The sequence below is a fragment of the Streptomyces lunalinharesii genome, assembly GCF_039532155.1.
Taxonomy (GTDB): Bacteria; Actinomycetota; Actinomycetes; order Streptomycetales; family Streptomycetaceae; genus Streptomyces; species Streptomyces lunalinharesii.
In genome coordinates this window covers 1-57,671 of the sequence record NZ_BAAARK010000009.1, presented here as the reverse complement: position 1 = coordinate 57,671, position 57,671 = coordinate 1, and the positions used below count along the sequence as shown (strand labels likewise).

The 57,671-nt window shown below is 72.7% G+C and carries 44 protein-coding genes and 1 pseudogene (1 of these 45 running past the window's edge); 24 read left to right on the top strand and 21 right to left on the bottom strand.

All coding sequences use genetic code 11. From position 1 onward, the window contains the following. Together ABD385_RS16345 and ABD385_RS16340 are read left to right on the top strand one after the other, a co-directional pair. Positions 1-691, top strand: the 3' portion of a protein-coding gene (locus ABD385_RS16345) for an ArnT family glycosyltransferase (protein WP_344576260.1). Its footprint begins 1,628 nt before the window's first position; only the last 691 of its 2,319 coding nucleotides appear in the window; its start codon lies beyond the left edge, outside the window; its stop codon occupies positions 689-691. 62 nt (positions 692-753) lie between these two features. Beyond that, entirely contained in the window at positions 754-1,629 is an 876-nt protein-coding gene (locus ABD385_RS16340) for a class I SAM-dependent methyltransferase (protein WP_344576257.1), read from the top strand. Here the strand turns inward: ABD385_RS16340 and ABD385_RS16335 are convergent. Further along, positions 1,569-2,312: an SAM-dependent methyltransferase gene (locus ABD385_RS16335; protein ID WP_344576255.1), complete on the bottom strand. Its 744-nt coding sequence runs from the start codon at positions 2,310-2,312 to the stop codon at positions 1,569-1,571. The genes ABD385_RS16340 and ABD385_RS16335 overlap by 61 nt on opposite strands. A 293-nt stretch (positions 2,313-2,605) precedes the next feature. On the opposite strand from ABD385_RS16335, the gene ABD385_RS16330 reads away from it, so the two are divergent. Together ABD385_RS16330 and ABD385_RS16325 are read left to right on the top strand one after the other, a co-directional pair. Beyond that, on the top strand, positions 2,606-4,786 hold the full coding sequence (locus ABD385_RS16330) for a polymorphic toxin-type HINT domain-containing protein (protein WP_344576252.1): 2,181 nt from the start codon (positions 2,606-2,608) through the stop codon (positions 4,784-4,786). Between the two features lie 4 nt (positions 4,787-4,790). Further along, the gene (locus tag ABD385_RS16325; RefSeq protein ID WP_344576249.1) at positions 4,791-5,306 is read left to right on the top strand and encodes a hypothetical protein; all 516 of its coding nucleotides are present in this window, start codon (positions 4,791-4,793) and stop codon (positions 5,304-5,306) included. Positions 5,307-5,404: 98 nt separating this feature from the next. On the opposite strand, the gene ABD385_RS16320 is transcribed toward ABD385_RS16325, so the two are convergent. The 3 genes from ABD385_RS16320 to ABD385_RS16310 form a co-directional block, all read right to left on the bottom strand. Further along, on the bottom strand, positions 5,405-5,878 hold the full coding sequence (locus ABD385_RS16320) for a flavodoxin family protein (RefSeq protein ID WP_344576247.1): 474 nt from the start codon (positions 5,876-5,878) through the stop codon (positions 5,405-5,407). Between the two features lie 84 nt (positions 5,879-5,962). Beyond that, positions 5,963-7,111 (bottom strand): NAD(P)/FAD-dependent oxidoreductase, encoded by a 1,149-nt coding sequence (locus ABD385_RS16315; RefSeq protein WP_344576245.1) that lies wholly within the window; start codon positions 7,109-7,111, stop codon positions 5,963-5,965. 220 nt (positions 7,112-7,331) lie between these two features. Further along, complete coding sequence (locus ABD385_RS16310) at positions 7,332-8,678, bottom strand: MFS transporter (RefSeq protein ID WP_344576244.1); 1,347 nt, start codon at positions 8,676-8,678, stop codon at positions 7,332-7,334. A 1,872-nt stretch (positions 8,679-10,550) separates the two neighbouring features. On the opposite strand from ABD385_RS16310, the gene ABD385_RS16305 reads away from it, so the two are divergent. The 10 genes from ABD385_RS16305 to ABD385_RS16260 all read left to right on the top strand — a co-directional run bounded on the left by ABD385_RS16305 (position 10,551) and on the right by ABD385_RS16260 (position 28,099). Next, positions 10,551-16,520, top strand: coding sequence for an acyltransferase domain-containing protein (locus ABD385_RS16305; RefSeq protein ID WP_425585415.1), 5,970 nt, complete (start codon positions 10,551-10,553; stop codon positions 16,518-16,520). Further along, positions 16,517-18,337 carry a non-ribosomal peptide synthetase gene (locus ABD385_RS16300; RefSeq protein ID WP_344576241.1) on the top strand — a complete coding sequence of 607 codons (1,821 nt, stop codon included), beginning with the start codon at positions 16,517-16,519 and terminating at the stop codon, positions 18,335-18,337. Before ABD385_RS16305 ends, ABD385_RS16300 begins: the two co-directional genes overlap by 4 nt. 34 nt (positions 18,338-18,371) lie before the next feature. Beyond that, positions 18,372-20,156, top strand: coding sequence for a beta-ketoacyl synthase N-terminal-like domain-containing protein (locus ABD385_RS16295; protein ID WP_344576239.1), 1,785 nt, complete (start codon positions 18,372-18,374; stop codon positions 20,154-20,156). Then, positions 20,153-21,391, top strand: a complete 1,239-nt coding sequence (locus ABD385_RS16290; protein ID WP_344576238.1) for a cytochrome P450 — start codon at positions 20,153-20,155, stop codon at positions 21,389-21,391. Before ABD385_RS16295 ends, ABD385_RS16290 begins: the two co-directional genes overlap by 4 nt. Further along, positions 21,391-21,588, top strand: coding sequence for an MbtH family NRPS accessory protein (locus ABD385_RS16285; RefSeq protein ID WP_344576236.1), 198 nt, complete (start codon positions 21,391-21,393; stop codon positions 21,586-21,588). Before ABD385_RS16290 ends, ABD385_RS16285 begins: the two co-directional genes overlap by 1 nt. Before the next feature lie 162 nt (positions 21,589-21,750). Next, positions 21,751-22,410: a formyltransferase family protein gene (locus ABD385_RS16280; RefSeq protein ID WP_344576233.1), complete on the top strand. Its 660-nt coding sequence runs from the start codon at positions 21,751-21,753 to the stop codon at positions 22,408-22,410. 90 nt (positions 22,411-22,500) lie between these two features. Next, complete coding sequence (locus ABD385_RS16275; RefSeq protein ID WP_344576230.1) at positions 22,501-24,168, top strand: membrane-associated oxidoreductase; 1,668 nt, start codon at positions 22,501-22,503, stop codon at positions 24,166-24,168. Positions 24,169-24,235: 67 nt separating this feature from the next. After that, positions 24,236-24,670, top strand: a complete 435-nt coding sequence (locus tag ABD385_RS16270) for a PPOX class F420-dependent oxidoreductase (protein WP_344576227.1) — start codon at positions 24,236-24,238, stop codon at positions 24,668-24,670. 167 nt (positions 24,671-24,837) lie between these two features. Next, a complete protein-coding gene (locus ABD385_RS16265; protein ID WP_344576224.1) occupies positions 24,838-25,965 on the top strand; it encodes an HAD family hydrolase in 1,128 nt (375 codons plus the stop codon). Between the two features lie 205 nt (positions 25,966-26,170). Continuing rightward, complete coding sequence (locus tag ABD385_RS16260; protein ID WP_344576221.1) at positions 26,171-28,099, top strand: protein kinase domain-containing protein; 1,929 nt, start codon at positions 26,171-26,173, stop codon at positions 28,097-28,099. A 140-nt stretch (positions 28,100-28,239) separates the two neighbouring features. On the opposite strand, the gene ABD385_RS16255 is transcribed toward ABD385_RS16260, so the two are convergent. After that, positions 28,240-28,770, bottom strand: coding sequence for a GNAT family N-acetyltransferase (locus ABD385_RS16255; protein ID WP_344576219.1), 531 nt, complete (start codon positions 28,768-28,770; stop codon positions 28,240-28,242). 670 nt (positions 28,771-29,440) lie between these two features. On the opposite strand from ABD385_RS16255, the gene ABD385_RS16250 reads away from it, so the two are divergent. Together ABD385_RS16250 and ABD385_RS16245 are read left to right on the top strand one after the other, a co-directional pair. After that, complete coding sequence (locus tag ABD385_RS16250) at positions 29,441-30,640, top strand: polysaccharide deacetylase family protein (RefSeq protein WP_344576216.1); 1,200 nt, start codon at positions 29,441-29,443, stop codon at positions 30,638-30,640. 81 nt (positions 30,641-30,721) lie between these two features. Continuing rightward, positions 30,722-31,459 (top strand): SOS response-associated peptidase, encoded by a 738-nt coding sequence (locus ABD385_RS16245; protein WP_344576215.1) that lies wholly within the window; start codon positions 30,722-30,724, stop codon positions 31,457-31,459. A gap of 18 nt (positions 31,460-31,477) precedes the next feature. Here ABD385_RS16245 and ABD385_RS16240 read toward each other — a convergent pair whose 3' ends face one another. From ABD385_RS16240 to ABD385_RS16230, 3 genes are all read right to left on the bottom strand, one after another. Continuing rightward, entirely contained in the window at positions 31,478-32,707 is a 1,230-nt protein-coding gene (locus ABD385_RS16240; protein ID WP_344576214.1) for a cytochrome P450, read from the bottom strand. Positions 32,708-32,859: 152 nt separating this feature from the next. Continuing rightward, on the bottom strand, positions 32,860-34,119 hold the full coding sequence (locus ABD385_RS16235) for a sensor histidine kinase (protein WP_344576212.1): 1,260 nt from the start codon (positions 34,117-34,119) through the stop codon (positions 32,860-32,862). Beyond that, on the bottom strand, positions 34,116-34,778 hold the full coding sequence (locus ABD385_RS16230) for a response regulator transcription factor (protein WP_344576209.1): 663 nt from the start codon (positions 34,776-34,778) through the stop codon (positions 34,116-34,118). Before ABD385_RS16230 ends, ABD385_RS16235 begins: the two co-directional genes overlap by 4 nt. Before the next feature lie 190 nt (positions 34,779-34,968). Here ABD385_RS16230 and ABD385_RS16225 point away from each other — a divergent pair, with 190 nt between their 5' ends. After that, positions 34,969-36,411: an ABC transporter permease gene (locus ABD385_RS16225; RefSeq protein ID WP_344576208.1), complete on the top strand. Its 1,443-nt coding sequence runs from the start codon at positions 34,969-34,971 to the stop codon at positions 36,409-36,411. Position 36,412: 1 nt separating this feature from the next. Beyond that, on the top strand, positions 36,413-37,090 hold the full coding sequence (locus tag ABD385_RS16220; protein ID WP_344576206.1) for an ABC transporter ATP-binding protein: 678 nt from the start codon (positions 36,413-36,415) through the stop codon (positions 37,088-37,090). Positions 37,091-37,161: 71 nt separating this feature from the next. On the opposite strand, the gene ABD385_RS16215 is transcribed toward ABD385_RS16220, so the two are convergent. Further along, positions 37,162-37,629, bottom strand: a complete 468-nt coding sequence (locus ABD385_RS16215; RefSeq protein ID WP_344576202.1) for a hypothetical protein — start codon at positions 37,627-37,629, stop codon at positions 37,162-37,164. A gap of 269 nt (positions 37,630-37,898) precedes the next feature. Between ABD385_RS16215 and ABD385_RS16210 the strand changes: the two genes are divergently transcribed. After that, entirely contained in the window at positions 37,899-39,323 is a 1,425-nt protein-coding gene (locus ABD385_RS16210; protein WP_425585414.1) for a lamin tail domain-containing protein, read from the top strand. 155 nt (positions 39,324-39,478) lie between these two features. On the opposite strand, the gene ABD385_RS16205 is transcribed toward ABD385_RS16210, so the two are convergent. After that, positions 39,479-40,543: a D-alanyl-D-alanine carboxypeptidase family protein gene (locus ABD385_RS16205; RefSeq protein WP_344576199.1), complete on the bottom strand. Its 1,065-nt coding sequence runs from the start codon at positions 40,541-40,543 to the stop codon at positions 39,479-39,481. A 384-nt stretch (positions 40,544-40,927) separates the two neighbouring features. Between ABD385_RS16205 and ABD385_RS16200 the strand changes: the two genes are divergently transcribed. Together ABD385_RS16200 and ABD385_RS16195 are read left to right on the top strand one after the other, a co-directional pair. Next, positions 40,928-41,524 carry a TetR/AcrR family transcriptional regulator gene (locus ABD385_RS16200; RefSeq protein ID WP_344576197.1) on the top strand — a complete coding sequence of 199 codons (597 nt, stop codon included), beginning with the start codon at positions 40,928-40,930 and terminating at the stop codon, positions 41,522-41,524. Continuing rightward, on the top strand, positions 41,506-42,351 hold the full coding sequence (locus tag ABD385_RS16195) for an MBL fold metallo-hydrolase (RefSeq protein ID WP_344576196.1): 846 nt from the start codon (positions 41,506-41,508) through the stop codon (positions 42,349-42,351). Before ABD385_RS16200 ends, ABD385_RS16195 begins: the two co-directional genes overlap by 19 nt. On the opposite strand, the gene ABD385_RS16190 is transcribed toward ABD385_RS16195, so the two are convergent. The 10 genes from ABD385_RS16190 to ABD385_RS16145 all read right to left on the bottom strand — a co-directional run bounded on the left by ABD385_RS16190 (position 42,341) and on the right by ABD385_RS16145 (position 53,384). After that, entirely contained in the window at positions 42,341-43,447 is a 1,107-nt protein-coding gene (locus tag ABD385_RS16190) for an alpha/beta hydrolase (RefSeq protein WP_344576194.1), read from the bottom strand. The genes ABD385_RS16195 and ABD385_RS16190 overlap by 11 nt on opposite strands. 63 nt (positions 43,448-43,510) lie before the next feature. After that, positions 43,511-43,879, bottom strand: coding sequence for a PRC-barrel domain containing protein (locus ABD385_RS16185; protein WP_344576192.1), 369 nt, complete (start codon positions 43,877-43,879; stop codon positions 43,511-43,513). Positions 43,880-44,152: 273 nt separating this feature from the next. Then, positions 44,153-44,818 (bottom strand): maleylpyruvate isomerase N-terminal domain-containing protein, encoded by a 666-nt coding sequence (locus tag ABD385_RS16180; RefSeq protein WP_344576190.1) that lies wholly within the window; start codon positions 44,816-44,818, stop codon positions 44,153-44,155. Between the two features lie 148 nt (positions 44,819-44,966). Further along, positions 44,967-46,043, bottom strand: coding sequence for a FecCD family ABC transporter permease (locus ABD385_RS16175; RefSeq protein ID WP_425585413.1), 1,077 nt, complete (start codon positions 46,041-46,043; stop codon positions 44,967-44,969). Further along, positions 46,040-47,074: a FecCD family ABC transporter permease gene (locus ABD385_RS16170; protein WP_344576188.1), complete on the bottom strand. Its 1,035-nt coding sequence runs from the start codon at positions 47,072-47,074 to the stop codon at positions 46,040-46,042. Before ABD385_RS16170 ends, ABD385_RS16175 begins: the two co-directional genes overlap by 4 nt. Positions 47,075-47,096: 22 nt before the next feature. Then, positions 47,097-48,137, bottom strand: coding sequence for an iron-siderophore ABC transporter substrate-binding protein (locus ABD385_RS16165; protein ID WP_344576185.1), 1,041 nt, complete (start codon positions 48,135-48,137; stop codon positions 47,097-47,099). A 410-nt stretch (positions 48,138-48,547) separates the two neighbouring features. Beyond that, the gene (locus ABD385_RS16160) at positions 48,548-49,213 is read right to left on the bottom strand and encodes a GntR family transcriptional regulator (RefSeq protein WP_344576184.1); all 666 of its coding nucleotides are present in this window, start codon (positions 49,211-49,213) and stop codon (positions 48,548-48,550) included. A gap of 42 nt (positions 49,214-49,255) precedes the next feature. Continuing rightward, positions 49,256-50,731 carry an MFS transporter gene (locus ABD385_RS16155; RefSeq protein WP_344576180.1) on the bottom strand — a complete coding sequence of 492 codons (1,476 nt, stop codon included), beginning with the start codon at positions 50,729-50,731 and terminating at the stop codon, positions 49,256-49,258. Between the two features lie 72 nt (positions 50,732-50,803). Next, positions 50,804-52,102: an amidohydrolase family protein gene (locus ABD385_RS16150; RefSeq protein WP_344576176.1), complete on the bottom strand. Its 1,299-nt coding sequence runs from the start codon at positions 52,100-52,102 to the stop codon at positions 50,804-50,806. Positions 52,103-52,328: 226 nt separating this feature from the next. After that, entirely contained in the window at positions 52,329-53,384 is a 1,056-nt protein-coding gene (locus ABD385_RS16145; protein ID WP_344576172.1) for a YncE family protein, read from the bottom strand. 200 nt (positions 53,385-53,584) lie between these two features. Between ABD385_RS16145 and ABD385_RS16140 the strand changes: the two genes are divergently transcribed. After that, positions 53,585-54,514, top strand: a complete 930-nt coding sequence (locus ABD385_RS16140) for a LysR family transcriptional regulator (protein WP_344576169.1) — start codon at positions 53,585-53,587, stop codon at positions 54,512-54,514. 169 nt (positions 54,515-54,683) lie between these two features. Here ABD385_RS16140 and ABD385_RS16135 read toward each other — a convergent pair whose 3' ends face one another. Next, complete coding sequence (locus ABD385_RS16135) at positions 54,684-55,370, bottom strand: MerR family DNA-binding transcriptional regulator (protein ID WP_344576167.1); 687 nt, start codon at positions 55,368-55,370, stop codon at positions 54,684-54,686. A 109-nt stretch (positions 55,371-55,479) separates the two neighbouring features. Between ABD385_RS16135 and ABD385_RS16130 the strand changes: the two genes are divergently transcribed. Both ABD385_RS16130 and ABD385_RS16125 read left to right on the top strand, forming a co-directional pair. Next, positions 55,480-56,679, top strand: coding sequence for an erythromycin esterase family protein (locus tag ABD385_RS16130; protein WP_344576164.1), 1,200 nt, complete (start codon positions 55,480-55,482; stop codon positions 56,677-56,679). Between the two features lie 395 nt (positions 56,680-57,074). After that, positions 57,075-57,671: pseudogene (locus ABD385_RS16125) on the top strand (hypothetical protein); the annotation flags it as partial.

The window sequence follows — 57,671 nt, the reverse complement described above, 5'->3', positions numbered from 1 at the left end:
GGCCGGGCTCGCGGCCTCGCTCGCCGCCCTGCTCCTCGCACCGGGCGCCTGGGCGGTCCAGGTCTTCAACCCCGCGTACGGCAGCTCCGGAATGGGCGCGGTCGGCCCGTCCGCCCCGCGCGGCGGGCACGGCGGCCACGGCTCGCCCAAGTGGCCGGGCAACGGGCACGGCAAGGGCGGATTCGGCGCCTCCAACGGCCAACTCAGCCCAACACAGCGTGCGTTGCTCGCCTACACCACCGCCCACCGCGGCACCTCCCGCTACGCCTTCGCCACCGACGGCTGGAGCGGCGCGTCCCCCTACATCCTCGCCACCGGCGCCCACGTCCTCGCGCTCGGCGGCTTCAGCGGCCAGGTCCCGTTCCCCACCGAGCCCCAGTTCCAACACCTGGTGGACACCGGCGCGGTCCGCTTCGTCCTCCTCGGCACGGGCCGCGGCGCGGGCACCCCGTTCGGCGGCGGCAGCGCGACGACCGCCGCCCGGATCGCCGACTGGGTGCGCACCGACTGCCCCCGCGTCCCGGCCTCGGCCTACGCCGGCACGCCCGCGCCGACGCCCGCCCGACCGGGCCCGGGAGCCGGCGCCCAGACCCTCTACCGGTGCGGCCCCGGCGCGAGCGACGGACCGGCCGGAAGCCGGGCCACGCACCCACTGCTCGGGGCGGCGGCGACCCGCAACACACCGCGGTAGCCCGCACCGTGGCCGCTGCACTGGGCTAAGCTCCGCGTCGGCCGGGTGGCGGAGGAGGCGACGTGCACGAGGGCTTCGCGGCGGGGCAGGCGGCATGGCGGGCCCGTCTGGGGACGTTGCGGCAGGTCGTCCGCCAGGAGGTGGTGGCCCGGCAGCTCGCGGACCAGTTGCCGGACCTGCCGCCCCGCCGGGTGCTCGACGTCGGTTGCGGCCAGGGCACGCAAGCCCTGCACCTGGCCCGTCGCGGGCACGCGGTCACCGGTCTGGACGCGTCGGCCCGCCTGCTCGACGACTTCCGCGCCGCACTGGCCGACGAGCCGGTGGAGGTCCGCGACCGGGTGCGGCTGGTCCGCGGTGACGCCCGGCGGCTGGTCGAGGCGTTCGGGCCGGCCAGCCACGACGTGGTGCTCTGCCAGGGCGTCCTGATGTACTTCCCGGACCCCGGACCCGTCCTGGACGCCGTCGGGCAGGTCCTGGCGCCGGGCGGCATCGCCTCCCTGCTGGTGCGCAACGGCGACGCCCTCGCCCTGCGCCCGGGACTGCTGGCCGACTGGGACGCCGTCGAGGAGGCGTTCGAGGGACGTGCCTACCGCAACCGGCTCGGCGTGGACGCGCGCGCGGACCGCCTGGACGACCTCACGGCGGCGTTGGCGCGGCGCGGGATGACCGTCCGCCAGTGGTACGGGGTCCGGGTGTTCACCGACCACGCGGCCTCGGATGCGCCGCTGCCGGACGCGGCGACCCTCGACGCGGTGCTCCGCCACGAGGAACGCGCCGGCCGCACCGACCCCTACCGGCGGGTGGCGGCGCTGCTCCACCTGATCGCACAGCGCCCGCAGGAGCAGTCACCGCACCCGGCCGCGGAAGGGGCGGACGTTCAGGGCAGGTCGGGCGTCCGGCACAACACCAAGGACACGAAGCCGAACGCGCCCCGGTAGACGTGCAGCCATTCGGCACGGCGGGTGGCGGCGGTCGCCAGCGCGTGCGCGCCGTCCGGCTCGGCGGGACGGTCCAGGGCCCAGGAGGCCAGCGATCCCCAGCAGGCCCACTCGTAGGCGTCGAGTTCGCGGCGCGTGCTCACGTGCCCGTGCACGGGCGTCCACCCCTCGGCGACGACCCGGTCCACGGTCGTCGCCAGGTCGCTGAAGTCGCCGAGCATCTCGACGGCTTCAGGGGACGGCGGGTGTTCCCAGAACCCGTCGCCGATCAGGACCCGGCCGCCGGGGGCCAGGTGCCTGCGCGCCGCCGCGAGCGTGCCGAGCAGGCCGCCGAAGGCGTGCGCGGCTCCCACGCTGACCACGAGGTCGAACGGCCGCGCCGACGCGAAGTCCGCGGCGTCCTGGTGGTGGAGGACGAGGCGCTCCGCCACGCCGCGGTCGCGCGCCGACTCGCGGGCCTGCGCCAAGGCGTCCGCGGAGGTGTCCACCCCCTCGGCGTGCAGGTCCGGGTGCGCGGCCAGGGCGCGCACCAGCCATTCCCCGCTGCCGCAGCCGAGGTCGAGGACGTGTTCGTCGCCGCGGGGCAGCCCGCGTGCCAGCAGTTGACGCACCGCGGCGTCGTCGAGCGGAGCCTTGATCGGGTGGTCGGCATGGGCGATCCGGGAGATCTGTTCACGGTTCACCGGCGCAGCCTGGCAGTGCCGCGGGCCGCGCGCATCCCCCTTTTCCGCGCGCGGCGTCCGGTGGGAGGACACCCGTAGGCCCGTCCGGGTCGGTTCCGCGGCCGGAGTGCACGCACCGCCCGCGGGATGCCGGGGCCCAACGGCGGGGCGGGGCCGCCGCTTCCGTGCGACGCGCACCACTGTCCGATAATCGCCGGTGCCTCGCTCGAACAATTGACAGGTGGATGGCGGCACCGAGACTGACGTCCTATCGCTGACGGCGATGGTCGGACATTCACGGGGGAGTGCACGGCATGAGTGAGGGACTGGGCGCAGGGTACCCGAACGACGGGACGGCACCGGCGGGCCACCTCGGATGGGGACCGGCCGGCGGGGGCGCACCGCCCCCGCCGCCGGTGCGGAGTTGGTGGCGACGGCCCTGGTTGCTGGGGGTCGCGGTGTGCGGGCTGGTGCTGGCGGTCGTCGCCGGGGCCCTGCTGTGGCGCTCGGCGCGGCCCGAGGCCGCGAAGGACACCGACGCGGAACGGGCCCCGTTCTACCTGGCGGTGTACGACCTGGCGCGGCAACCCGCGGCGCACTACACGGGTTCCGCCCCGGACGGCGCGACGTGGGACCTGACCGTCACCGCCGGGAGCGAGGCGCAGGGGACGATCACCACCGCCGGGCGCCGGACCGACGTCCTGACGGTCGACGGGAAGACCTACGCCAAGCCGCCGAAGGACCTGTTGACCGGCCTGCCCAACGGGCTCTCCGCCGGTGCGCTGGAAGGCAAGTGGGTCACCGGCGACGACCGCCTGACCAGCACGCTGCCGGCCGTACCCCGCTCCCCCGCGGCGCTCGCCGCACGGCTGTGGCGGGGGCTGGACGGGGCCGCGGGCTTCCCGATCGCCAAGAGCGGGGGCGGGAGCGGGCCCGCGACGCTGTCCGTCACCACGGCGGAGGGCGTGCTCTCCGTCTCGGCCACCGCGCCGTACCGGGTGGTGAAGTTGACGCCGAACAGGCAGACGGCCCCGTTCTCGTCCACTGCCCCGTCCTCGACGTCGTCCTCAGGGAGCCTGGCGCGCGCCAGCCTGGTTTCTGCCGGGGTGCACCCGGCCGCGGCCGACCGCACCGTTTCGAGCGGCCAATCGGGCCTGGGCAACGTCGACTTCACGCCAATGTCCCCCGACGACGTCGGCAAGGCGTACGACGACCTCATCGGCCAGACCAAGACCCTCGGCAATGCCGTGAACCTCGGGATCAGGTTCAACTTCAACCAGACCGGTAACCTGCGCTGTTCGGAGTCCTGCACGGTCAACGAGAACGTCGTCACCACGACGACGGCCGCTCCCGGCGCCGAACTGACCGGCACGGTCAACGCCTCGATGACGGCGCAGGTGAGTGTCAACGGGCAGTCCGGCGGGGGCTGCACGCAGGCCGCGACCCTGCCCATCAACGGCAGCGGCACGATGAGTTGCGTCGCCGCCGGGACCGCCCCCGTCGTCCAACGGATCAAGGCGGAGAAACAGCGGGAGGCGGACGCCCAGGCACGGGCCACCCGCCGGCCGGTCCGCATCCCCTACACGCTCAACTTCCAGGCACAGGTGCAGATCACGGCCATGGCCTTCGCCAAGGCCGAGATCGCCCAGAAGGTCAAGGCGCAACAGGCCGAGCGGGGCCAGGCGGTCGAGCGGGCGAAGGAGGACGCCGGCCCCGAACCGGACTGCTCCAAGGACAGCTTCGTGGCCGGCACCCCGGTCCTGATGGCCGACGCGAGCACGGAGCCCATCCAGCGCCTGAAGGTGGGGGACCGGATCGCCAACGCCGCCCCGCGCAGCGGCGCGGTGCAGCAGCACACCGTCTCCGCCGTCGTGGTCACCGACGACGACCGCGACTTCGTCACGCTCACCATCGCCGGCCCCCGTGGCACCGGCACGGTGCGCTCGACCGCGCACCACCTCTTCTACGACGTCACCACCGCGCGCTGGACCGAGGCATCGGCCCTCGGGCGCGGCGACCGCGTCCAGACGACGGGCACGGCCGTGGCGACGGTCCGGGAGGTCCGTGCGTACCGCGCCGCCGTGCGCACCTACAACCTCAGCGTCGACGGCGTCCACACCTACTACGTGTTGGCCGGCGACACCCCGGTCCTGGTGCACAACTGCGCGATGAAGCGCGACCCCAAGAGCCTGAAGGGGGTGAAGGTCCCCAAGCAGTACGAGGGCCTGGACACCGCCCACGTACGGGCGAACCACTTCCCCGGCGGGTCCGGCGTGACGCCCCGGAAGGACCTGTGGCCTGCGAAGATGACGGACGCACAGTTGGCGCAGATCGCCCAGCAGGCGATGCGGAACAATCCGAGGGTGATCGGCTTCGACCCGCAGACCGGAATGATCCAGGCGGTGGCCACGGTGGGAGGCAAGATGGTGCAGTTCCAGATCCCCCGGGGCGGCGGCGAGATGAGGTCCCTCTACCCGCTGCAACCCTGGAGCTAGTGACGTGGACGACCTGAAGGTCTCCGTGGCGGCGTTGGCGGTGTCCGCCGGCACGCCCCAACTGGTCTCCGGGGAGATCTGGTGCACGCTCGGGGGCGTGGACTTCCCCGGGGCCCACTGGACCGATGCCCCGGTGTCGGTCCTCGGTTCGATGGGCGAGGCCCTCCGCAGGGCGGCTTCGGGCGAGGCCGGCGAGGTCTACTTCTTCGAAGGGCCCTACTACCTGAAGCTGACGCCCCGCCGTGCGGGCGCACGGGCCGACGCCGAGGTCGAAGGGGCCCGGGACCGCGCCGTCGAGGTCGAGGTCACGGCCGTCTGTGACCGCGCGTACCAGCTCTCCGGCACGGGGGGCGGCGACGTCGAAGCGCGCTGCGTAGTGCCCCTGCACGCACTGCAACGGCACTACGCGGACGTCGTCGTCGCGCTCGGCGGGTGGGCCCGGCAGCACGGGCACGCCGAAGTGGCGGCCGTGCTGGCGCGGATGGCCGCGCTCGATCACCCGCCGTCGTACGGCGGATGACGCCCGGGTGATCGGAGCGCCCCGCCCGTCCCGGCACCGGAAGCCGACGTGCTGCTCCGCTTCGCCGGCGCCCCCTTCGCGGGACGGGTCAGGGGTGGTCAGGACGCCGCTCGGGTCCGGGCCCGCAGCCCTTCGGCGAACTTCTGCGCCGCCGCCAGATCGGTGCCGTCGGGCCGTGTCTTGTTGATGCCGCCCACCGGCTTGAACGGGAGCCAGGTGTCGAGCGCACGGCACGAGAAGGTGTCGCGCACCTCGAAGCCCTTCTGCTCCAGGAGCCGCACGAGGGGCCGGGTGAAGGGACGGAACCGCAGTTCGGGCAGTCCACTGGTGGCGAAGACGAACGCCGCCCGCCGCTGCGTGCGCGGAAGCGACGCGACGAACGCGCGCAGCCGCGGGTGGAACCGCATCGAGAAGATTCCCGAGCCGAAGCCGACGAGGTCGTAGCCGGCGAGGTCGGCGGGCTCGATCTCCTCGGGGGCGACGACGCGGGCCTGAAGTGCCTGGCCCATGACGTCCGCGACCCTCTTGGTGTTGCCGTGGGAAGCCGAGACGCAGACAATGATGGCCTTCATGGTGGTGCTCCTTCCGTTGGAACGGTGTCGGTTGGGTGCCGGTGGGGTCGGGGGGCGGTGCGCCCGCCCGTCAACCCGCCCGGTTCATCGGACGGTGGCCGGGGTCGGTTCGGGCACCGTCGGCGTGGCGCCGGACGCCCAACGGTAGGCGCGCGGGAACCGCATCGCGCCGAGCGTGAAGCGGCACACGCGTTCCTTCACCAGCGCCGCCGCCCGTCCGGACAACGTGAACCGTCGGGGCGTGTCGTCCCGGTGCGTGGCCTGGGCGAAGCCGTCGCGACGGCCCAGGCTGATGCCCTGTCCCACCATGCCGATCGACAGCGCCGCCGGTCGTTCCCCGCGGATCAGGGCCAGCACCGTGTCGGCTCCGTGGGCGCCCAGGGGCATCGCCGCCTGGCAACTCATCCGCAGGTGCCCGGCGACGTGCCGGGGCGGTGCGACCGCGTCGCCCGCGCCGACGATCCGTCCGTGGTCCAGGCACACCAAGGTCTCGTCGGTGCGCAGGCGTCCGTCGGGCGCGACCGGCAGTCCGCTGCGCCGTGCCAGGTCCGGCACGGCGAACGCGCCGGCCCACACCGTGCACGCGCTCGGCAGCCAGCCGGCGTCGGTCGCCACGCCGTCGGGGTGGACCGCGGTGGCCCGGCGGCCGGTGTGCAGCACGACCCCGGCGGCCGCGAGCTTGCCTGCGATGCGGGTGCGACTGGCGTCGGGCAACCAGGCGGCGAGCGCCGGTGCGACCAGCTCGACGTTCAAGGAGGGGTGGTGGTAGGCGATTTCGGCGGACGTCTCGATGCCGGTCAGTCCACCGCCGATCACCACGACGCGCGCCGCTTCGGGCAGCTGCCGCAGGCGTGTGCGCAGCGCCTCGGCGCCGTCCACGTCAGCGACGTGCCAGGCGTGCTCGACCCCGGGCAGGCCGCGGGCCACCGTGCTGCCCACCGCGTACAGTAGGTAGTCGAAGGCGAGCGCGCCACCGTCGTCGAGGCGTACCGACCGCTCCGCGATCGCGTCCACCGTGGCCACCCTGAGCCGCACGTCGCGGTGGAGCAGGCCGCTCAGTGGCCGCACCGCGTTCGTCGCTCCCGCCGCGTGTTCGTGCAGCCGGACGCGTTCCACGAAGTCCGGCCGGGGATTGACCACCGTCACTCCCACCTCCGAACGCCCCGTCGCCGCCAGCCGGTTCGCGGCCATCACGCCCGCGTAGCCCGCGCCGACCACCACCACCTGTGCCACCGCACCCACCTCCGGTTCCGCTCGTCGTCACACGAGGGGGACCCGGTAGCCCCGGCGATCGTGACGGCTTGGGAGTGTGACGCCGATCACGGCGACAGAGAGGGCGCGGGAACGTCGTTGCCGCCGGGGGTGTGGGCTCGCCTCCGGCAGTCGCGGCTGCCTGGCCGGCGCGGCCGACCGGACCCAGGCACCGCGTGGGTCCGGGCAGCCGCGTGCGGGGTCAGGTCCGCCGCACCGTCGCGATGGCCGCCGCGCCGATCGCGCAGGCGACGGCGGCGCCGAGGTAGGCCAGGTGGTAGCCCGACAGTCGACTGTCGCCGGTCGCCGCGACCAGGACGAGGAGCGCGACGCCGACGCTGGAGCCGATCTGCTGCGCAACGACGTTCACCGCTCCGGCGACCGCGTGCTGGTGGGTCGGCACGCCGTTGAGCCCGGCCGTCGTCATCGCGGGGAAGTTCAGGCCCTGGCCGAAGCCGCTGAGCACCAGCCCGGGCATCACGTGCAGCAGATAGTTGCCGTGCTGCGGGGTCGTCATCCACAGTGCCGTGCCCGCGCCGATGAGGAGGAGTCCGGTGACCATCAGGGTGCGGGGACTGTACTTGGTCAGCAGTCGCCCGGTGGCGAAGGTGGCCGTGAGGAAGACCGTCAGCGACATCGGCACCAGGGCCAGACCCGAGGCGACCGGGGAGTACCCCAACATGCCCTGGAGGTACAGCGGCGCGAAGAACACGATGCCGACCGCCGCCGTGTACTGCAGGACCGCCGCGGCGGTCGCGAGCCGCACGGCGGGGATCCGGAGGAGGGAGAGGGGCAACAGCGGGTCGGCCGTGCGGTGTTCGCGCACGACGAAGAGCACGAGGAAGACCACCGCGGCGGCGACCATGCCCCAGGCCGCGGTCCCGCCCCAGCTCACGCCGACGATGAGCAGCGTCAGACCGAGGGTGCCGGAGATGGCGCCGGCCAGGTCCAACGGGGCCCTGCGGCCCGTTCCGTCGGGCAGTCCGGCCCGCGTGACGGCGAGCACGATCACGCCGAGCGCCACCGAGAACCACAGCACCGAGCGCCAGCCGAGGAACTCGGTCAGCACGCCGCCCAGCAGCATTCCGCCGCTGAAGCTGGCCGCGCCGACCGCGGCGTACACGCCCAGCGCCCGGCTGCGCTCCGGGCCGGCCGGGAACACCTCGGTCAGCAGGGCCAGGGCGGCCGGGCCCGACAGGGCCGCGCCGATGCCCTGGACCGCCCGCGCACCGAGCAGCACCGCACCGTCCGGCGCCACCGCCCCGACCAGCGCGGCCAGGGTGAACACGGCGACGCCGACCTCGAAGACCCGCCGCCGGCCCCACACGTCGGCCAGTCGGCCACCGACCAGCAGGAAGCCGGCGAACGTGACGGAGTAGGCGGTCATGACCCATTGGAGGGTGGTGTCGCCCAGGCCGAAGCGTTCTCCGACGGACGGCAGGGCCGCGTTCAGGACGGCCATGCCGCTCAGGTCCAGTGCGAGCGCTCCGGCCAGCGCGCCGAGCGCCAGGCCCGGTCGGCGCCCGGTCGTCGGGGCGAGGGCGGTCATGCGGACCCGCCGAGGGACTCTGCACCGGCGACGTCGACCACGCCGGTGGGGGCCGACCCGGCGCCGGGGCAAGAGGCGGCTGTCCGGAGGGGGTTGCGCCGGCCCGTGGCGGGCAGGTGACTGTCGACATGCGCCGGGCCGACCAGGCTCACGGGCGCCAGCGGGGCCGTGCCTCTCGCGGCCGGCCGGACCCGTAACGAACTGTTGCGCATAGCGGTGTTGCTCCCTCTCCCCAGGCGGGTTGGACACGAACCTCGTAAGCCGATCACCGCACCCGTCCCAGGTCAACCAATTGTTTCCCAACTGGCTGGAAACGACACGCAGTTCATGTGTGCCTGGCAGATGCGGAAACCGGACTTCACTTCGCCGGTGCCGCGGCGAAACCTCGGGCGGTCCGTTCCCGGCCGCACCCGACGCCCCTGACCTCCCCGGATCACCGCACGGGCCGGAGGAGTGACGCCCAGTCACCCTCCCTCGCACGAGAACGCGGAACGGCGCCAGTCGCAACGGGCACCGGGCCCACCCTTGCGACGCACGGCCGCCTGCCTGTCGCACGCTCCGGACGACCGCCCCGTCCCGGTCGCCTCCGACCGCCGGCCGGGCGAGCCGAAACCGCTGGTGACGGCGGCAGCGGCACCACCACCCGCGGACAGCGGGCCGGCCGGGCCGCCCCGTAAGTGCAGGACTATCCGCCTTGGGTACGTGCACACCTCTTTGCGAGCGATGCCGCACTTGCTCCTGTGGCATCGCACGAGGAAAGAGTGAACCAGCCACTTGGGGGTCAATTCTTGCCAGTGCAGGTTCCGGCCAGCAGATCACTCTTGTCTCGCCAAAGTCAGAGTGGCAGTCTGATGTTCGCCGATCGGACGAGCACCTCGTAATCCGGTCCACCTGGGTAAAACGGACCTCGGCGCCCGTCGGCAGTAGCCATGCAGTGCAAAAGTTCCGCGTGCACGTTTCCACAGTCAATACAGTCGCCGATCAACGTGACCAGAAGACCGACGACTTACCCGGCGGATGGAATGCCGGGCGGCTTCCGCATCGGATCGTGATCCGATGCGGTCAGGATGACTTAACGGGGGCAGTCACAGTGCAACCATGGGTTTTTCGGCAGCTGCGTCTTCGGATACGAGGCGGCACAGCCGGTCGCACACCACTCTGCTCCCCTTACCCGGACGGGACGTCCGCACTCTTCCCCAACTCGCCGTATTCCAACTCGGCCGCCGAAGCCATCGCGGCACTGAGCGCAGCCGCGGCGGCCCGTTAAGCCCGGCCGAGCCACAGCAACGGCGCACATTCTTCAACAGCGAAAGCGGCGGTCGCCGGACCCACCGGCCCAGGACCGACCAGGTAGGTCCTTGACGGTGCGAGACGGTCGGTGACCAGCTACGGAGCCGCAGACCCGCGCTCGTCGGGACGGTCCGGGAACTCCCGATCACCAGCCCGCGACGGCCGATCCCCACTAGATTTCCGCGCGTCGGGATCCGCTTCGAGCCGTCCAGTGAAGAAACCTTTACCCAACGCATGGACACTTTTTCCCCGTGCCCGCGCGCAACGCGAAGCGGCGACGCAATCACCCCTGTCAAAAAACATTCCATGACCGGCTCTCCGGGCACCGGCTGACCTTTCCGAGACCCACCGAACCGGAACGCGTGGACCAGCACGGCCGAAAGCACACCGCACCGCCCCGGCTCCCGCACGCTGCCCTACCGCGGTTGACGGAGTTTTCGAGCCTGCCGTCCGCCGGCGGAACTCGCCATCAGCCCCTGCCATCCGCCCTGCCGAGGAGGCGAAATGCCCCATGAGCGCGGAGCGCGCACTGTGCGCGCCGTAACAGATTTTCTGCTTTCTCGTGTCGTTGAACTGCTGGACGTGTCCAAGGACGCGGTGGATCGTTGGGCTCCGCTGCACAAGTACGGCCTGGAATCGGTGAAAGCGGCGACGCTCGCCGCCTCGATGTCCGAATTCCTTGGCTGGAAAGTTCCGGTCACGTGGATGTGGCAGTACCCGACGATCGACGAACTGTCCCGTGCCCTCGTCGAGGGTCCGCGCGCCGCGGAGACCCCCTCCCCCGGCAACGATCGACGTGGGCCGTCGCACGAACCGATCGCCATCGTGGGGATCGGCTGCCGGTTCCCGGGCGGGCCGGACCCGTCCGCGTTCTGGCAGTTGCTGGCCGAGGGGCGCGACGCCGTCGGCCCGGTGCCGGCCGCGCGGCGCGAGCTGCTGCGCGACACGGTGCGGTGGGGCGGGTTCATCGACGACGTCGACCGGTTCGACCCGCTGTTCTTCGGCATCTCGCCCCGCGAAGCCGTCCAGATGGACCCGCAGCAGCGCCTGGTGTTGGAGTTGGCCTGGGAGGCGCTGGAGGACGCGGGCGTCCCGCCCCTCAGCCTCGTCGGCAGCGACACCGGCGTGTTCATGGCCTCCTGCTGGGGCGACTACGCCGCGTTGGCGCACTACCGCGGTCCCGACAGCCAGATCACCCCGCACACCGCGACCGGCATGCACGACGGCATCATCGCCAACCGCGTCTCCTACATCCTCGGCCTGCAAGGCCCGAGCATGGCCATCGACGCCGCCTGTGCCGGATCGCTGGTCTCGGTGCACGTGGGGTGCCAGTCGCTCTGGATGGGCGAGAGCGAACTGGTGCTGGCCGGCGGCGTGAACCTGAGCTTCGTCTCCGACTACTACACGGCCATGGACCAGATGGGCGCGCTCGCCCCGGACGGCCGCTGCAAGTCGTTCGACGCCCGGGCCAACGGCTATGTCCGCGGGGAGGGCGCCGGCGTCGTCGTGCTCGCCCCGCTGAGCGTGGCGCTCGCCCGCGAACTGCCGGTGTACTGCGTGATCAAGGGCAGTTCGTCCAACAACGACGGCCTGAGCAACGGCATGACCGCGCCCAACCCCCAGGCACAGGAGCTGATGCTCCGCACCGCGTACCGACGGGCCGGCATCACGCCGTCCCAGGTGGACTACATCGAGTGCCACGGCTCCGCGACGCCCCTCGGCGACCCGATCGAGGCCAATGCCATCGGCGCGGTCCTGGGCGGCGACCGCCAGGCACCGCTGCGACTGGGTTCCGTCAAGTCCAACGTCGGGCACCTGGAAGCGGCGGCCGGCATCGTCGGCCTGGTCAAACTCGCGCTGTCGATCCGCAACGGCGTGCTGCCGCCGAGCCTGCACTACACCAACCCCAACCCGCAGATCCTGTTCGACGAGTACCAGCTCGCGGTGCAGGACCGGCTGACAACGTGGCCGCGTCGGTCCGACGCGCGCCGCGGGGGCGTCAGCTCGTTCGGCTTCGGCGGCGCGATCTGTCACGTCGCCGTCGAGGAACTGCCGCGCCCCGAGGGCTCGCTCCTCCTGCTGGCCGAGGACTCCCCCGAGGCCCTGGCCGAGCGGGCCCGGAGCCTGCGCGACGAGGGCGACCTGCGGGCACTCTGCCGGCGGCCACCCGGCGACGGCAGGTTCCGGCTCGCGGCCGCCGCCCGCGACATGAGCGAGCTGCGGACGCAGCTGGACGCCTTCGCCGCCGGCGCCACGGCGGCCGGGCTGAGCGTCGGGGAGCAGAGCGCCCGCCCGCCGCGGGTCGCGTTCCTGTTCTCCGGCAACGGTTCGCAGTGGGTGGGGATGGGCCGGCAACTGCTCGCCGGGATGCCCGTGTTCCGGCGGTCCATGATGCGCTGCGACAAGCGGATGCGGGAGCTGTTGGGCTTCTCGCTCGTCGACCAGCTGCTGGCTCCGGATGGCCGCCTGGACGACATGGACGTCTTCCAACCGCTGCTGTTCTCGCTCCAGGTCGCGCTGGCCGATGCCTGGAAGTCGCTGGGGGTGGAGCCGGCCGTCGTGGTGGGGCAGAGCGTCGGGGAGTTCGCCGCCGCCCACGTCGCCGGAGCACTCGACTTCGAGGACGCCTCCCGCCTGGCCGCCAGTCACGGTCGGCTGCTCCAGCAGTTGGCCGTCGGACGCGGCGAGGGCATCGTCGTCACGACCGGTGCGGACGTCGTCAAGCAGTACCTGACCGGCCAACTCACCGTGTCCGGCCACAACGGTCCGAACTCCACGCTGGTCACCGGCACGCCCCAGGAGATCGACGGACTCATCCAGCGGCTGACCGAAGAGGGCGTCACGACCCACCGCGTGCGGATGGGCCACGCACCGCACTCGCCGCTGGTCGACCACCTCCTCGCCCCGCTGAAGACGGAACTGGCCGACCTCCGGCCCCGGACCACCCGCCTCCCGATGATCTCGACGGTCACCGGCGAACTCGTCGACGGGGCGGAACTCGGCCCGGACTACTGGGCGAACAACCTGCGCTGGGAAATCCAGGTGGTCCAGGCCCTGACGACGCTGCGCGACCACGACGTCGACGCAGTGGTCGAGATCAGTCCGCATCCCGTCCTGCTCAAGTCCGTGGCGGAGCTGCTCCCGGCCACCACCCTGCCCTCGCTGCGGCGCGGCAACGACGAGGCCGCGACCCTGCTCGGCTCGCTCGGCGCCCTGTACGCCGCCGGCCACCGGGTCGCGCCGAGCCCGTTCCTCGCCGGGGACCGGGGACGCCACGTCACGCCGGGCCCGAGCGGCCTCGCGGCCGACGAGCAGGTGCACCTCGTGCCCGTAGCGGCGCACTCGGCGGGTGCGCTGGCGGACACCTGCCGCGAACTGTCCAACCACGTGGAACGCGACGCCGGCCTGCGGGTCTCCGACCTCGCCTACACCCTGGCGACCCGGCGCAGCCACCAGAACCACCGGATCGCGCTGTTCGCCCGCAACCGCCAGGACGTCCTGGACGGGCTCGCCCGGGTCGCCGCCGGCCAGCCCCACCCCGACGTCGTCACGGGCACGGTCCTCGGCAACGGCGACCGGCGGGTGGCGCTGGTCTTCTCCGGCGGCGGCACCCAATGGGTCGGCATGGGCCGGGAACTGATGCGCACGCACGCCGGCTTCCGCCGGTGGATGCAACGTTGTGACGCCGCGGTGCGCGCGGCCGGCGGCTGCTCGGTCCTCGACCAGCTCGACGCCCCGGCCGACCGGGCGAGGTTCGAGGAGATGGACTTCCAGCAGCCCGTCCTGTTCGCCCTCCAGGTCGCGTTGGCGCAGGTCTGGCTGGAACTCGGCATCCGACCGACCGCCGTCGTCGGACACAGCCTGGGTGAGGTCGCGGCCGCGTGCGTCGCCGGCCTCCTGTCGCTGGACGACGCCGCCCGCGTCGTGGTCGCCCGCTCGCACCTGCTCGAACGCAAGGCGGCGCCCGGGGCCATGATCTCGGTGGACCTGCCGGAGCAGGAACTGTTGCCCAGGCTCGCCCCGTACGCCGAGCACGCGGCCGTCGCCGTGGTCAACAGCCCCACCAGTGCCGCGGTCTCCGGTTCGCCCGAGGCCGTCCGCGCCCTGGAGGCCGACCTCCGGCAAGACGGCGTCTCGACCAGGAACATCCGGGTCGAACGGCCGGTGCACAGCCCCGGCATGGATCCGCTGATCGCGCCGCTGCGCGAACTCCTCGCCGACATAACGCCGTTGACCGGCACCCTCGACTTCCACTCCACGGCGCTGGCCGACACCGTGAACCCGGTCGCCGACGTCGACTACTGGGTGCACAACCTGCGCAACCAGGTCCGGTTCGCCGAGACGATCGGCGCGCTGGTCGACGACGGCGTGGGCACCTTCATCGAGATCGGCCCGCACGAGACGTTGCGCGGCGCGGTCGAGGAGATCGCGGTGACCCGCGGGGCCCGGGTGCACGCGATCAACTCCCTGCGGCGCGACGAGAGCGACGTCCGCTGTCTGCTGGGAGCCGCCGCGTCGCTGTACGTCAGGGGCGTCCCGTTGACCTTCGACGCGTTGTTCGCCGACGACGTCGAGGTCGTCGGGACCCCGCTCGTGCAGTGGCAGAAGGACCGCTACTGGCTGGACGCCGCGCCGACACCGGTCGCCGCGGGCGCGGCCCAGCCCGTGCCGCAGCCCGTACTCCAACCCGCGGCCCAGCCCGTCGCCGTGGCCGAGCCGGTGGTGCCGGCCGCGGCGAACAGGCCGGTGGGCGAGGTCGTCCTCGGTGAGATCGCCGACGTGCTGGGCGTGCCGGCGGAGAAGTTCCACGAGGGCGCGAGCCTGCGGGACTTCGGCCTCGACTCGATGCTGGCGATCCGCCTGGTCAACCGGTTGCAGTCGCTGTTCGGGCAGCGGGTGTCGCCGGTGGTGTTCCTCGACGGCCGCAGCGTCCCCGAACTCCTCGACCACCTCGGGCAGGTCATCGGAGCGCCGTCCGCACCGCCCGCACAGGCCGCCCCGGCACGGACGCCCAACGCCCCGTCGGCGGCGGTGCCCGCGCGGCCCCCCGCGCCCGCGGCCCGGCCGGTCCGGCCCGTCCTCGACGAGCTGTCCGAGGTGGACGCCGAGGAACTCCTCGACGAACTGGCCGCGCGCGGGTTGCTGGACCCCACCGACGCGCCCGCCCTCGACCAGCTGCGCGCCGACGGGCTCGGCCTCGAACTGGCGCCGGCGTCGCACGGCCAGGGCTCGTTGTGGTTCATGCAGCAGATCGCACCGGACGCCGTGCCCTACAACTTCATGGTGGCCGCCCGGGTCCGCACCGCGGTCGACGAACGGCGGCTGGAACGCGCCCTGCGGGCCGTGATGGAGCGGCACCCCGCGCTGCGCACGGTCTTCGTCGAGGCGGGCGGCAGCCCGTACCAGGTCATCCTCGACGAGCCGGTGTACGAGTTCCTCCTCGTGGACAGCACGCACCTGGACGACGAAGAGGCCCGCGAGGAACTCGCCGCCCAGGGACACGTACCGCTGGACGTGGACAACGGGCCGCTGGTGCGCGTGGTGCTGATGACGCGCGGGCCGGCGGACCACTACCTGCTGGTGCTCGTGCACCACATCGCCTCGGACGCTGCGTCGGCCGACGTGATGATCCGCGAACTCCAGGAGTTCTACGAGGGTGCGGACCCCGCCGCCGGCGAACCGGTCGCCCCCTACACGGAGTTCGTCGCGTGGGAGCGGCAGTGGCTGGCCGGTCCGGCCGCCGCCGCGGCACTGGACTGGTGGTCGGAGCAGCTGGCCGACCCGCCCGCCCACCTCGACCTGACCACGAAGGAGCGCCCGCCCGGCGTCACCTACGAGGGCCGCGACCTCGCGTTCCGCTGGAGCGCCGAGGAGAGCCGCCGGCTCCGCGAGTTCGCGGTGCGCGAGGGCGTGTCGCTCAGCACCGTCGCGCTGGCCGGCTTCTTCGCCACGCTCCACCGCGCGGCCGGTGTCGAGGACTCCGTGCTGGCCACCGCCATCGCCCAACGCGCCGAGCCGGGCTGGGAGTCCGCCATCGGCTACTACCTCAACACGGTGCTGGTGCGGGCGAAGCCGACCGGAGGGAGCAGTTTCCGGGCGCTGCTGCGGGAGGTGCACGCGTTCTCGCTCGGGCTGCTGGAGCACATGAACTACCCCCTCGACCTGTTGGCTTCCACCCTGAAGCCGCCGCGCGCCGAGGGCCGCTCCCCGTGGTTCGACGTGGTGCTGAACTGGCTGTCCTCGGACGCCTTCCCGCGCTCCGTCCGGCTCTTCCACGGCATCGGCGACACCCTCGCCCCCGACGGCGCGCTGCCGCTCGAACCGCTGCCCGTCCGCCGGCACCTCGCCAAGTTCGACCTGGAGATCTCCATGGCCGAGGTCTCCGGCGAAGTGGTCGGCCACGTCCAGTACAAACCGAGCTACCTGGAGGAGCAGACCGTGACGGAGCTGCTCGCGCTCTACCGCACGGTGCTCTTCGACTCGATCGCCCACCCCGACCTGGCACTCGACGACATCGCGCCGGGCGGCCGTTCCGAGGAGACGGACCAGTGACCCAAACCCTGTACACCGAGTTCGTCGCACAAGCCGACAAGAACCCCGACGCCACGGCGGTCTACTCCGACGCCGGCGTCCTGACCTACCGCGACCTGGCCGAGCGGGCCCGCACCCTGGCCGAACGGCTCGTCGCCGAGGGCGCCGGCCCCGGCGTCCCGGTCGGCATCTGCGTCGAGCGCACGCCCGACCTGCTGGTCGGCATCCTGGCCGTCCTGCGCGCCGGTGCCTGCTACGTGCCGCTGGACCCGAGGTACCCGACCGAGCGGTTGACCTTCATGGTCCGGGACAGCGGCACCCGCCTGCTGCTGACCACTCCGGCGTCCCGCGCCAACTGCCCGACCGGCCCGACCGTGGTCGTGCTGGCCGGCACGGTGACGACCGAGCCCGGCGAGGAGCCGGTGCCGGTCGTGCCCGCCGACACCGCGTACGTGATCTACACCTCGGGCTCCACCGGCCGGCCCAAGGGCGTGGCCGTCCCGCACGGCGGCTGCGTCGCCATGCTGTCCGAAATGGACCGGACGCTCGCCGAGTGCGACCTGAGCGGCGTCTCCGCGGCCAGCTCGATCTGCTTCGACATGTCCGTGATGGAGATCTTCCCCGCGCTGTGCCGGGGCGGCGCGGTGGTGCTCGTGGAGAGCGCCGTCCACCTGCCCGAGAGCCCGCACGTCGACAAGATCACCCACCTGCACGCCATCCCGTCGGTGATGAACTCCCTGCTCGACGCGGGCGGCCTGCCGCCGAACCTGCGCACCGTCGTGTTCGGCGGCGAGCCCCTGCGGCGCAAGCTGGTGGACCGGGTGTACCAGGAGACCGGCGCCGACCGGGTCTTCAACGCCTACGGCCCCACCGAAGGGACCGTCTTCTGCACGTTCGGTCCGGTGCCGAAGGACGGGACCGGCGAGCCCACGATCGGCTCGCCGTCGACCAGTGCCCGGGTCTACGTGCTCGACGAGGACCTCGCGCCGCTGCCGGCCGGCGTGCCCGGCGAGCTGTACCTCGGCGGCGCGGGCCTCGCGCACGGCTACGTCAACCGGCCGCGGACCACCGCCGAACGGTTCGTGCCGGACCCGTTCCTGGACGGCGAGCGCATGTACCGCACCGGCGACGTCGTCACGTTCACCGACGACGGCGAGCTGGCGTTCGTCGGCCGCACCGACAACCAGGTCAAGGTGCGCGGCCACCGCATCGAGCTGGAGGAGGTCGAGGCCCGGCTGACAGCCCGCCCCGAGGTCCGGGAAGCCGCCGCCGTCGTACGGGGCCGCCGGCTCGTCGGCTACGTCGTGCCGGAGACCGACCCCCGCGAGGGCGTCTGGCTGGACGCCGCGCTCCAGAGCACCGTCACCGGCAAGCTCGCCGTCGAGCTGCCCGAGTACATGGTGCCCGACACGCTCGTGTTCCTGGCCGCGCTGCCGCTGACGCCGGGCGGGAAGCTGGACCGCGCCGCGCTGCCGGAGCCGCCGGCCGTCGACGCCGGGGCGCCCGTGACGGCCGCCGGCACGCCGACCGAGGTGGCGCTGTCGGAGATCTGGGGCCAACTGCTCGACCTCGAACCGGCGAACATCGACGTCCGGGCCGCCTTCTACGACCTCGGCGGCGACTCGCTGCTGCTGGTCCGGTTGGCCCGGCTGATGACCCGGCGCTTCGACCGTCGGGTGCGCGTGCCCGACCTCTTCCGCTTCCGTGACATCCACTCCCTCGGCCGCTGGCTGGACGACGAGAGCGGCGCCACCCCCGAGGCGGTCCAGTCGGCCCGCCGCCGGGCGTCCGTCCGCCGCGCCGCGCTGCGCGGCCGCGCCGCCTCCACCGGCAACTGAGCCCCACACCCACCGACTTGAGCAGGAGCCTTTCATGTCCGACAGTCCAGAGCAGGACTACGACCCGGGCGACGTGGCCGTCATCGGCATCTCGGCCAAGGCGCCCGGCGCCGGCACCAAGGAACAGTTCTGGGACAACCTCGTGCACGGCAGGGAGTCCGTGACGTTCCTGTCCAAGGACGAGATCAGGGTCGACGAAACCCTGATCAACAACCCGTCCTACGTGCGGGCCTGCGGCGTCCTCGACGGGTACGACGCGTTCGACCCGTCGGTGTTCGGGATCAGCGACCGGATGGCGGCCGCGATGACCCCGGAGAACCGGCTGTTCGTGGAGAGCGCCTGGGAGGCGCTGGAGGACGGCGGCTACGACCCGGACCGGGTCACCGGCGAGGTGGGCATCTACGGCGCCAACAACCCGCAGACCGCCGCGCTCTACAGTTCTCCGCCGGACCGGGTGTCGGTCGGCCCCGAGGCGATCGAGCACGGCCTGGCGTGGTCGCCCGACACCATGACGTCCAACGCGCTGTACTACATGGGCCTGACCGGCGAGGCCGTCACCGTCACCACCGCCTGCGCCGGATTCCACTACGCGGTGCACCTGGCCTGCCAGTCACTGCTGCTCGGCCAGACCGACATGGCGATCGCCGGTGGCGCGATGGTCCGCCTGCCGCACCCGCGCGGTCACCTGTGGGAGGAGGGCCGCATCCTGTCCAAGGACGGCCACTGCCGCCCGTTCGACGCCAACGGCACCGGTTCCGCGCTGTCCAGCGGTGTCGTCACGCTGCTGCTCAAGCCGCTGGCCGAGGCCGTCGCCGCCCGCGACCACGTCTACGCCGTGGTCAAGGGTTCGGCCATCAACAACAACGGCGTGAGCGCGGTGGCCTACGGTCTCGCGCAGCCCGAGCGGCTGAGTGCCTGCATCGCCAACGCCATGCAGGTCGGTGGGGTCGGTCCCGACACCGTCTCCCTGTACGAGGCCAACGGCCTCGGCCTGCCGATGACCGACGAGCTCGAAGTGCACGCGGCGAACATGGCGTTCGGCAAGCAGACCGGCACCTGCTCGATCGGCGGGGTCAAGGGCAACGTCGGCCACGGCGGCGTGGTGGCGGGCGGCTTCGGTGCCCTGAAGGCCGCGATGGGCCTTTACCACAAGAAGCTGGTGCCGACGATCAACCTGACGGAACCCAACGAGGACATCGACTTCCCCAGTACCCCGTTCGTACCGCAACGGGAACTGGCGGACTGGGAGCCGGCGGCCGGCATCCGCCGGGCGGGCATCACCGCGATCGGCGGCGGTGGCTACAACGCGCACCTGGTGCTGGAGGAGCCGCCGACGCTCGCCGAGCGCGCCCCCGAGGCCGTCGACCGGCCGCGCCTGGCCACCCTGTCCGCCCTGGACGACGAGGCACTGGCCCGGCAGCGGGCGCGGCTGAGGGACTGGCTGGAGGCCCGTCCCGAACTCCGCCTGGACGACGTGTGCTTCAGCCTCAACGTGGGCCGCAAGGTGCTGGGCCGCCGCTGGGCGGCCGTGGTCCGCAGCCGTGCGGAGCTGATCGAGGCGCTGTCCGCCGACGCCCCCCGCGGCCGAACCGTCGCGACCGGCGCCGCGCCGCAGGTGGACGTGGCGTCCCTGCCGCGCAACGACGAGGGGATCGTGCCGTCCGGGCAGGACGGACCGGCACTGTTCGATCTCGGTGCCGCCTGGGTGAACGGTCAGCGGGTGGACTTCGACTCCCTGCACCAGGGGGAGGCCAGTCACCGGGTCTCGCTGCCCACCTACCCGTTCCGGCCGCGTCGCTTCTGGCGTACGGACTGGTGACCGTGACCACACCAGCACTGGACGTCGTGGACCTGGGCGACCCCGCCACGTTCGCGGACCACGACCTCGACGCGTTCTGGCGCACCCTGCGCGACACCTACCCGGTGTATTGGAACCCGCCGGTCGACGGCCGCCGCGGCTTCTGGGTGCTCTCCCGCTACAACGACATCATGGCCGCCTACCGGGACGACGTGCACTTCACGTCCGAGCGCGGCAACGTGCTCGTCACGCTGCTGGGCGGCGGGGACGCCGGTGCCGGTCGGATGCTGGCCGTCACCGACGGGCACCGGCACCACGAGTTGCGGAAGATCCTCCAGCGGGTGCTCTCGCCGAGGGTGCTCAGCGAGGTCGCCGCCGCGGTGCGGGTCAACACCCGGCAGCTGATCCGGGAGGCGGTCGAGGCCGGCGGCTGCGACTTCGCCGAGCAGATCGCCAGCCGGATCCCGATGACCACGATCTCGAACCTGCTCGGCGTGCCCGAGCAGGACCGGGACCACCTGCTCGCCCAGACCAAGGCCGCACTGTCGAGCGACGCCGAGGACGTCGACGAGGTCGACTCCGAGATGGCCCGCAACGAGATCCTGATGTACTTCATGGACATGGTCGAGGAGCGGCGGGAGTCGCCCGGCGACGACGTGATCAGCATGCTGGTCGCCAGCTCCATCGACGGTGTGCCGCTGTCCGACGAGGACATCGTGCTCAACTGCTACAGCCTGATCATCGGCGGCGACGAGACCAGCCGGCTGACGATGATCGACGGCGTCCACACGCTGGCGGCCCAGCCCGAGCAGTGGCGGCGACTCAAGCACGGTGAGGTCGCGATCGACACCGCGGTGGACGAGGTGTTGCGCTGGGCGTCGCCCACCATGCACTTCGGACGCAGCGTGGTCGGCGAGACCGAACTGCACGGCGTGCAACTGCGCCCGGGCGAGATCGTCACGCTCTGGCACGCCTCCGGCAACCGGGACGAGCGGATCTTCGACCGGCCCGGGACGTTCGACCTCGGCCGCACCCCCAACAAGCACCTGGCCTTCGGCTACGGTCCGCACTTCTGCATCGGGTCGTACCTGGCCAAGGTGGAGATCGCCGAACTGCTCATGGCGTTACGGGACTTCACGACCGGCTTCGAGCGGACCGGTGCGGCGCTGCCCATCCGGTCCAACTTCCTGACCGGGTTCTCGTCCCTGCCGGTGCGGTTCCGACCCGACCACTCCGGAATGAAAGAGGTCGACTGATGAGCGGCAACCCCTTCGACGACGGCGAGGGCGACTGGCTGGTCGTGACGGACGCCGACGGACGGCACGCCCTGTGGCGCCCGCACCTGCCGGTGCCGAAGGGCTGGCGGATCGTCTACTCCGGCCCGCACCGCGACGGCGCCCTCGACTTCGTCGAGCAGAACGTCCCGGCGACGGCGGGCACGCCGACGGCCTGACCACCGTGGAACGGGGCGCCGGCACCGCGCTCGCCCTCCCGGTGCGAGCGCGGTGCTGCTCCGCAGCAACGACAGCGGTGTACGCGCACTGAACAGATACCCGACCGGCGACCGCCTGGAGCGCGAGTGAACATCTACATGTCAGGGCAAGGAGCATTCGCGGTGCAGGTCGCGGAGGCCCTGTGGGACGAAGGGCACAAGATCACGGGCGTGGCCGCCCCCCGGCTGCGCAAGGGGCACTCCGACGAGGGCAACGCCCTGTCCTGGGACCGCCTGCGCTCGTGGGCGTACCCCCGGAGCATCCCGTGGACCGATTCGGCCGAACTGCGGGCGATGCACGTCCCGGACGGGGTGGACGTCATCGTCGCCGCGCACTCCCACGCCTTCATCGGCCGCCAGACACGGTCCCGGGCCGCCGTCGCGACCCTCGGCTACCACCCCAGTCTGCTGCCGCTGCACCGCGGCCGGGACGCGATCCGCTGGACGATCCGCGACGGGGACAAGGTCACCGGCGGCAGCGTCTACCACCTCACCGAACGCACCGACGGCGGCCCGATCGCCGCGCAGGAGCACCTGTTCGTGCCCCCCGGCTCGACCGCCCAGAGCCTGTGGCGCGAGCACCTGGCCCCGCTCGGCGTGCGGTTGCTGCTCCAGGTGGTGACCGACCTCGCCGAGGGCCGGCACGTCGAGGTCCCGCAGGACGAGAAGCTGGCGACCTGGGAACCCGCGATGGACACCCAACCGCTGTTCAAACCCGAACTCATCGCCCTGCCCGGCACGGCACCGGTCGACGGCAGCAAGTGGGCGCTGCACGCGCGGTGACGAGGCACCCGAACCGGCGACGCCCCGCGCCGACTGCCCTGCGTCGTAACCGTGTTGACGTCGGAGCGGGGGTGTGGAGAAGGTGCGCGGATGGAGATCAGCGATCTGACGGCCGCCGAGGGGCGGGTGTGGCGGGCCTTCCCGCACGGCACCGCGGTCGACTTCCGCGCGCACGAGAACGAGGTGACGCCGTTCGGGAACGCCTGGGGTACGGACCGCACGGTTCGCGGCGAGGTGCTGCGCGCGCTCCTGCTGAGCGGGGCTTCGGCCGACGGGGCCATCGCCGGCCTCTGGGTGGTGGGGGCACGCGTCGTAGGACGGTTGGACCTGGCGCACGGCACCGTCGACGTCCCGATACGGCTGATCGGTTGTCATTTCGCTTGCGTGCCCGACCTGTTCGGCGCCGATCTGCGTCATGTGGTCCTGAGCCGGTCCCACCTGCCCGGCCTGGAGGCCGCGGACGTCCGTGTGAACGGGGCGCTGCGGTTGACCGCCTGCCACCTCACCGGCGCCACCCGGCTCGGCGGCGCCGAGGTCACCCGCAGCCTCCACCTCGATCGGACGACGGCGACGGCACCCGTGTGCCTGGACGGCGCCCGCATCGGCGACGCCTTGGTGGTCAAGGGGGCGCGGCTGTCCGGCGGTGACGGGATGGCGCTGAGCGCCGCCAACACCAGCGTGGGCGGTGGGGTCATCGGCACGGACCTCGACGCACACGGCACGCTGCTGCTGACCGGCCTGCGGGTGGGCGGCACCCTCAACCTGGAGGGGTCCCACCTGAGCCGTCCGGGCGGCGCGGCCCTGGCGGCGGCCGTGCTGACCGTCACCCTCGACGTGCTCTGCAACGGGCTGCGCGCCGAGGGCGAGGTGCGTTTCACCCGGTCCCGGATCGGCGGGCGGCTCAGCCTGGAAGGCGCCCGGGTCGCCAACCGGGGGCGGGCGGCCGTGCGGCTCGGTGGGGCCGCCGTCGGCGCGGAGGTGGCCGCGGCCGACCTGCGCACCGAGGGGCAGGTCAACCTCAGGGGCGCCACCGTCACGGGCGCGTTGGTGCTCACCGACGCCCGCCTGTCGCACGCCGGCGGCGCGGCCCTCCTGGCCAGTGGCTGTTCGGCCGCACAACTCTGGCTGGACGGAACCGAGTTGGTCGAGGGCCATCTCTCGTTGCGGGGCGCGGTGTTCGCCACGATCCATGCCGCCCCCGAGACCTGGCCGGCCCAGGTGTGGCTGGACGGGCTCACCTACCAGGCGCTCTTCCCCCGCCTCTCCCCCGCCCGCCGGCTGGCTCCCCTCCGACGTGACGGCGACGGATACGTGCCGCACTCCTACGAACAGCTCGCCGCCGCCTACCTGCGCCTGGGTGACGAGGCGGCCGCCCGCACCGTCCGCCTGGCCAAGCAGCGCCACCACCGGTCCACCCGGCCCCGGTACGCCCGGCTCTGGGGGTACGTGCAGGACGCCACCGTCGGCTACGGCTTTCGGCCCCTGCGCGCCACGGGGTGGTTGTGCGCCCTGCTGCTGACCGGTGTCACCGCGTTCGGCCTGCACCCGCCGAGGCCCTCGAAGCCAGGGGAGGGACCCGACTTCAATCCGTTCGTCTACGCGCTCGACCTGTTGCTGCCGGTGGTTGGCTTCGGCCAGGCGAAGGCGTTCCAACCGCAGGGCTGGTACCAGTGGCTGTCGTACCTGTTGGGCGCCCTGGGGTGGGTCCTGGCCACCACCGTCGTCACCGGCATCACCCGGACTGTCAGCCGCCCGTGACGGACCTGCCCGACCGGCCCCCGTTCGGCCGCGTGTCCGGGCCGCCGTCCGTGGGCAGCCCTTGGGCATGGTCGAACTACCGCAAGTCATCCGCGCGCGGATCGAAGCGCCGCACATCTGGTACGTCGCAACGGTCAACCGGGACGGGTCGCCGCACGTGAGCCCCATGTGGGTCGGCCTGGACGGGGACCTGGTGCTGTTCAACACCTCCGTCGGCCGGGTCAAGGAGCGCAACCTGCGCCGTGATCCGCGCGTGTGCCTGTCCCACGCGGACCCGGACGACCCCTACGACCGGGTGCAGATCCGTGGGCGCGCCGTCCGGTTCGTCGGCGGCCCGGAGGCGGACCGCACCATGGACGCGCTGGCCCGGGTCTACCGCGGCACCGACCGCTACGAGTGGGGAATCCCCGGTGAGGAACGCGTCGTCGTCCTGATCGAGCCGCTGCGGGTGAGCCGGGTGGTGGGGGTGGAGCCCCTGCCCAAGGGGGCGCCCGGGGCCTGAGTCCGCTCCGAAGCACCGGGGGCCGGACCCGGCTCCTCTACCCCCGTTCCGCCTGGTCACACGTGCCGCCCGCGGTGACCTCGCTCATGGGCAACTCCCGTGCGGCCCCGTACGATTGCCCGCCGCTCCGGTCGGGGCGGCGGGCAGTACTCGGAGGAACGGAAACCATGGCAGTACGAGCAAGGGGCAAGCTGGCGGTCCTCGGCACCGCGGGGGCACTGGCCGCCGCGGTCTTCGCGGGCAGCGCCCTGTGGCCGGGCGGCAACGAGGCCGAGGCCGTCGGGTCGTCGTCCCGGGTGGCGTCGGCGGAACTGAAGCACTGGCCCGCGCCGGTGGCCGAGAAGCTCGGCGAGGTCATCACCGCGAACGAGCACAAGGGCGCCTACGCGGTCTTCGACGCGGACAACACCACGTACCGCAACGACTTGGAAGAGGCGCTGCTGCCCTTCTTGGAGCGGAAGGGCGTCCTGACCCGCACCTCCATGGCGCCTTCCTTGAAGGTCATCCCCTTCAAGGACACGGCGACGCACAAGGAGAGCCTGTACAGCTACTACAACCGCTTGTGCGAGGTCGACGACCAGGTCTGCTACCCCTGGGCGGCCCAGATCTTCTCGGGCTTCACCCTGAAGCAGCTCAAGGGGTACGTGGACGAGCTGTTGGCGTACCGCAAGCCGATCCCCGCCGAGTACTACGTGGACGGCAAGCTCACCAAGACGGAGGTGCAGGCCCCCCGCTTCTCCCGGGGCATGCAGGAGCTCTACCACGCCCTGCGCAGGCACGGGGTCGAGGTGTACGTGGTGAGTGCGGCGTCCGAGGACTTGGTGCGGATGGTCCTGAGCGACCCCCGGTACGGGTACGACGTGAAGCCGGCGAACGTCATCGGCGTCTCCATGCTCCTGAAGGACCGCACGACGGGCTCCGTCACCAGTGCCCGCAAGGAGATCGCGGCCGGTCGCTTCGACCCGGAGAAGCTCGCCGACCGGGAGTTGACACCGACCCTGTGGGCCCCGTTGACCTGGTACGAGGGCAAGCCGGCGGCGATCAACACCTACATCGACGAGTGGCGCAAACCGATCCTCGCGGCGGGCGACACCCCCAAGAGCGACGGCCCGATGCTCTTCCACTCCACGGACGTGGCGCACGGTGGCGTGCGGGTGTGGGTGAACCGCAAGGAGAGTTCGATGAAGGAACTCGACGCGATGAAGAGCGCCAACGCCCGGCGCCAGAAGGAACTGGGACAGCAGGTCACCGCGGACAAGCACTGGCTGACGGTGACGCCCGAGCAGATCGCCTGAGGACGGCCCGGCTTCGTCGCGCGCCGGCGGAACCGCGGCTTCCGCCGGCGCGCCGGGGTGGGCGCGGCTTGCTCCGGTTCGTCCCGGAGTCGTCCGCCGCGCAGCCATCGACGGCCCGGAGGGCGCGCCGACCGGCGGACGACGGCCCCCTATGCTGGAGGCCGCCCGGCCGAAAATGACCGGGTCGACGACGCGGGAGGGGTTTGTGGCAGCGCTGGATCCGGGCGACCCGCGTTCCATCGGCGGATACCAGTTGTTGGGGCGGCTGGGCGCCGGCGGCATGGGACGGGTCTTCCTCGGGCGTTCGCCCGGTGGTCGCCAGGTCGCGGTCAAGGTGGTGCACGCGGCACTGGTCGACCAGCCGGACTTCCGGTCCCGCTTCCGCCGGGAGGTGCACGCCGCCCGCGCGGTCAGCGGGGCGTTCACCGCGCCGGTGATCGACGCCGATCCGGACGCGCCCGAACCCTGGCTGGTGACCAGTTACATTTCCGGCCCGTCGCTGGAGCGCGCGGTCACCGACTGGGGGCCGATGCCCACGGCACGGGTGTTCGCCCTGGCCGCCGGGCTGGCCGAGGCGCTGGTGTCGATCCACGGCGCGCAGCTCGTCCACCGCGACCTCAAGCCCTCCAACGTGCTGCTCGCCACGGACGGGCCGCGGGTGATCGACTTCGGTATCGCCCGGGTCGTCGAGGGCAGTTCCCTGACCATGACCGGGTTCGCGCTCGGCTCGCCGGGCTTCATGTCGCCGGAGCAGGTCAACGGCGAGGAGATCGGTCCGGCCAGCGACGTCTTCTCGCTTGGCTCGGTGCTGACCTACGCGGCCACCGGCGGCAACCCGTTCGGCAACGGCCATCTGGCGTCCCTGCTCTTCCGGGTCGTCCACGACAGCCCCGACATCAGCCCGGTCGCCGACCCCGCCCTGCGCGCACTGATCAGCGACTGCCTGGCCAAGGACCCCGCCCAGCGCCCCACGCCGCGGGAGATCCTCACCCGGTGCGGCGAGGCGGCCCGGGAGGACGCCTCGGACGGCGGTGCCGCGTCCACGGGCGAGGGTCACCACACCATAGGCGGCACCCTGGACTCCGGTGCGCCGGGCGAAGCGCCCCGTCCGGGCCGCCGGCCGGGCGACGAGGCGCCGACGGTGCCCGCCGCTGCCGGTTCCCGGACACCGACCCTCCCGCCGACTCCGGTGCACAGTGCGCCCGCGCCCCCGCCGCCGCCCGCACCGGGCACCCCCTCGACTCCCGTGCCGAGCGTTCCGCCGACCCCGGTGCCGAACGTCGCGGAGACGCCGGTGCCGAACGTCCGGGACACTCCGGTGGCGGGTTCGCTGCCGATTCCCCCGCAGGCGCAGGCACGGCCGCTGTCGGACGGGACGGCGGCCCGGCGCGGCCCCAGCCGCCGCACGCTGCTGATCTCGGCGGCCGCCGCGGCGGCGGTGGCCGCGGTGGCCGTCCCGGTGGCCCTCTCCCTCGACCAGCACGACGCTCCGGCGTCCCCACCGGCCCGGCCCACCGGCCCGGAGCCGGTCGCGGCCTGGCGACTCGACGAGCAGTCCGGCACGTTGGCGGCGGACGCGGTCGGTGCCCACGACGGCAGCGCGGCCGACGTCCGCTGGGGCGTGGGCAACAGCGGCGCGGCGCTCTTCAACGGCGTCAGCAGCCAGATCATCACCCGCGACCAGGTGCTGGACACCGGCCCGGGGCAGAGCTTCACGATCTCCGCCTGGGTCTACCTCACCAGCGCCAACGGCTTCGCCACCGTCATCAGTCAAGGCGCCGACAGCAGTTCGTTCTTCCTCCAGTACTCCGGCGACGACCGCCGGTGGGCGTTCTCCCGGCCGGGCGTCCGGGCCCTCGCGGACCAGCCGCCCGCGCTGAACACCTGGACCCATCTGGTCGGGGTCTGTGACGCCGCCACCCACCGGCTGCGCCTCTACGTCAACGGCACGCAGCAGGGCACCGCCACCGACACCCGGCCCGTCACCCGGCCCGGCCCCCTCATGATCGGCCGCGCCGCCCTGGGCGGCCGACCCGTCGACTTCTTCTCCGGCGGCATCAAGAACGTCCAGGTCTTCGACCGGGCGCTGGCCCCGAGGCGGATCGCGGCGCTGGCGCAGGGCGACGCGCGGTGAGTCGTGGCGGTCGACCGGCGGGGCGGGTGCCCTCCCCCGGCCGGCCGGCGCCGTCGGTGGGCGCCTGGGCCTGAGGTGCACAGCGTCGGCGCCCGGCGGTCAGGCGCCGACACCGCCGTGGTCGCGCACCGCACCCCATGTCAGCCCACCCGTCGGGCCAGCACCTGCCCGGGCCACGCACCGGACCGGAAGGGTTCGGTCGGGGTGAAGCCGTTGCGCTCGTAGAACGCGACCAGTTCGCCGCCGCCCCCCGCCCAGCAGTCGACGCGCAGCAGCTCCACGCCGGCCCGCCGGGTCTCCTCGACGGCGTGGGCCAACAGCGCCGCCCCGACGCCCAGGCCGGCGTGCCGGCGGTCGGAGACCAACAGCCTGACGTACCGCTCGGGTTCCCCGGCCGGCGCGATCGGCAGCTGCGGACTGGGGCCGGAGTCCAACACCAGGGCGCCGACCGGAGCGCCGCCCAACTCCGCGATGTAGGGGGCGTTCTCGGTCGTGTACCGCTCGACCCGCGCCGCCCCGCCCGGCTTCTGCGAGTAGGGGGTGGTGCCCCACTGCTCGGTGTTGCCGCGGGCGTTCATCCAGGCCACCGCGGCGTCGAGCATGTCGAGGATGGCCGGTGCGTCGGCCGGGCCGCCTGGTCTGATCCGTATGTCACGCGTGGTGTCGTTCACAGCGGCACCCTAGTGCCGCGCGCCCTGGCCTGCGACGCCGCCGGCCAGGGCGGCACGGCCGTGGCTGCTGGGGCGGTGGTTAACGTCCGGGCCGGGGCGCGTTGGCGGCGGGGGGTTGCGTCATTAGTGAGGCGTTATCGGTGCGCTAGTGATCCACGACAGAGTCAGGGGCGTACAAGGGCGTTGGTCGAGGGCCGTCGGAGCTTTTGGGCTCCGGTCGGCCCGTCGAACGGGGGAGCACGCATGCACGAGGTGGGACACTCCACGGAACGGGCGGGACCTGCCCGTAGCGTCCCTCCGCCGTGCCGCGCGCACGCCGGGCGGCCCTGACGGACCGTGCCGCAAGGGCACGCGGCGATGTCGCCGTCGGGACGTGCGGCGCCCTTGACTGGGGGGAGCCGGCTGCGCCGCGCTGGGGAGGCGTGGCGCAGCCGGCGAAGCCGAAGGCGGCCCGGGGTTGCGGGCGCCAGTCATCCGTCGTCCTTGCCTTGGCCTTCCGTTGCTCCGCTCTTGTCGCTCCGTTGGCCTGCCGCTGAGAAGTTCCCCTTCTCGGGGGCGGGGATCGCGGCGAGCGCGGCACCCACCTCCCCGCCTCCTTATGGGCGTCCCAGTCCCACCGTTCTGGGTGCCCCACAGACCAGAACTCCGAACGAATGCGATGGGGATTGTCATGCCTGCATTGAGCCGCCGAGGCGTGTTGGGACTCGGGGTGGGAGCGGCGACCGCGCTCACCGTGGCCGGTTGTTCGCCCTTCGGGTCGTCGGGTTCCGACACGGTCGCGGCCAACCCCGGCGCGGTGCCGGCCAAGCCGATCGGGGACGGCTCGACGGCGTTCACCGGCAAGCAGCCCCACCAGCCGCCGACCCCGCAGAAGCTGCAACCGGGCGAGAAGCCGCCGCAGTTCGTCGTCTTCTCGTGGGACGGGGCGGGCGAGGTGGGCAACGGCCTCTTCCCGCGGTTCCGCAAGCTGGCCGCGGACCACAACGCCTCGATGACGTTCTTCCTGTCCGGGCTGTACCTGTTGCCCGAGCAGAAGAAGCGCATGTACCGCCCGCCGAACAACCGCGTCGGCGCCTCCGACATCGGCTACCTCACCGACGAGCACATCAGGGCGACGCTGACGAACGTGCGCGCGGCGTGGTTGGAGGGCCACGAGATCGGCACGCACTTCAACGGCCACTTCTGCGGCACCGCTTCGGGCTCGGTGGCGCACTGGTCCCCCGCGCAGTGGAACGACGAGATCGAGCAGGCGGTGTCCTTCGTCAAGAACTGGCGGACCAACACCGGCTTCACCGACCTCGAAGCGCTGCCCTTCGACTACGACAAGGAGCTGGTCGGCGGCCGGACGCCCTGTCTGCTCGGCCAGGACAACCTGCTGCCCACGGCCCGCAAGCGCGGCTGGCGCTACGACGCCAGCTCGCCCGGTGGCCTACAGATGTGGCCCCGCAAGAAGCAGGGCATATGGGACTTCCCGCTCCAGCAGATACCGTTCCCCGGCCATTCCTTCGAGGTGCTCTCGATGGACTACAACATCCTGGCCAACCAGTCGAAGAACTCCACCAAGGCCCCGCCGGCCAACTACCCGGGCTGGCGCAAGCAGGCCGCCGAGGCGTACATCTCCGGTTTCCAGCGGGCCTACGAGACCAACCGCGCACCGTTCTTCATCGGCAACCACTTCGAGCACTGGAACGGCGGCATCTACATGGACGCCGTGGAAGAGGCGCTCAAGCACATCGCCGACGAGCGGAACAAGGACGTCCGCCTGGTCTCCTTCCGCCAGCTCTGCGACTGGCTGGACGCCCAGGACCCGCAGGTCCTCGCCGACCTGCGCCGGCTCGGGGTGGGCCAGCAGTTCACCGGACGCCGGTGACGGTCCCGGGGCGCAGGCACCCGCGCCGTGCGGACGCCCTGGTTGCCGGGCCGGCGGCCGGGGCCGTGGCAGGGTGTGGGCATGTGCGGTCGATTCGTTGCCACCCGCAGCCCCCAGGACCTGAGCGGCCTCTTCCACGTCACGCAGTGGGATCCGGCGGACCTCGTCGCGCCCAGTTGGAACGTGGCGCCGACCGATGACGTGTGGACCGTGTGGGAACGCCTGGACCGCGGCACCGGAGCCGTGGAGCGGCAGTTGCGCGCGGTGCGGTGGGGGCTGGTGCCGTCGTGGGCGAAGAGTCCGGGCGTCGGCGCCAAAATGATCAATGCGCGGGTGGAGACGGTGCACGAGAAGCCGGCCTACCGGCGCGCGTTCGCCAAGCGGCGCTGCCTGCTCCCGGCGGACGGCTTCTACGAGTGGCAGACCCTCCCGGCCGCCGCGGGCTCGACGGGCCGGCCCCGCAAGCAGCCGTACTTCATCAGCCCCGAGGACGGGCAGGTGATGGCGCTGGCCGGCCTGTACGAGTTCTGGCGCGACCCGGGCGTGGCGTCGGACGACGATCCCGCGGCGTGGTGGGCGACCTGCACCCTCGTCACCACCGAGGCCACCGACGCCGCCGGCCGCATCCACCCCCGCATGCCGCTGGCCATCGCGCCGGACCACTACGACGAGTGGCTGGACCCGGCGCACCACGACACCGACGAGCTCCGGGCCCTGCTGATGACACCCGCCGGCGGCCGGCTCGACGCCCGGGCGGTCAGCACCGCGGTCAACAGCGTCCGCAACAACGGTCCCCACCTCCTCGACCCGCCCGGGTGACGTGCGCGGCCGACGTGCTCACCGGGCCGTTTCGGTCGTCCAGGTGACCGGCAGCTCGTGGACGCCGTAGATGTTCATGTCGGTGCGGAGCTTCACCTCGCCTGCGGGGACGGCGAGTTCCAGGGTGGGGAAGCGGCGCAGCAGTCCGGCGAAGCCGGCGCGCATCTCGACGCGGGCCAGCTGCTGGCCCAGGCACTGGTGGACGCCGTGGCCGAAGGACAGGTGGCCGCGGGCCTTGCGGTGGACGTCCAGGGTGTCGGGGTGCTCGAAGCGCCGGGGATCGTGGTTGGCGGCCAGCAGCGAGACGACGACGGTCGATCCCTTGCCGATCGTCTCCCCGTCGAGTTCGATGTCCTCCGTGGCGTAGCGGTAGAAGACGTCACCGACGGCCAGGTAGCGCAGGAGTTCCTCGACGGCGTCGGGCAGCAGGTCCGGGTGGGCGCGGAGTTCCGCCAGCTGGTCGGGGTGCTCCAGGAGCGCGAAGGCGCCCAGGGCCAGCATGTTGGCGGTGGTTTCGTGGCCCGCGAGCAGCAGCAGGAAGGCGATGCCGGTCAGCTCTTCGATGCTGAGGTCGTCGTGGCGGGCCAGGTCGGACAGGATGTCCTCGCCGGGGGCGGCGCGCTTGCTCGTGACCAGTTCGGCCAGGTACGTGGTCAGCGCCCCGTACGCGGCCATCTTCTCCTCCAGGGTCTGCTCCTTGACGAGGAACTTCGCGGAGTTGGTCTGGAAGGTGTCCCGGTCCTCGTAGGGGACCCCGAGCAGCTCGCAGATGACCAGCGAGGGCACCGGCAGCGCGAACTCCCGGACCAGGTCGACCGGCGGGGCCAGGCGTGCCATCGCGTCCAGTTGGCGCTCGGTGACCTCGACGATGTGCTCTTCGAGCTGCTTCATGCGCTTGACGGTGAAGGCGCCGGTGAGCTTGCGGCGCAGCCGGGTGTGGTCCGGCGGGTCCATGGCGATGAACACGCCGGGGATCTGCGGGGACGGTTCGGTGGGGACGGGCATGCCGGGGGTCTCGTACGGCACGTGGAGCACGCCGAGGTCCTGGCGGGAGCTGAACCGGGTGTCGGCCATGAGCTGGCGGACCGCGTCGTAGCCGGTGACGAGCCAGCCCTCGTGGCCGTCGGGGAAGACCAGGGGGCTGACCGGGCGGGCCGCGCGCAGCCGGGTGAGCGCGCGGGGCGGGTCGAAGGGGTTGGCATCGCGGTCCATGGGGAGGCCGTGCGGAACGGGCACCGTCTGACTCATCACAGGTCCTTTCGCGGCAGCTGGTGACCTCACTCTGGCCGACGGGCCTGACACGCCGCTGACACCGTTCTGACACCGGTCGGCCGGGGTCGCCGGCACCGGTGCGCGGCGTCGCGCGGGACCGTGCGGGGCGGCCGGCGCGGCGACGCGGATCACTCCTCGGGCCGGGGCCACTGCGGTAGGACGACCCGCACCAGCAGGCCGCCGGTCGGCCGGGCCCGGGCCGTGACGGTGCCGTGGTGGCCGTGCACGAGGGAGCGGACGATCGCCAGGCCCAGGCCGTGGCCGCTGCGGTCGCTGGCCACCCGGGGACGCGCCCGGTAGAAGGGTTCGAAGAGGCGGTCCACGACGTCGGGGGGCACCATCGGGCCGGTGTTGGCGACCTCCAGGACGACCTCGCCGTCGTGCGCCTCGACGTGCACCCGCACGGTGCCGCCGGGCACGTTGTGGGTGCGGGCGTTGTCGACGAGGTTCACCACGAGTTGACGCAGCAGCGTCGCGCTGCCGCGGACGTGGTGCGCCGTCGCGGTGTCGGTGGCGTCGGTGGCGTCGGTGGCGTCGGTGGCGTCGGTGGTGAACGAGAGCGTGACGTCGGTCGGCTGTGCCGTGCGGTCGGTGCGCGCCGCGTGGACGGCCCGGGCGGCGACCTCGACCAGGTCCACCGGCCCGGCGTCCGGGACCCCCTGGTCCGCCGCCGCGAGCCGGAGCAGCTCCTGCACCACGCGGATGTTGCGTTCGTTGGTCTCCCGCAGCATGGGGACCAGTTCCGCGAGTTCCTCCGCCGACGGGTCGACCGCGGCCACCTGGAGGATCGCCCGCGTCGTGGCGAGCGGGGTGAGCAGTTCGTGCGAGGCGTTCGCGGCGAACCGTTGGTGGGCGGCGAAGGACTCCTCCAGGCGGCCCAGCGTGGTGTCGAAGGTGTCGGCCAGCTGCCTCAACTCGTCCGCCGGGCCCTGGGCGTTGATCCGGTAGGACAGGTCGCCCTCGCCCGCTTTGGCCGCGGCCCGGTTGATGGTGTGCAGCGGGGCGAGCAGCCGCCGCGACAGGATCCAGCCCGCGCCGAGGCCGACGGTCAGGACGAGCAGCACGCCGCTGACGGAGACCACGAGGACCGTCGACCACACGTCCTCCTTGCTGCGGATCAGGCCGGACGCGTCGATCCGCCGGCCCTCCTGGAGCGTCTTGGGCGGTTGGGAGTCCGGTGGCGGCCCGCTCGCGTGCGGCGGGGTCGAGGTCGGGGACGGCACCTCGACGGGCGTCGTGAGGTCGTAGGTGGGCAGGTAGCGGATGCCGACGTAGATGATGGCGACCATCAGCGCCGAGCAGAGCGCCAGCGCCCCGCCGAAGCCGAGGAAGAGCCGCGCGTGGATGCTCAGCGTGCGGGACCGGTCGCGGACCCGGCGGAACCTCATGCGACGCCCAGGTAGTAGCCCGCACTGATCGCGGTGTGCACGATGCGGGGCTCACCGAGCTTCTTGCGCAGGGTGTGCACCACGAGGCGCACGGCGTTGGTGAGCGGGTCGGTGTGCGCGTCCCACGCCTTGTCCAGGAGGTACTCCGGACTGAGCACCCCGCCGTCGGCGCGCATCAGCAGCTCCAGGACGGCCAGTTCCTTGGGCGTGAGGCGGACCTCGGCGCCGGCGCGGGTCACCCGGCGGCGATGGGTGTCGAAGCGGAGGTCGGCGAAGGTCAGGACGGGCGGGTGGGCCATGGGGCTGCGCCGGTACAACGCCCGCAGCCGGGCGACGAGTTCGGGGAAGTCGAAGGGCTTGGCCAGGTAGTCGTCCGCGCCCAGGCCGAGGCCGGCCACCTTGTCGCCGAGCCGGCCCGCGGCGGTGAGCATCAGGATGCGGCAGTCCAGGCCCATGGCGACGATGCGGCGGCAGACCTCGTCGCCGTGCACCCCGGGCAGGTCGCGGTCGAGCACCACGGCGTCGTAGTCGTAGACCGCGACCCGTTCCAGGGCCGTGGCGCCGTCGTGCGTGACGTCGACGGCGATGGACTCGCGGCGCAGCCCAAGCTCCAGGACCCGCGCCATGTACGGCTCGTCCTCGACCACCAAAACCCGCATGTGCGCCGGCCCTTTCCGCAGTTTCTGAGAATTCCGTGAAATCGACGGGCCGGACCGTACGAGATTCCGACCCTTTCCCGGTGTTCTCGTCACGTCTATCAGCTGCCGCATTTGAATCGTATATGAGGGCTCGCGGAATGCGGTTTTCCGCAAACACGGCTCACATCGGGCGCTCCCTAGCGTTCCGGTCATGAATCTCTACAAACGGGCCTGGTGGCGGCTGACCGGCCATCCGGGCAAGACGGCGATGTTGATCGGATTGTTCTTCGTGATCTGCACCCTGGTGCTGTCCGGATTCCTGATCCAGTCGGCGGCGGCCCGTGCGGCCGACCACGCCAAGAAGAGCGTGGGGGCCGTGGCCACCATGCAACTCGACGTGAACGCCCTGCTCAACTCGGGGAAGAACAACGGCACCGACCCCGCCGGACAGCAGGGCGGGACGATCGGTTCCCGCGGTGACCTGCACCGTTCGCTGGTCGACAAGATCTGCGCGTCGTCGGTGGTGAGCCAGTGCAACTACACGACGGACAGCGGCGCCTTCCCCACCAAGTCGACCCGGCTCTACCAGCCGGTGCCGCCGCCCCGCGGCCAGGACTCGCTCGGCACCGATCTGTTCAAGGTGGACGGCATTCGCGACCTGAATGCGGTCGGCGCCTTCCGCAACGGCGACGCCACGTTGGTGGCCGGGCGCGGAATCGGGCCGGACAGCAAGAGCGACGAGATCGTCGTCGAGGAACGCCTGGCCAAGGAGAACGGCCTCAAGGTGGGCGGCCGAGCGAAACTCAAGGTGGGTGAGTTGCCGCCACCCGGCCAGAAGGCCGACGGGCAGGAACACGAGTTCAAGGTCATCGGCATCTACCGCAGCGACGTCGCGGACACCGGTGCGTACGTCCCCGCGATGGCGGACCCGGCCAATCAGATCTACGCCACGCCGGACGGCGCCAGCGTGCTCCTCGGCAAGGGCGCCGGCAAGGACGGCGTCCTCAAGCAGGCCACCTTCACCCTCGACGACCCCAAGGACCTGGACCGGCTCAAGAAGGATGCCGTGGCCGCGGGCGCCGACCTGGAGGTCTTCCCGCTGTCGATCAACGACAAGCAGTACCGGACCCTGGTCGGCCCGATCACCAAGACCGCCGACTTCGCCAGCCTCACGGTGTGGCTGGTCGCGATCGCCGGCACCGTCATCCTGGCCCTCGTCGTCGCCTCCCACCTGCGCGAGCGCCGCCGCGAACTGGGCATCCTGCTCTCGCTCGGGGAGAAGAAGCCCAAACTGCTCGGCCAACACCTCGTGGAGGTGGTCGCCTGCGCGGTGCTGGCGATCGGTCTCGCCGGCGTGTGCAGCCAGTTCCTCTCCCGGGCCCTCGGCGACCGGCTCCTGGCCAGTGAGGTCTCCGCCGCCAACGAGTCGGCCGCGAACGAGGCGAACCGGCCCGATCCCAGCGACCCCACCGGCCTGGCGAAGAAGGACCGCCCCGAGGTCTCGCCGATCTCGTCGATGGAGATCCGCCTCGGACCCGCCGACCTCGCCAAGGTCGGCGCCACCGGACTCGGCATCGCGGCCCTGGCGACCTGCCTCCCGGGCGCCCGCGTGCTGCGCCTGAACCCGCGCGACATCCTCACGAAGGGCGACTGACGTGACCACCCCCGTCCTGGAACTCACCGGCCTGAGCCGCACCCACCACACCGGCAACCGCCGCCGCACCGTCCTGGCCGACGTCTCGTACGGCTTCGACGCCGGCCGCATGTACGCCATCGTCGGACCGTCGGGATCCGGCAAGACGACGCTGCTGTCCCTGGCCAGCGGCCTGGACTCGCCCACCTCGGGCAGCGTCCGCTTCCGGGGCCGCGACATCGCGGAGCTGGGCCTGGGCACCTACCGCAACCGGCACGCGGCCACCGTGTTCCAGTCCCTGAACCTGCTCACCTACATGACCGCCGTGCAGAACGTCACCTCCGCCATGGAGATCACCGGCGTCAAGGGGGTGCCGAGGAAGCGACGCGCCCACGAACTGCTCGATCTGCTCGGCATCGAGCCGGCCGACCGCGTCCGGCGCACCCTCCAGCTCTCCGGCGGCCAACAGCAGCGGGTCGCCATCGCCCGGGCGCTGGCGTGCGAGGTGGACGTCCTCTTCGCCGACGAGCCCACCGGCAGCCTCGATCACGAGACGGCCGACGGCATCGTCCGGATCTTCCGGCGGCTGGCCCACGACGAGGGCAAGTGCGTGATCGTGGTGACCCACTCGAAGGAGGTCGCGCACGCCTGTGACGAGGTCCTGCACCTCAAGCGGGGCAAGCTGGTGCCGCACGGGTGACCGCTCCCGTGCGGCACGGTGCGTGGTGCGGCCCGCCCCGTCCGAGCGGGCGGGCCGCACCGGCGTCAGAATCAGAAGACGAACGGCCCCGGCGCCTGGGGCGAGGTGGCCTTGCAGGTCGCGGTGATGCCGAACACGACCACCTGGAGCGAGGAGCCTGCCAGTTGGTCGCCCGCGGCGACGGTGCCGGTCAGCGGGCCGGTGGAGACCGCGCCGCCGGCCGGGATCGCCGGGTTGGACGCGCCGCTGAACACCACGGTGTCCGAGCCGTTCTTGGTCAGCGTGAGCTGCGAGGAGACCGAGTTCGCGCCGATGTCGAGGGGCGAGGTGATCGCCGAGGTGGACACGCTGATGGTGGCGTCGGTGCCGCTCTGGGTGGCGGTGAGCGTGGCCGAACCGGAGCCGTAGCTACCGCAGTCGAAGGAGAGGGTCGCGGTGTCCGGCGTCACCGCGGCGGAGGCCGGCGCCATCGCGAGGGTGCCTGCGAGGGCGATGCCGACGCCGAGTAAGGAGGCGAGGCCGAGCTTGCCGTGTCTCATGGGAGACCGCCTTTGTGAGGGGGAGCCAATTGAGGCACGCGCCCCTGAAGACGACAAGACAACCGCCTCATGATTTTTGGCGTGTCTATGCCAACCAGCCAGACTGGCTCGGGCGCCGATCCGCAGCCACCGTGACCTGAGGGGAGCGCCCCCGACCGCCCGGCATTTAGGCTGGCGTTCACCGGTCGATCCCCCACCGGCAGGCGGGAGTTCGACCCCGGTCGGAACTCTTCTGTCACCCTGTCAACACGCCCTTGAGGACGGACATCGTGCTCGGAGTACGCGCTTCTTGGTGGCGGCGACGCCTCGCCTTCCGCTTCGCCGCCATCACCGGCCCCGCACTGGTCGTCGCCACGCTGCTGACGCCGCCTTCGGCCCACGCGGCCGCGGCGGACGACATCCGCATCAACGAGGTGGTGACCACCGGCGACGTCAACGACTCGATCGAGCTGTACAACAAGGGCTCCGCCGCCGTCGACCTCTCGGGGTGGATCCTCAAGGACGACAACGACGGCTCCTCGTACCGGATCGCGTCCGGCACGACCCTGGCCCCCGGCGCGTTCCGGGCCTTCGACGTGCACGCGGCGTTCGGCCTGGGCTCCGACGACGAGGCGCGCCTCTACCTCCCCGGCGGCACCACCCTGGTCGACAGCTTCGGCTGGAGCAGTCACTCCGCCCCCTCCTGGTCCCGCTGCCCCGACGGCACCGGCGCGTTCGGCGCGGCCCGCCTGACCCTGGGCGCGGCGAACGCCTGCGGCGGCAACGGCGGCCCCGCGCCGACGGCCTGGCCCGGCGGCAGCTCCGTCACCACCGCCGACGCCACCAACGTCTTCGGCGAGGACCTCAGCGGCCTGTACCAGGAGGGCGGCGTCATGTGGGGCGCGCAGAACTCCGGCACGCTCTGGCGCCTGGTCCCCGACGGCTCCGGTGGCTGGCGCCCGGACACCGCGGGCGGGTGGAAGTCCGGCAAGACGCTCCGCTTCCCCGGCGGTTCCGGCAGCCCGGACAGCGAGGGCGTCACGCTCACCGGCGCCGGTTCCGCGGGCGGCGTCTTCGTCGCGAGCGAGCGCAACGGCGACGCGTCCGGGACCAGCCGACTGTCCGTGCTCAAGTACGACACCGGCGGGTCCGGTACGACACTGACGGCCGCGAAGGAGTGGAACCTGACCGCCGACCTGCCGCCGGTCGGCGCCAACCTCGGCCTTGAGGGCATCACCTGGGTCCCCGACACCTACCTCACCTCGGCCGGCTTCAAGGACGGCTCGACCGGATCGGCCTACGACCCGAAGCGGTACGGCAGCCACACCGGCGGCGTCTTCTTCGTCGGCGTCGAAGGCACCGGCACGGTCCACGGGTACGTGCTCCAGGACTCCGGCGCCTACACCCGCGTCGCCACCCTCGACAGCGGCATGACCGGCGTGATGGAACTCCAGTGGGAACCGCAGGCCGCACGCCTGTGGGTGGTCTGCGACGACACCTGCAACGGCCAGCACCGGACCATGAAGGTCGACGCGTCCGGCGCGTTCGCCACCACGGCCGTCTACGACCGCCCGAGCGGCATGCCCAACCTCAACAACGAGGGCGTCTCCCTGGCCGGCGCCGACGCGTGCGTGAACGGCACCAAGCCGGTGTACTGGGCCGACGACAGCAACGACGACGGCCACGCGCTGCGCAGGGGCACCGTCACCTGCTGATCCGAACGTCCGCGGACTGCGGCCCGGGGCACGCCTGCCGGGCCACAGTCCGCCGGCGTTCGCCAGGCACCGGCCCGGAACCGGGCCGGTGCGGCCGGATCAGGGGCCGGCGGTGCCGCACGCGGCGCCCGCTCGGCGCCGCGTGCGCGGGCTGCTCAGTGCGCGAAGCCCCAGTCGAGCATCTTGGTGGCGTCGGCGAAGCGCCCCTTGTCGTCCTTGAGGATCACACCGATCAGGGTGCGGTTGTCCCGCTTGGCGGCGAAGACGAGGCAGTAGCCGTCCTCCGGGCCGCTGCCGGTCTTGACGCCCAGGGCGCCGTCGTAGGTGGTCAGCAGCTCGTTGGTGTTGACCCAGGTGTAGTACCGGGTGTGGCCGTTGGCCGCCGGGGCCTCGGTCTTGAACTGCTTGTTCTTCACGACGTCGGCGAAGACCGGCTGCAGCATCGCGCGCTGGCCGAGCTTGGCCAGGTCGCGGGCGGTGCTGTGGTTGTTGCCGTTCGAGAAGCCGTCGACGCCGTCGAAGTGCGTGGAGGTCATGCCCAGTTGTTGCGCCTCGGCGTTCATCTGGTTCACGAAGTCGGCGATCCGCGCGTCCTCGGTGTCCCCGGAGCCGAAGTTGTCGGCCAGGGCCCGCGCGGCATCCGCGCCGGACGGGATCAGCATGGCGTGCAGCAGTTGCCGGACGGTCAGCGTGTCACCGGTCTGGAGGTCGGCGGTGCTGGCGCCGACCCGCTGGACGTAGTCCCGGTACTCCTGCTTCACCGTGATCTGCCGGTCCAGCCACTCCGGGTGCTTGAGCACCACCACGGCGGTCATGATCTTGGTGGTGCTGGCCATCGGGACGCTCTCGTCCGCCTTGGCCCCGGCCCACAGCTCCCGCTCCTGGCTGCCGTCGCGGGCGTCCAGCAGGAAGGCGTGGTCGGCGTTGATCTGGGGCGCGGCCTGGTCCTTCGGGTCCTGCGCGCCGGCGCCCTGGTCGTTGGCGGCGTGCTGCCCGGACTGGGCCGGCTGGAGCTGCTGCGGAGCGTCCTGGTTCCGGTCGGCCGTCGTGGTGGCCGTGCCGCCCTGCTGACCGTTCTCGTCTGCGGAGTGCGTGGCACCCGGGGTGGCCGCCTGTGCCAGGCCACCGGCGGTGATCGGGAGGGCGGCACCGACGAGTGCGACCATCGCGATCCGGACTCCGGTGCGGTGTATGCGGTTGGGGCGTGCATGGGAACCCATGGGGCGTTCCTCCAGCCGGCGAGGGGTCGCCGGCACGTAGTGGGAATTCAGTTCACAGTGAACCTACTTGGGCGATGACAGTGACTGTCAAGCCAGCTTTGTCATAGTCGGGCAACAGCTCCCACCTGTGTGGACGTGTTGTGCACGTGACTGGTGTTTTCCGTGAGGCACCTCGCAGGCAGCGCCCGGCCGGCTCCCCTGGGTCACGGGAGCGACCAGCCAACCAACCTCTCGACGGGCCGCCGAGCGCGTTGCGCGAACCGGTCGTCGACGCCGTCCGCCGCGTGCGTCACGACCACAACCCGATCCAGGCACCCCCACTCCCCCACCCACTGACACTCAACTAACTAGACCGGTCGTCATAGTTGGGTTAACGTGACGGCCATGGCTCGACGAACTGACAGTCGGCGACGGATCCTTGAGTCCGCCGCCGAGCTCTTCCACACGCAGGGCTACCACGCCACCGGGCTCAACCAGGTCGTCACCGCGAGCGGTGCGCCGAAGGGCTCGCTGTACTTCCACTTCCCCGGCGGCAAGGAGCAACTGGCCGCCGAGGCGCTCCGGATGTCGGGCGGCGACCTGCGCGACGTCCTCAGCCAGGCCGTCGCCGGGGCTCCGGACGCGGCGAGCGCCGTGGGCGCCGTCATGGACCTCCTGATCGGCCTGCTGACCACCTCCGCGTTCCAACGCGGCTGCCCGCTCGCGGCCGTCACGCTGGACGCCGCGGCGGACAGCGAACCGATCCGACTGGCCTGCGCCGAGGGCTACGACTCCTGGCGCACGGTGCTCGCCGACTTCTTCACCGAGCGGGGACTGGCCGCGGACCGGGCGGGCGCCCTGGCGATCGTCGTGCTCGCCTCCATCGAGGGCGGCCTGCTGCTGGCGAAGGCCGGTCACGACACCGCCCCGCTGCGCGCCGTCGCCGACCACCTGCACACCACCATCGAGAGCGAGTTCACCCGATGCGCGTCCACCACCTGAACGCCGGCACCCTCCGTCCCACCGGCGGGCGGCTCGTCGACGGCGAGCCCGGGCTCTTCCGAAGGGCCGAAATGGTCTGCCACTGCCTGTTGTTGGAGACCGCCGCGGGCCTGGTGCTCGTCGAGACCGGGATCGGTGCCCAGGCGACCCGGCGCCCCGAGGAGTGGCTCGGTCGACGGTTCCTGCACCTGACCAACCCGCTCCTCGACGTCGAGGAGCCCGTCGTCCGGCAGCTGTCCCGACTGGGCTTCGACCCGGCCGACGTGCGGCACATCGTCCTCACCCACCTCGACCTCGACCATGCCGGCGGCCTGGTGGACTTCCCCCAGGCAACCGTGCACGTCTACGCCGAGGAGCTGCGCGCGGCCGAACGTCCCCGGTCCCCGCGCGAGCGGAACCGCTACCGGGCGGCCCAGTTCGCCCACCGCCCGACGTGGGCAGAGTACGAGGGACTGGGCGAGCCGTGGTGGGGGTTCGACGCGGTCCGTGAACTCGACGGTCTGCCGCCGGAGATCCTGCTCGTCCCGCTCGCCGGGCACACCCGGGGCCACGCCGGGGTCGCCGTCGACACCGGGGACGGCTGGCTGCTGCACGCCGGCGACGCCTACTTCCACCCCGGCCAGCTCGACCCCGCCCGACCGCACTGCCCGCCCGCCCTGGCGGTGTTCGAGTCGCTGATGCAGACCGAGCGGCGGGCCCGGCTGCACAACCAACGGCGGCTGCGGGAGCTGGCCCGCGACCACGGCGACCGGGTCCGGATCCTCTCGGCCCACAACGCCGCCGAATACCGCCGGCACACCGCCGCGCCGACCGCGGTCACCGCCTGACGCGGCCTTCCCGGCCGTCCGTCGCGGGCGGGGCGAGGAGGCGCCGGAGCCAATGGGTGCGGGCTTCGAGGGCGTGCCGGCTGACGGCCGCGCCGGGTGCGAAGGTGTCGAAGCCGTGGCAGGCGCCGGGCCACACGTGGAGTTCGGCCTGGCCGCCGGCCCGCCAGATCCCGTTGGCGTAGGCGACGCCCTCGTCCCGGAAGGTCTCGGCCGAACCGACCTCCAGGTAGGCCGGGGGCAGCGCGGACAGGTCCGTGGCGCGGGCGGGGGCCGCGTAGGGCGGCACGTCGCCGGTCCCGTGCCGGTCGCCCAACAGTGCCTGCCAGGCGGTGGTGTTGGAGGTGCGGTCCCAGGTGTCGCGGCCGGCCATCTGGTGACTGGAGAAGGTGTCGTTGCGGTCGTCGAGCATCGGCGACAGCAACAGTTGTCCGAGTGCGGTGGGGCCGCCGCGGTCCCGGGCCAGGAGCGCGAGCGCCGCGGCGAGTCCGCCGCCGGCGCTCTTCCCGCCGAGCACGATGCGGTCCGGATCGACGCCCAACTCGGCCGCGTGGGCGGCCGCCCAGACCAGTCCGGCGTACCCGTCCGCCACCGCTCCCGGATACCGCGTGCCCGGCGCCAACCGGTACTCGACGGAGACGACGGCCAGGTCCAGGGGCTGGCCCCAGTCGCGCAACAGTCGGGGAAGCACCGCCCACGCGTTGCCCATGAGCAGGCCGCCGCCGTGCAGGTAGTACAGGAGCGGCAGGGGCCCGGTGCTGCCGGCGGGTCGTGCGCTCACCAGCGTGACGTCCGGCGCGCCCGCGGCTCCCGGTACGCGCAGTTCCGCCACCTCGAAGCGACCGTCGGCCTGGAGGTCCCGGACCGTCGGCCGGGGGCGGGCCGCGGCGTCCCGTGCCTGTCGGGACGCGAGGTTCGCCGGGGTGAACGGCTGCCGCGCCGCGTCGCCCAACGCCGCCAGCGCCACGGCCAGTTCGGGGTCGAGAGGGGGTGCGTCGGCCGGTGTCGCCGGGACCCGGCCGGACTGCGGCGGCGGGCCGCCGGCGGCCGGGCCCGCCACCGCGCCGGTGCCTGGGGGGAACGCTCGCACGAGGTCCATGGGCCGTAGTCAACCACGTGCGCGGTCGGCGGTCGTGGGACGGGGCGACCGTCCCCGGCGGCCTCACCGCAGGAGGGCCGGCTCCCCGAGACGGGCGTAGTAGGCGCCGACGTCGGCGAGGTAGCGCGTGTCGGTGGTCTGGCTGTCCACGGCGAAGCGGGGCGCGGCCTTGACCTCGTCCTTGGTGCGGGTGACCGTGACCGTCTTGGTGGCCGGGTCGATGGCCCGCACGATGCCCGCGGGGATCAGCACGCTCCTGCCGAAGACCCACACCGCGGTGTCGACCACGAGGTGCTGCCGTCCGGGCGCGTCCATCTGGCGTTGCACCTGCCCGAGCTTGCCGTCCGGCGTCTCCACGCCGTACCCCGTCAGCACCGGGAGGTCCTCGTGGGCGAGGTCCGTCGGGTAGGCCCAGATGCTGATGTCGTTCATGGTGGTTGGTTCCTTTCTCACGTGGTTCCGTCAGGCCGGGGCGGGTCCGGGAGGTTGACCGCCGCCGTGGACCCGCCCCGCCTGCTGAGCCCGTACCCGACTGACGGAGCATCACGCCACCGAATGTTCCGGACGGTCCGGCGGGTCGTCGCGGAGCTGCCCGTGGACGGCGCTCACGAGCCGGTCCGGCTGACGGCCCACACCGCGGCCGGTCCGCCGGCGTCCAGGACCCGGCAGCGGGCGGGCCGGGGAGCTGACGCGGCGGCCCGGGGGTCAGCCGAGGAAGAGGGGGAGTTTCCCGGCCGGGCCGCCGGCTGCGGCCAGTTCGGCGCGTTCGGCGTCGGTCGGGGCGCGCCGGCCGGTGCCGACCAGGAGGGCGTCCGCATCGGAGAAGGAGGCCGGGAAGGCCGCCCCGGCGATCCCCTCCAGCAGCTCGCGGGCCCGGGCGAGGCCCTCGGCCGGCGGCGGCGCCGCGGCCGGGAGGTGGGCGATCAGGTCGAGGTGGTGCAGGGTCCATTCCAGGACGTACGTGGTGAGGTAGTCGGCGGCGGTGAACACCTCGTCGCGGGTGCCGACCAGGAGGTCCGGGTCGGCGAGCGCGGCGGCGCGGCCGGCGGCGGAGCCCACGTCGTCGAAGTGGAACTTCAGCAGCCACGGCTCCTCGTAGGCGGCGGCCAGCCGGACCGTCAGCGCGTCGAGCGGGTCGTCGCCGGTCGGCGGCGCGTCGGTGACGTCCCAGTAGGTGAGGGCGGTGCGGGTGGGTGCGGTGTCGGCGGGGGTCGCGAGGGTGATCAGGACGTCCTGGGCGTCGATGATCAGGTGGCACACGAGGTCCCGTACGAGCCAGCCGGTGCAGCCGGAGGGCCGGGCGAAGTCCTCGTCGGGGAGTGCCGCGACCGCTGCGCGCAACGCCGCCCATGAGCGGGAGAAGAGGTCCACGGAGGCAAGCTAGCAACCGGTCGCGCCGCCCTGCGACCGGTTTCCCTCCCCACCGCGCGGCGGGCCCGAGGCCGTCGGACGGCCGGGAGCGCCCGGGCGGCGGGGGCGGGGAGGGGCGTGCCGGTGGGTCAGCGGGCCGCCCGCCGTCTCACAGGGCGCCGCGGCGCCACTCCCGCAGGAGCAGGTATCCGAGGTAGGCGCCGCCCAGGGCCATCGTCCAGATGCCGACGGGGAGTTTGTCGAAGATCGGGGCGTTCTGCGCCGCCAGGTCGGCGAGGACGAGCAGCAGGGCGCCCGACAGTGCGGAGAGGGCCAGGTGCGGGCCGCTGCCGCGGGTCAGTCGCTTGACGATCTGCGGTGCGGTGAGGGCGATGAAGGAGATCGGGCCGGCGGCCGAGACGGCTCCGGCGGACAGCACGATGGTCAGCAGGACGGCGCCGGTGAAGGCGCGTTCCGGTCGGGCGCCGAGCGCGGCCGCCGTGGTCTGTCCCATCTCGCTCAGGCCCAGGGGCCGGGACAGCAATGCGGCGCACGGGGCGCAGACCAGGAGCACCACGCCGATGGTGGCCGCGTCGCCCCAGGACCGAGCGGTCAGGCTGCCGTTGAGGTAGGAGCTGAGCACGGTGGCCTGGTCGCGGGCGATGGCGTAGACGATGTACTGGATGAAGGCCGTCGCCATGGCGGAGACGCCGATGCCGGCGATGACCAGGCGGCTGGGGTTGCGGAAGCCGGTGCCGGTCGACACGTAGACCAGCACCATGGCCGCCACCGCGCCGCCGAGCGCCCCCAGGGCGACCGGTGCGCCCGGGAAGAGGAGGGCGACCAGGGCGGCGCCCGCGCCGGCGCCCGGGCCGAGGCCGATGACGTCCGGGCTGCCCAGCGGATTGCGGGTCACCGACTGGAACAGCGCCCCGGACAGCCCGAAGGCGGCGCCGGCGGCGACCGCCACCGTCAGTCGCGGTCCGCGCAACCGGTCCAGGACGAAGCCGTCCACGCCGACCGCGTGCCCGGTCAGCGCCGCCGGCAGGTCCGGCAGGGCGATGCCCAGGCGGCCCACGGTGAGGGTGGCGGTGCAGGCCACGAGCACCGCCGCGACCAGGGCCGCGCCGATCCAGACCATCCGCACCGGGACCCGCAGGGCGACCGCGGGCCCGGCCTTGAGGAGGATCTTCCGGTTGCCCGGCCGGCGGACCGCCGAGGGGGAAGGGGTGGGGGGAGGGGTCATGAGGTGGCTCGCATCCTGCGAACGGCGATCAGAAGGGCGGGGGCGCCGGCGAAGGCCGTGACGACGCCGACCATCAGCTCCTGCGGGCGGACCACGAGCCGCCCGATGACGTCGGCCGTGAGCAGCAGGGTGGGGCCGAGCAGGGCGCTCAGCACGACCTGTCGCCTGAGGTCGGCGCCGAGCAGGGTGCGGGCCAGGTGCGGGACGGCGAGTCCGACGAAGGCGATCGGCCCGGCTGCCGCGGTGGCGGCGGCGCTCAGCACCGTGGCCGTCAGCAGCGCGATCGCCTTCACCCGTTCCGGGCGGGCGCCGAGGGCCGTCGCGGAATCCTCGCCCAGCGCGACCGCGTTCAGGCTGCGGCCCAGGAGCAGGGCGAGGGCGAATCCGGCGGCGGCCAGCGGCAGTACGGTCCCCACGGCGTTCCAGTCGTGTCCGCCGAGGGCGCCGACGACCCAGTAGCGGTAGCTGTCGAACACCTGCGGGCGGCTGAGGGTGACGGCCTGGATGAAGGCGCTCAGCACGGCGGTGAGGACCGCGCCGCCCAGCACCAGTCGGACCGGACTCAGCCCGCTGCCGAGGGCGCCGATGACGTAGACGAACAGGCCGGCCAGCAGGGCGCCCGGCAGGGCCCACAGCAGGGTCTGGGTCTGTCCGGAGACGCCGGCGAACGCGGTGGCGGCCACCACGCTCGCCGCGGCTCCGGTGTTGACGCCCAACAGGCCGGGTTCGGCGAGCGGGTTGCGGGTCACCGCCTGCATCAGGACGCCCGCCACGGCGAGGCCGAGGCCGACGACGACGCCCAGGGCTGTGCGCGGGTAGCGGCTCTGGACGACGGTGGTGGTGTAGGCGTCGGCGTGGCCGGTGACGGCGGCCCAGACCTGGTCCGGGGCCAGGGTCTTGCTGCCGAACATGATGCTGGCGACGCCGGCGAGGACGAGGGCGGCCAGGGCCAGGAGCAGGACGACGGCGGTGCGCCGGACGGGCCGGCGCACGCGCGTCCGCGGCTCCTCGGTGGCGAGGGTCGTGGTCATGGGTTCCAGACGTCCCGTGGGGTTACTTGCCCGCCTTCTTGACCGCGTCGTCGATCAGCGGCAGGTAGCGCTTGATGCTGTACGGCACGGTGAGCGGGTTGATCATGGAGGAGGCGGTGACGAAGGAGTTGTCCGAACTCGCCACGACGGCGCCCTTCTTGATGGCGGGCATGGCACCGTACAGCGGCTGCTTCTCGATCTCGCTGCGGGTCTTGGCGTCGGAGTAGAAGGTGAAGAGCAGGTCGCTCTTGTTGAGCTTGTCGGCGTTCTCCAGGCCGATCAGCGACGAGTCGGTGCCCTCGGTCTCCTTGAAGGTGTTGACCACCGGGTCGACCTTGAGCCCCAGGGACTTCACCATCTCCACCCGCTGCTCGGTGGGCTTGAACACGCCCAGCGTGCCGGGTCCGGAGGTGTAGACGTAGGAGAACGAGACGTTCTTGTAGTTCGGCCGGGTGGCCGCGGCGTCGGCCAGCTCCTTCTTGATGTCCTTGATGAGCCCGGTGCCCTTCGCCGGCTGGCCGAGGGCCTTGGCGACGATGTTGATCTGCTGGTCCCAGTCGGTGCTCCACGCCTTGTCCGGGTAGGCGACCGTCGGCGCGATGTCCTTGAGGAGGTCGTACTGCTTGGCCGTGATGCCGGACCAGGGCGCCAGGATCAGGTCCGGGGCGAGTTCGGTGATCGCCTCGACGTCGAGCTGGTCACCGCCCTTGAACTGCTTGGGCAGCGGGTTGCCGGCCTTCTTCACCGCGTCCTTGATCCAGGGCAGGTAGCCGGACTTGTCGCTGCCCCAGGGGTACTCCTCCACGCCGACCGGCGTGTGGCCGAGGGCGATGGCCGTCTCGGCCGAGCCCTGACCGAGGGTGACGATCCGCTTGGGCTCCTTGTCGATCTTGGCGGTGCCCAGCGCGCTCTTGATGGACACCGGGAAGGCACCGTGCGAGTCGCCGGAAGCGGCGGCGTCGCTCTTGTCCCCGCCGCCGCAGGCGCTGACGAGCAACAGCAACGAGGCCGCTGCCGAGGCGGCGAAGAGGCGGCGCGGTGTGCGGCGCGTAGCGATGGCCATGCCAAGTCCTTTGCTTCGAGGCAGCACGAAGCGGAGCCCGCGTGCCTGTGGTGACGATCGGTCCGGACGGAGAGAGAAGGAACCCCACCCCCAAGACGGCTTAGGTAAGCCTAACCTCTCATCGGTTCGGCCTCGACCATCGCCCCCTCCCTCTCCCGACCGCCACCGACGAACCGTTCGTCAGTTGCTCGCGCCGGCACACTTCTCGGCCGTCGGGTGCCAAGTGGGGTGGTGCGACCGGCGCGCAGTACCGGGACCAGCGCGAGGCTCGGCAACAGACACCGAACGACCCAGTGGCCGCCGGGCACGCCTCAGCGACGTCGAAGGTCCTGCTGTGGGTGTCCGCCCCGGTGCCGTCACCGCGCGGTGCGCGGCGTCGGGAGCGCCGCGACGGCTCCCCTACCGCCGGGTCAGGAGTCCGCGCGGCCGGCGCCGGGCGGTTCCCGGCGGGCGGCGGCCGCACTGCGACCGCTCTCCAGGTGCTTCGTGACCAGCTCTTCGACCCGCGCGACGTCCCGATCGGCGAGCGCCGCGTAGAGCTCCTCGTGCTCCTCGGCCATGGCCGTCAGGTCGTCGTGCTGCGCCAGGAGCCAGCGCATCCGGCTCCGCAGGGTGCGTTCCAGCTCGTTCAGCAGCTCGTTGTCGGCCAGCGAGATCACCGTCTCGTGGAAGTCGGCCGCCGCGCGCCGGGCCGTCACGGCGTCCCCCCGGCGGGCGGCGGTCAGCTCCGCGTCGAGGTCCGCGCGCAGCCGCGCCAGGCCGGCACGGGTGCGGCGTTGCGCGGCGAGCCGGAAGGCCAGCGCCTCCAGGGCCGACCGCACCTCGTCGAGGTCGGCGAGGTCGGTGGGCGTGAACTCCCGCACCACGGCCCAGGTCCGCGGCCGCGGCGTCACCAGTCCCTCGGTGACCAGCGCCTTCAGGGCGTCCCGGATCGGCAGGCGGCTCACGCCGAGTTCCGCGGCGAGTTCGCGTTCGACGAGCCGGCTGCCCGGTGTGCGGGCACCGTCGATGATCTCGTCGCGCAGCTGTCGGGTGACCCGCTCCGATTCGGGCGCGAACCCTCCAGACCCTGTCATGACCCCATTCTCGCATCGGCCGGTACGGCGTCGGGCACCCCGTCACCGCTCCCGGGACGGCCGCTGCGCGCCGGGGCGCGAGGGCCGTGACCGCGCCGGCGGGCGGGCGAGTGCGGCCGTGACGACGGCCGCTAGCAGGAGGGTCCCCAGGGGGTAGCGGACGGCGACGGTGAAGCCATGCAGCGTGGCCGCCCGCGTGCCGCCGTGGAAGGCCGCGGCCGTGCTCGCGGCGACGGTGTTGAAGACGGCCGATCCGATGGAACCCCCCACCTGTTGGGCCGAGTTGACGACGGCGGAGGCGATCCCGGAGTCCTGTGCGGGCACCCCGGAGGTGGCGGCGTTCATGATGGCCAGGAAGCTGCCGCCCAGGCCGACGGCGAAGGTGGCGAGCGCCGGGAGGACGCGGGTCGCGTACCCGGAGTCCGGCCCCAGGAGGGTGAGCTGGAAGAGTCCGCAGGCGGCGAGGGCGAGCCCCGCCGTCATCATCACGCGCGGCCCGAAGCGGGGCAGCAGCCGGGTGCCGAGCTGGGTGGCGGTCGCCGTCGTCACGACGCTGATCGGCAGGAAGCCGAGGCCGGCGGCGACGGCGGACCAACCCAGCACGGTCTGGAGGTAGTAGGTGAGGAACAGCGAGACCGACAGTTGGGCCATCATCAGCGCACCCCCGGCCAGCAGCGCCGCGACCCGACCGCGGTCGCGGACCAGCCGCGGCGGCAGCAGCGGCACCGCGGCGCGGGTCTGCCGCACCGCGAACGCCGCGAGCAGTGCGGCGCCGCCGAGCAGCGCGCCCAGCACCAGCGGGGCCGTCCAACCGTCCGCCTCGGCCCGGCTGCAGCCGTAGACCAGCACCGTCACCCCGCCGCAGCCCAGGACGGCCCCGCTGACGTCGATGCGGCCGTGGACGCGCGGCGAGCGGTCGCGCGGCATCCACGCCGCGCCGAGCAGCGCCAGGAGCGCGATGGGCACGTTGACCAACAGGCACCAGCGCCAGCCGAACCCCTGGGTGAGCAGCCCGCCCAGGACGACGCCCAGCGACGCCCCGGCACCGCCCAGCGCGCCGAAGACGGCGATCGCCCGGCGGCGCTCCGCGGGGTCGGGGAAGCCGGTGGCGACCAGGGCCAGGGCCGACGCGGCCAACAGCGCGGCGAACGCACCCTGCACGGCGCGCGCGGCGAAGAGTACCTGGGCCGTGGGCGCCACGCCCGCGCCGGCGGAGGCGGCCGCGAAGCCGACCAGTCCGGCGACGAACACCCGGGTGCGGCCGGCGTGATCGGCGATCCGCCCGGCGAGCAGCAGCAGTCCGCCGAAGGCGACGGTGTAGGAGGTCACCACCCACGGGCGGTCACCGTCGGCCATCCGCAGCTCCGTCTGGAGCGACGGCAGCGCCACGCTGACGATGGTGCTGTCCAGCAGGATCATCAACTGCGCCAGCCCGAGCACGCCCAGCGCCCACCACCGTCGTGGATGCGCGGACGGCGGCTGTACGGGGGCGGCGGTCGGTATCGGGTGGGCGTCCATGGCCTTACCTGTTGCGGAGTTGACCGGTCCGGGCACCCGCGGCGGGGCCGGGCCGACGGTGACGGGAGCGGATCACCGCGAGAGCGGCAGGCCGGCGCGCACCACGCGGACCGGCTCGGCGAGCACGGACAGGTCGGCGAGCGGGTCCCCGGAGACCACCAGCACGTCGCCCGCGAAGCCCGGCGCCAGGCGGCCCGCCGTCCGCTCCAGACCGAGCAGCCGGGCCGCCCGGGTGGTCGCCGTGCGGATCGCGTCCAGCGCCGACAGCCCCGCCGCGTGCATCAACTCCACTTCTCGGCCGATGGGTTCGACCGCGCCGCCGGACGAGTCGGTGCCCGCCGCCAGCGGAACGCCGAGTTCGTGCGCGGCCCGCACGGCCTCCTTGAGCACCGGCAGGTACGCCCGGCCGCGCTCGGCGAGCACCGGGTCGGACTCCTCGGCGAGTCCGGCGATGGCGGTCAGGGTCGGGGTGAAGTACGTGCCCCGGCGCCGCATGTCGTGCAGGGTCCGCTCGGCGACGAACACCCCGTGCTCCAGGGACCGGATGCCGGCCCGCACCGCGTCGTCACAACCGCGCTCGCTGTAGCTGTGGCACAGCACCCCCCGGCCGCCGCGCCGGGCCGCCGCCACCACTTCGGAGAGCTGCTCGTACGAGTAGACCTGCGTCAACGGGTCCTGCTCCGGCAGGCCGGCCCGTTCGTTCACCCGGGTCTTGACGACGTCGGCGCCGCGGGCGAGGTTCACCTGGACGACCCGGCGCAGCGCCTCGGCCGAGCGGACGCCCTCCTTCAGGCGGGCGAGCGGGGTGAGGTCCGGGTCGGCGAGCACCGTGTCCCCGAGATCGGGCGTGACGAAGACGCCCGCGGCGCGCAGCCGGGGGGCTCGTTCCGGTGCCTGGCGGGCCAACTCCCGTACCGCGATGTCCTGGTAGAAGTTGGTGGAGCCGCTGCGGGCGCTGGTGGCGCCCTTGCGGACCGCGTCCAGGGCCTCGGTGGCGGTGTTGAGGTGGATGTGCGCGTCGATCAGGCCGGGCAGCACCCACCGGCCGTGGGCGTCGAGGCGGGGGGCGTCGGCCGGCACGTCGGTCCGGGCGCGGGCGCCGGCGACGCGCACCACGCCGTCGCGGATCACGACGACGGCGTCCTCCGTGACCGCGCCGGTCGCCGGGTCCAGCAGGGTGCCGCCCTCGACGACCAGGTCCCCGGTGCGGGGCGCGCCCGGCGCCGGGGTGCCGGTGGCTCCCCGTGCCGGCGCCGCGGCGGCACCCGGAGCCGCCGTCAGTGCGGCGGTTCCGGCCAGGGCGGCGGCCCCGGCGAGGACACCGCGACGCGTGACCCGGCTGGGCGGGGGCGGGACGGACTCGACGCACATGGCGGTCTCCTCAGGGCTCTGCGTTCAACGATCGGCCAATTGGTATACCAAATCGAAGTCGGCCGACAAGGGCTCCGAGTGCTTCCGTCGGGAGGGATGAGCCTGCTTAGGCCGCTCCCACCTCCGCATTTCGGATTTTGGTATCCCAATAGGGAGGTCCGCCCGAGGCGCCCACCCGCGCTCCCCCACACCCGGCACCCGGCAGGGCCGCGCCCGCAGGTGGGAATCAGGCCGGGCGCGGCACGTAGGCCAGGCCGTGGGCGCCGGGCGCGTCGCGCTTGGCGAGGTCCAAGCGCGCCAGCCGCTCCAGCGTCTCCAGGTCGATGACGTCGACCGTGGACGAGACGACGCAGGACACGTAGCCGAGCCGGCCGTCGGGCGACGAGGTGACGGTCAGCGGGCAGAGCCCGACTTCGACCTCGCCCAACGGCTTCCGGGTGTCGGCGCAGAACACCGTCAGGCGCCCCGGCGCCTGCCGGCCGAGCTGCGACCGGGGGTCGGGCGCCATCCGCACTTCACCCACGAGCAGCTTGCCCGTCGAGGTCAGGTGCACCGGCAGGACGACGTCCTCGGTGGGCAGGGTGTCGACGACGGACGCCGTCTCGGCCTCGATGACCCGGATGCCGGTGGCGGGCCGCTCCTCGTCGGCGGTGAAGAAGGAGCCGGCGTAGGGGGAGGCGACGAAGACGTGCGCGCCGTCGGCGGAGACGGCCAGTCCCTCGCTGCCCGGCACCTCGACCTTCGCGGTGCGGACGCCCCGTTCGAGGTCGACGACCGAGACGAACGGCGCCTCCTTGTTGGTGGCGTACCCCGTCCGACCGGCGGGGTCGATGGCAAACCAGTGCGGGCCGGGCGCGTCCGTGTCGATCCGGCCCAGCGGCCGGCGGGTCCCGGTGTCGATGACCACGACGCCGCCGGGCCGGTCCGCGGAGCCCTCCACGCTGACGTAGAGGCGGCCGCGCGCCGGGTCCAACGCCAGTCCGTGCGGGCCGTGTTCCGGCGCGAGGTCGACGATCTCGACGATGCGGCGGGTGTCGGGGTCGATCACGGTCAGCTCGGTGCGGCGGCCGGCGTTCGCGTGGTAGTAGCCCGACTGGTACGTCGTGGTGCACCACAACAGGCGCTGGGTGGGGTCGAAGCACACCTCGTGCGGTTCGGCGGGGACCTCGGTCGTTCCGAGGTGCCGGTCGGAGGCGGCGTCGAAGAACGACACCGTCGGTCCGCTCTGGCTGACCACCGCCAGCACGTCGCCTTCTCGACCGGAACGGGGGGACTGCGGCACGGCGAACTCCTTCAACGAGCGCGGGAAACGAAAGGGGGGGACGACGGTCGAGAGGCGCCTGGAGGGGACCTCCGCGCGTCGTCGTGAACAGTTCCACTCTCCGTCCGCGCCGCTCGCGAGAGCAATGCAAAGATGGGCAGCTAATCTTTGCCAGGGCCGTAAAAATGCAGGTCAGATGGATGATGGAGGAGAGAGCGACGATGGATCTCAATCTGCTGCGGGCCCTGGACGTGCTGCTCCAGGAGAACAGCGTGACCCGCGCCGCGGAACGGCTCGGCACCTCGCCCGCGGCGGCCAGTCGGACCCTGGCCAGGCTGCGCCGCACCGTCGGCGATCCGTTGCTGGTCCGTGCGGGCCAACGGCTGGTCCCGACCCCTCGGGCCCTGGAACTGCGGGAGGAGGTCGGCGCGTTGCTGCGCCGCTGCGACGACGTGCTGCGCCCCGGCGCCGGATTCGATGCCGTGCACCTCCGGCGCAGCTTCACCGTGCAGGCGGCCGACCTGCTGCTGGTGGGACTGGCCGGCACCCTGACCGAACGCATCCACGCGGAGGCGCCGCACGTGGACGTGGTGTTCCTGCCGGAGGCGGTGGAGGGCGGCCCCGCGCTGCGGCAGGGCTGGGTGGACGTCGAACTGGGCGTCCTGGGGCACCTGGACCCGGAGATCCGGACCCGACAGCTCGTTCGGACGACCATGGTCGGCGTCGCGCGCCGCGACCATCCGCTCTTCGACGGCCGGATCGATGCCCGGCGGTTCGCCGCGACCGACCACATCGGCATCTCCCGGCTCGGCAAGCGCCTCGGCCCCATCGACAGTGCACTGGCGGAACTCGGGCTGCGGCGCCGGATCGCGGTCGTCGTCCCCAGTCACACCAGTGCGATGCTGCTCGCCCGGGACACCGACCTCATCGCGCTCTGCCTGGCCGACTGGCTCCCCGAGACGGTCTCCGCACTGGGGCTGCGCACCTTCCCCCTCCCCCTCGACCTGGCGCCCCTCGACCTCGGGATGGCCTGGCACCCGCGCAACGCGACCGACCCGGGACACCGCTGGTTCCGCGACCGCTTGGCGGCCGCGGTCCTGGACCCCTCCGACGCGGCCGGCGACGCCCCACGGGGCAGCACGGCGCCGTAGGCACGGGCGGCGGGCGACACCGCCGCCCGTCGCGTCGGCGTCGCGGTCCGCGTCAGGGACGGTTCCGGCCCGGCTCCAAAGCCCCGTCCCCCGGGGAACGTTGCGCCCTTTTTTCCCCCGCGAGGGCCCGGCCCGCACCCGGGAGTCGGCAGCCGTCCGTCGCGGTGGCTCACGGCGCACCCAGGTACGCGTCGAGCGCCGCCGCGCCCGCCAGCATCGCCAGGCCCCGGGCCGTCAGTCGCTCGCGCCACGCCCGCAGTGCGGCCTGCAACGGCTCCGGGCCGCCGGCCGTCCGGACCTGCTCCAGCACCCGCGCGATCTGCTCCAACCCGTGCCCGCCACGGCGCAGTTGATGGGCCAGCAGCACGTCGCGCACGTCGGCGGGGGCGTAGACGCGGTAGCCGGTGCGGGGGTCGCGCCGGGGCACGACGAGCCCGGCGCGCTCCCACTTGCGCAACGTCGCCGGCCGGATGCCGAGCCGGTCCGCCAGCGGCCCGATGAACGTCGCGCCGGGCTCCGGCTGGTGCGTCGGCGCCAGGTCGTGCAGCGCGTCCGCCACCTCCTCCAGGGTGCGTCGGTCGTCGGCCAGTTGCGCATGGCTCCGGTCGATCAGTCGCAGCGCGTCCTCGACCGCGCCGTCGTTGACGGCCCGCATGATCGTCCCGGCGGTCGCGTGGCCGTGCGCCGGGATCAGTGCCAGGAACGTCCGCAGGGCCGCCGCGTGGCGCGGGGCGTAGCGGCGGTAGCCGCTCGGGGCGCGTTCGGCCGGCGGCAGGATGCCCGCCTCCTCGTAGTTGCGGACCGCCTGGGTGGACAGGCCGTGCTCGCGCGCGAGATCGATGGGACGCAAACGCATTTTGAAGGTTCGTCCTCTGGAAGGCCGAGAGAACCCCCTGTTCAGGGGGTGGTTGACGACTGAAATGCGACCAACTTTACACCGAGGGTTCAACGATACGGTTGAAGGCATGACGGCCACGATCCGGGACGCCGCCCTGCCCTTCACCGGCGGCGCCCTCACCGCGCTCCTGTCCCCCGCCACCCGCCTGCTCGGCCTCGGCGAGCCCACCCACGGCGTCGAAGCCTTCCCCGAACTCCGCAACGAGCTCTTCCGCCACCTCGTCGCACACGAGGGGTACCGCTCGATCGCCGTCGAGAGCGACTGCCTGGCGGCACTGACCGTCGATGCGTACGTCGGCGACGGCACCGGGACCCTCGACGAGGCGTTGGACCGCGGCTTCAGCCACGACTTCGGCGCCCACCCCGCCAACCGCGAGCTGCTGCGCTGGATGCGTGCCTGGAACGCCCGCCGCCCCGCGTCCGAGCGACTCCGCTTCTACGGCTGCGACGGCCCCTTGGAGATCACCGGTGCCGCCAGCCCCCGTGCGGCCCTGACCTCGCTGCACGACTACCTCGCCGCCCACCTCGACCCGGAGTGCGACCGGGCCCGCCTCGACCGACTCCTCGGCCCCGACGAGCGGTGGACCCGCCCGGCCGCCATGATGGACCCGGGCCAGTCCGTCGGCCGTAGCCCCGAGGCAAGTGAACTGCGCCTGGTCGCGGACGACTTGAGTGCGCTGCTGGCCTGGCAGGCCCCGCGCCTGACGGCGGCCACCTCCGCCGACGCCTTCTGGCACGCCGAGCTGCACGCCCGCACCGCCACCGGACTGCTGCGCTACCACGCCGGGATGGCGCACACCGCTCCCACCCGCATCGACACGCTGCTGTCGGTGCGCGACGCGATGATGGCCGACAACCTCGACGCCGTCGTCCGCCGCGAGGCCCGCCGCGGCCCCACCCTCGCCTTCGCCCACAACCGTCATCTGCAACGCGACGAGAGCCGGATGGAGTTCGGCGGCGGGTCGGTGCGGTGGTGGAGCGCGGGGGCCCTCGTCAGCGCCCGCCTCGGCGAGCAGTACGCCTTCGTCGCCAGCACGTTCGGCAGCCGCGGCGCCGACGTCCCGCACCCCGACACCCTGGAAGGAGTCCTGTCGTCGCTCCCCGAGGCGCGCGCCGTCATCGATCCCGGCCGCCTCGCCGCCGGCCTCGACCGGAAGTTGACGCCCCGCGTCCCCGCCGACCACACCTACTTCGCCCTCGATCCGACCACCACCGACCAGACCGAAGCCATCGTGTTCGTCAAGGACGTCTCGGAAGGCGATGCCTGACGCACCGTCTGGAGGGGTGCGCAGCAAGGACGTTGAGATGTGCGGGCCTGAGTGGGCCGCGGGTGGGACGGCGGTCGACTATGGGATGGATCACACGACGGGATGCGGGGACGGACAAGGGAGACGGAGTCGGACAGATAGCCTCGGCGACCTCGACCCCGGGCCGACCGATGCCACACCACCCCGCGCCGTTCGCCGCTTTCGCTCCGCAGTTTCCCAATTCTCCCGCGGAGAAAGGTTGTACGGGCAGAGAGGAAACTCTCCGCTCCAACACAAACGTGATTGACGGGTGAAGGAATCGTGAAAACATCCTGAGAACCGGAGACCGCGGCGCGCCCCGAGGCGCGCCGTCGGGCTACCGGTTCCCGTCTCGATCCCCAACCACGGAGAACTACGTGGCAATACCTTCCGGCCGCACGCGCGGACGCGTCCTGTCCCGTCTCGCCACCGCGGCCCTCGTCGTCGCGCTCGCCGGCTCCGCCGCCGGCGCCTCCTTCGCGGCGGACAACCCCGGCTCGGCCGCCCGGAACGCCCGCAAGGCCGCGCCCCAGTCACCGGCCAAGGCACCGAAGGCGATCGCCGGCGTCGCCGGCTACGACGGCCCCACCGCGGCCAGCCCGATCTTCCCGCTCTTCGGCGTGGAGTCGTCCGGCGCCACCTACGGCTACTACCTCGACGGCGGCGGCGCGTTCATGCCCCGCGAGAAGCTCGACGACTACGGTGCGGTCCGCGCCAACCAGCAGCTGCTCGACAACGACCAGGACGGCTACGCGGACGCCGACTGGCTCTGGACCCCCCAGGGCGAGCTGTACTTCAGCGGCGGTTCCGTCCCCGACGGCGCCCTCATCGGCGGCGGTTGGAACATCTACGACAAGGTGCTCTCGCCCGGCAACCTCGGCGGCGCCAAGGAGTACGACATCCTCGCCCGCGACCGCAACGGCGTGCTCTACCTCTACCTCGGCTACCCCGACGGCAAGGTCACCGCACGCACC

Coding starts and splice junctions, on each gene's coding strand:
- ABD385_RS16205 (WP_344576199.1), bottom strand. CDS start 40,543: ATGGGTTCCCATGCACGCCCCAACCGCATACACCGCACCGGAGTCCGG.
- ABD385_RS16130 (WP_344576164.1), top strand. CDS start 55,480: ATGACGGCCACGATCCGGGACGCCGCCCTGCCCTTCACCGGCGGCGCC.
- ABD385_RS16250 (WP_344576216.1), top strand. CDS start 29,441: ATGCCTGCATTGAGCCGCCGAGGCGTGTTGGGACTCGGGGTGGGAGCG.
- ABD385_RS16225 (WP_344576208.1), top strand. CDS start 34,969: ATGAATCTCTACAAACGGGCCTGGTGGCGGCTGACCGGCCATCCGGGC.
- ABD385_RS16175 (WP_425585413.1), bottom strand. CDS start 46,043: ATGACCCCTCCCCCCACCCCTTCCCCCTCGGCGGTCCGCCGGCCGGGC.
- ABD385_RS16310 (WP_344576244.1), bottom strand. CDS start 8,678: ATGACCGCCCTCGCCCCGACGACCGGGCGCCGACCGGGCCTGGCGCTC.
- ABD385_RS16185 (WP_344576192.1), bottom strand. CDS start 43,879: ATGAACGACATCAGCATCTGGGCCTACCCGACGGACCTCGCCCACGAG.
- ABD385_RS16200 (WP_344576197.1), top strand. CDS start 40,928: ATGGCTCGACGAACTGACAGTCGGCGACGGATCCTTGAGTCCGCCGCC.
- ABD385_RS16195 (WP_344576196.1), top strand. CDS start 41,506: ATGCGCGTCCACCACCTGAACGCCGGCACCCTCCGTCCCACCGGCGGG.
- ABD385_RS16160 (WP_344576184.1), bottom strand. CDS start 49,213: ATGACAGGGTCTGGAGGGTTCGCGCCCGAATCGGAGCGGGTCACCCGA.
- ABD385_RS16170 (WP_344576188.1), bottom strand. CDS start 47,074: ATGACCACGACCCTCGCCACCGAGGAGCCGCGGACGCGCGTGCGCCGG.
- ABD385_RS16135 (WP_344576167.1), bottom strand. CDS start 55,370: ATGCGTTTGCGTCCCATCGATCTCGCGCGCGAGCACGGCCTGTCCACC.
- ABD385_RS16140 (WP_344576169.1), top strand. CDS start 53,585: ATGGATCTCAATCTGCTGCGGGCCCTGGACGTGCTGCTCCAGGAGAAC.
- ABD385_RS16190 (WP_344576194.1), bottom strand. CDS start 43,447: ATGGACCTCGTGCGAGCGTTCCCCCCAGGCACCGGCGCGGTGGCGGGC.
- ABD385_RS16275 (WP_344576230.1), top strand. CDS start 22,501: ATGGAGATCAGCGATCTGACGGCCGCCGAGGGGCGGGTGTGGCGGGCC.
- ABD385_RS16150 (WP_344576176.1), bottom strand. CDS start 52,102: ATGTGCGTCGAGTCCGTCCCGCCCCCGCCCAGCCGGGTCACGCGTCGC.
- ABD385_RS16165 (WP_344576185.1), bottom strand. CDS start 48,137: ATGGCCATCGCTACGCGCCGCACACCGCGCCGCCTCTTCGCCGCCTCG.
- ABD385_RS16285 (WP_344576236.1), top strand. CDS start 21,391: ATGAGCGGCAACCCCTTCGACGACGGCGAGGGCGACTGGCTGGTCGTG.
- ABD385_RS16230 (WP_344576209.1), bottom strand. CDS start 34,778: ATGCGGGTTTTGGTGGTCGAGGACGAGCCGTACATGGCGCGGGTCCTG.
- ABD385_RS16270 (WP_344576227.1), top strand. CDS start 24,236: ATGGTCGAACTACCGCAAGTCATCCGCGCGCGGATCGAAGCGCCGCAC.
- ABD385_RS16320 (WP_344576247.1), bottom strand. CDS start 5,878: ATGAAGGCCATCATTGTCTGCGTCTCGGCTTCCCACGGCAACACCAAG.
- ABD385_RS16155 (WP_344576180.1), bottom strand. CDS start 50,731: ATGGACGCCCACCCGATACCGACCGCCGCCCCCGTACAGCCGCCGTCC.
- ABD385_RS16265 (WP_344576224.1), top strand. CDS start 24,838: ATGGCAGTACGAGCAAGGGGCAAGCTGGCGGTCCTCGGCACCGCGGGG.
- ABD385_RS16245 (WP_344576215.1), top strand. CDS start 30,722: ATGTGCGGTCGATTCGTTGCCACCCGCAGCCCCCAGGACCTGAGCGGC.
- ABD385_RS16235 (WP_344576212.1), bottom strand. CDS start 34,119: ATGAGGTTCCGCCGGGTCCGCGACCGGTCCCGCACGCTGAGCATCCAC.
- ABD385_RS16295 (WP_344576239.1), top strand. CDS start 18,372: ATGTCCGACAGTCCAGAGCAGGACTACGACCCGGGCGACGTGGCCGTC.
- ABD385_RS16330 (WP_344576252.1), top strand. CDS start 2,606: ATGAGTGAGGGACTGGGCGCAGGGTACCCGAACGACGGGACGGCACCG.
- ABD385_RS16240 (WP_344576214.1), bottom strand. CDS start 32,707: ATGAGTCAGACGGTGCCCGTTCCGCACGGCCTCCCCATGGACCGCGAT.
- ABD385_RS16215 (WP_344576202.1), bottom strand. CDS start 37,629: ATGAGACACGGCAAGCTCGGCCTCGCCTCCTTACTCGGCGTCGGCATC.